This is a genomic window from Paracoccus albicereus, from assembly GCF_024359525.1.
Taxonomy (GTDB): Bacteria; Pseudomonadota; Alphaproteobacteria; order Rhodobacterales; family Rhodobacteraceae; genus Paracoccus; species Paracoccus albicereus.
In genome coordinates this window covers 616622-669816 of the sequence record NZ_JAKZEU010000001.1, presented here as the reverse complement: position 1 = coordinate 669816, position 53195 = coordinate 616622, and the positions used below count along the sequence as shown (strand labels likewise).

Below are 53195 nucleotides of genomic sequence, written 5' to 3'. Positions count from 1 at the left end.
TGCCGGCTGCTGGTTCGGCGCATGGGGTGGCGCTTCGTTGAACGCCGCCGCGCCTGTCGCGGTCGCGGCAAGGACGAGGGCGGTGGAGGAAATGCGGCGGAGCATGGCGTCGATCCCTTTCATGTGATGATGGGATCGGAACGTGGCATCGCAGCGGCCCGTTCCGGCAGGTGGCCGCAGACGGGATAACAATCGCGCCAGCGCTCAGCCGCGCAGGTGATCCACCCGCGCGACGTGCTGCGCGATCCGGCCGATTTCGACGAGCCAGTCGGCGATCAGATCGGGATCATCTGGCGCAGCATGGACGCCCGGCGCAATGCGCCCCGCGACCAAGGCCTCGACCGCCAAGGCTACGGTGACCGAGACGAGCCGGGCCATCGCACTCGCCTTGGCGTCGCCCATCGCGTCCAGCACCCATTCCTTGTGCCAGGTGGTCGCCCCATCGCGTTGCGCCTGTAGTGCAACGAACAGCACGACGCGGTCCGGCTCACCCGGCGCATAGGCGTGATCGCGCCAGAATTCTTCGGACATCGCGCGCAACCGTGCCTCGCCATCCGCGCCGGTCAGCCCCTCGATTTCGGTGAAGACGGGCGACCACGCTTCTGACCACCCTTTAAGGCGGATCGTGCCACGCACGAAATCGGTGACCTGCCAGGCGGAATCGAACCCGTACTGGTCGATGAAGGGCAACGAGTCCCGGTTCGGATAGACTTCGAAATGTTCGGGCACCGGCAACGGCGCGACATAATCATCGATTGCATGCCACGGGCGGGCGACGTCCCGTACCTCTCCCGCCCTAAGCGAGCGCGAGGGTGAGCGCAGCGCCCGCAGAACGCCCAGCGGGGACCAGCTGAACTTGTAGCGGAACGGGTTCGGATGCTTTGGCACCCCGCCGCAATAGGAGGTGAAGGTGACCGTATCACCCGGTTGTGCGACCTGACGGTAATCGGCAACCAGATCGTGCGCCATCAGGTGGTCGATGCCAGGGTCGAGCCCGACCTCGTTCACCAGTGCGACGCCCGCAGCCTTCGCCGAATCGTCCAGAGCCGCCATTTCAGGCGCGATGTAGGACGAACTGACGAAGTGCGCCCCGCGCTCGATGCAAAGTTGTGCCAACGCGACATGCTGATCCGCCGGCAGCATCGAGACGACGATATCGCCCTTGCGCAGCGCGTCCGCCAACGCCTCTGGCGTATAGGTGCGGATGTCGTCGGTCAGATCGCCGACCGCATCGCGCGCCTTGGCTTCGGTCCGGTTCCAGACAATGACGTCGTGACCGCCCTCGATCAGCCGACGCAGGCCGGGGATCGCGGAAAGTCCGGTGCCGATCCAGTGGATGTTCATGCGGGTTCTCCTGAAACATGGCGGTCGAAGGTCGCGCGGGCGCGGCCCCAGGCCCCGGCGTCCAAGGCATCGAGCTGCTGCAGCACCGGCAACAATTGTGCCGCGTAATCCTCGGAGCTCTCGCGCGGCAAGAGCGAGGGCAGGTTGTCGATTGCCACGACGTCCAGCGGTGGATGATCCGCCACCCGCAATGCGGGCTGCGCCCAGTCGGTCGTGCGGTCGTAGACCTTGATGGGTGAAAAGTCGCTGGTGGGATCGCAGGCGACATCACCGATCACCGTCAGCGCGCGGCCCGGCCGCACTGCGTCCGCGGGAACGAAGACCGGAACGCCGGGCTGGGCGAGGATCGCGTTGATGAAGATCTCGTGTCCAAGGATTTCGGGGAAGGGGCCGCCATGGGCCGTCTCGGCCATGTCCCACCGGGTGACGGTAACGCCCATCGCGTGAAGCAGGTCCGATGCACCGGTCCCGACGCGCCCCTTTGCGCCGATGACGATTGCATGGGGGCGTGGTCGTGCCGTCCCGTCCAGATGCGCGCGAAGATCGGCATCCAGCGCCTGCCGGTCGCGATAAGGTGCGATCGGACCGCAGATGCCGCCTAGCTGCTGCGCCGCCCAAGCGTAAAGCGAGACCGCCGCCCCCGCATAGCCTGCCCAGTACCCGAAGGCCGCCAGTCTGCGCCCGTCCTCGTCCACCAAGTATTCCAGATCGTAAAGCGTGCCGCCGCCTGCGCGAAACCGGTCGAGCAGGACCCGGCCGGCCGGCTGGCCCTTGAAGGCATGACCGAACATGATGTGACGGTGGCGCAGCGGCGTTCCGTCCTCGGGCAGCTCCTTCAGGCCGAAAACCAGCGCATCATCCGGCGCGCTGGTCCATGATCCTTCCGGCGCAATCGAGGCGCCCGCGGCCTCGTAATCGGCCGTTGGAATGATGCGCCGGCCGCTGTCCTCGACCGTGACGTGGATACCCTGCTTGCGAAGTGCCGCGACACCGTCAGGGGTGATCCCCACCCGGTCCTCGTTCGCCCGGCTTTCCGCCCTGACCCAAAGATGCGTCATCGCCTGCAACCCCTCGCTCGCGCCCCGAGAGGAAGTCCTAGGCGAGGGGCAGCACAGGGGCAAGGCGCGGAACGCGTGGCGGAACCCGCAGCGTCGCTTGGGGTTGGCGTGGTGAACATTTGGCAATCCACCCCAGCAGGAGAGAGAGAGATGCACGTGACACGCCGCACTGGACTGACGCTCGCCGCCGCCGCCGCGACCGCCGCAGCCTTGCCCCGATTTGCCGCCGCCCAGGACACCGCCGCGCCAGAAGCCACGAACAGCTACGAGGTTGAAGGCGGTCAGGTCACCTTTCATCCCGTCGAACATGCGTCGATGGTGATCGAGACGCCGGGCGGCGTGATCTACCTTGATCCCGTCGGCGGCGCCGATCTCTACGCCGACATGCCACCGCCGAACCTGATCCTGATCACGCATGAGCACGGCGATCACTATGACCAGCCGACGCTCGATGCGCTCGGCGAAGTCAGCATGATCACAAACCCGGCGGTTCACGACATGCTGCCCGAAGCGATGCAAGCGCGCGCCAACACGATGGCAAACGGCGACACGGTCGAGGCAATGGGCATGCAGATCGAGGCCATTCCGGCCCACAACACGACAGAAGATCGGATGCAGTATCACCCCGAGGGTCGCGACAACGGCTATATCCTGACCATCGGCGGCAAGCGCTTCTACATCGCTGGCGATACCGAGCCGACACCCGAGATGATGGCGCTGGAGAACATCGACGTCGCGTTCCTGCCGATGAACCTGCCCTACACGATGACGGTCGAGCAGGCAGCCGAGGCCGTGGCCGCGTTCAAACCAGCGGTGGTCTATCCCTATCATTACCGCGACAGCGACGTGGAAGAGTTCGCGCGTCTCGTGTCCGAAGGTGACAGCGGGACTCAGGTCATCATCGGCAACTGGTACCCGAACGGGATGGAAAGCTGACCCCTAGAACGGTACCGGCGCGTTGAAACTCTGCTGCACCCCGGTTTCGGGGTGCTTCAGGCGCAGGCTTTCAGCATGCAGCATCAGGCGCGGATGTTCGGCCGCTGCGCCGGTCGCGTAAAGCGGGTCACCCAGGATCGGGTGGCCCGTTTCAGCCATGTGGACCCGCAACTGGTGACTGCGCCCGGTTCTGGGATACAGACGGACCCGCGTTTCCATCGCATTGTTCTTCATCACACGCCAATCGGTCTGCGCGGGCCGGCCTTTTTCGTAGTCAACCTTCTGTCGCGGCCGGTTTGGCCAATCGACCCCCAGCGGCAACTCGACACGGCCGGTCTTGGGCTGCAGACGCCCCGACAAGCGTGCAACGTAGGCCTTCTTGGTGCGCCGATCCTCGAATTGCTTCGATAGGTGTCGCTGCGCGTGCGGCGTCAGCGCGAAGACCATCACCCCCGATGTATCCTGGTCCAGCCGGTGCACCAGCAGGATCGTCGGAAAGGCGCCGCGCAGGCGACCGATCGCACAATCGGCCTTGTCCTCGCCCTTGCCGGGTACCGATAGCAGGCCGGACGGCTTGTCGATGATCAGAATCTCATGGTCGGCATGGATGATCTCGGGCAGGCCGGGCGGCGGATCGTAGGTGTAGCTCATTTGGCAACCAGCCGGACCGCGAGGCCTGCGAACATCACCGCTGCGATCTTGTTGACGACGCCCATACGCCGCACCAGAAGCTGCCCGGCATAGCCCGCGACAAGACCATAGGCGACGGTCGCAACTGTGCCGAAGAAGGCAAAGATCAGGCCCAGGCTCAGCGTCTGCTGCCAGATCGGCCCGTATTCCAGCTTCGTGAACTGCGGCAGAAACGCCAGCAGGAACAGCACCGGCTTGGGGTTGAGAATGTTGGACATCGCACCACGCCGAAGGATGTTCCAGGTCTGCACGCTGCCGCGAGAATGCGAATCGACCGGGCCGGCGTGCCACGCGTTCCAGGCGAGCCACAACAGGTAGGCCGCGCCGGTGTACTTGATGGCGCGCAGCGCCTCGGGATGGGCCGCGACCAGCGCGCCCAGACCGATCGTCGCCAAGGTAACGTGGAAAAGGACGCCGAATCCGACACCGATCCCGGCCAGCATCCCCGCACGCGGTCCACCCTGGATGCCGCAGGCGCTGGCGAAAAACACGTCCTGGCCGGGTGCGATGTTGATCACCAACCCGCCTGCGATGAAGGTCAGAAGCTGCGCCAGCGGGATATTCGCGATCGTGTCCCAGATCATGCTAGTAGTAATCGCCCCTGCTGTCCCATTGCGACGGCGCGCCCAGCGTCAGGCCGGTCGGCGCATCAAGGCTGCCTGCCGAGACGTCGATCGCATCCTCGCCGTTCTTCGCCCAGAACAGGAAGGAACCGCAAGTCGGGCAGAAGCCCCGCTCGGCGGCATCCGTATGGGCGTGACGGGAGACCGGGCCGTCGAAGACGACATCGGCGCGCGGCAGGGTGACATAGGCCCAGACATGGCCCGACTGGCGTCGGCATTGGCTGCAATGGCATTCATGGGCGATCCGCGCGTCCGTCCGCGCGCGCAGGCTGACGGCGCCGCACAGGCAGCGCCCGGTCACGTCGCGCTTGCTCATTGGTCGCTTTGCGGAAGGCCGTCGGTGATTGTGTAATAATCACCCTTGTCGGCGACATAGATGTGCTGTGCCAGCCTTAACCCCGTCGGGTTGTCGATGGCGCCGGCCGAGACTGACAGCGCCTTTCGCCCATCAGGCCGCCAGAACAGGACCGAGCCGCAAGTGGGGCAGAAGCCGCGTTCCGCCTTGTCAGAAGACCGGTACCAGCGCACCTCGCCCGTCACTACCGGATCTTCCATCAGAAACGATGCCCAGACATGCCCCGACTGGCGCCGGCACTGGCTGCAATGGCAGGCCGCCACATCAGGATCGTCCACGCGGCCTGAGAAAGTCACCGCGCCGCACAGGCAGGAACCGTCCATGATCAAGCCTCCTTGGATCTATGATCGCAAGGATGGACCCGCAGGACGTCCCAGACAAGATCGTGTCAGATCGTTCCGAAGACGCTTCCAAGGATAACCCGCAGCCATTCCGCGTCATCGTCCGTGAATGCGTCGGGACGATCGCTGTCGATGTCCAGAACACCGATCAGCCGACCATCACGTCCGATGACCGGCAGCACGATTTCTGACCGGGTCGAGCTTGCGCAGGCGATATGGCCGGGAAAGGCATCGACATCGGGCACAATCTGAACCTGTCCGGTTCGCGCCGCGGCGCCGCAGACCCCACGCGAGAACGGTATCACCAGGCAGCCGTGGTCGCCCTGATAGGGGCCGATCTTCAGCACTTCGGGTTCGGTCACGCGGTAGAAGCCCGTCCAGTCGAAGCGGTCGTCGGAATGATGCAGTTCGCAGGCAAGCGTGGCCATCAGCGCGACCTCGTCGGTCTCACCCTCGGTCAGCGCGGCCACGCGTGCAGCCAATTCGTCGTAATCGACTGCCATCAATCCGCCTTGAGCTGCCGCGCTTCGTCGATCAGCATGATCGGGATGCCTGACCGGATCGGAAAGGCCAGGCCGGCTGCCTGCGAAACCAGTTCCTGACGCTCGGCATCGTACTGCAGCACCGCATGGGTCACCGGGCAAACCAGCCCCTCAAGCATCGCGCGATCGAAGCTGGACGCAGCGGCGGTCTCGGCAGATTCAGGTGTGTCGGTCATTGCAGGCGTTCCTCGCTGTCTTCGGACAACAGGGCGTAGTCGATCAGCCCTTCCAGCATTTCACGGCGCTTGGTCAGCGTCACAGCCTCGAGCAGCGCCTGTTTCTCGGGCGGATCGAAGGGCAGCAGCATCGACAGCGCGTTGATCAGCATTTCGTCTTCGGCGTCGGCGGCCGCGTCCCAGTCGGTGGTCAGCTCGCGCGGCTCCATGAAACGCTCGAGCTTTTCAAGAAACGGGCCACGGTCGAAATCCTCGTCGCTCTCGGGACCCTTCAGATCGCGCGCGAAATCCTGCCACTCGACCCGGCCCTGAAGATAGGGCGCGAAGCCTTCCTCGACCTCGGTCAGGCGGAAGCGCGAGATCGCCTGAAGCGAGATCATCATCCGGCCGTCGTCGGTCTCGGTAAAGGCCACGACACGGCCCGCGCCGCCGATCGGGGCCAAAGCTTGCGCCTCACCCTCCTTTGCGTCGATGGGCTGGACCATGCCGATCAGGCGGTGTTCGGTCTTCAGCACATCGTTCAGCATCTGCAGATAACGCGGCTCGAAGATCTGCAGCGGCAGGCGCGACCGCGGCAGCAGCAGCGCCCCCGGCAAGGGAAACAGCGCAATCCGGTCCGGAAGGTCGAACCGCAATCTGCCTGTCATGCAAAGATCATCGACGACAACCGGCGACGACCTTTCTGCGCCAGAGGATCGTTGGGTTTGAGGCTGTCGAAGATGGTGAAAAGCTGCGCCTTCGCCGCGCCCTCGTTCCACTCGCGATCGCGGCGGAAACTGTCGAGCAGCACGTCGATCGCCTCTTCGACCTTGCCGGACCCGTGCAGCGCCTTGGCATAATCCAGCCGCGCCTGCTGATCGTCGGGATCAGCCTCGACCTTCGACTGCAGATCGGCGAGGGGTCCGGCTTCGGCGGCCTGCCTGGCCAATTGCAGTTGTGCGCGCGCGGCCTCGACCGGGGCCGATGCCGCAACGTTCGCCGGCACCCGCGCCATGGCCTGCTCTGCGGATTCGGTATCATCCGCCGCGATATGGGCGCGGATCAGTCCGCCCCAAGCCTCGCCATTCTCCGGGTCTTCCTCTGCGATCGCGGCGAACGTCTCTGCTGCATCGGCATGGGCGCCGTCGTCGAGCATCTGCTCGGCCGCGGCCAGTGCCTCGGCCAGGCCGTCGTCCTCGCCCGCGGCGCCACCGCCCATCTTGGCAAGCTTGTCGACGAAGGTCCTGATCTCGGATTGCGGAATCGCGCCCTGGAAGCCGTCGACGGGCTGGCCCTGATAGAAGGCGAAGACCGTGGGAATCGACTGGATGCGTAGCTGGCCCGCGATCATCTGGTTTTCGTCGACGTTGACCTTGACCATGCGGACGGCGCCTTTCGAGCGCGCGACTTCGGCCTCCAGCTGCGGACCCAGCGTCTTGCACGGACCGCACCACGGCGCCCAGAAATCCACGATCACCGGCACCTTCATCGAGGCATCGACCACCTCGGTCATGAAGGTCGCGTCTGTAACGTCGCGAATGGTCTCTGCGGCGCTTTGCGCTTTGTCGCCGCCGTCGAAAAGCATTGTCATGTCGGCCTCGGTGCTTTCGCTTCGATCGGATGCAATATGTGCTGTCATCCGCAGGAACGAAAGGGGTGGCCACGCGGCGAACGAGGGGCCTCCGCAGAAACGGTCGGCCGGAACCGACCTTCAGCCTTACGACCAACGGCACAACCTTAGGCTGATAATCTAGGTATTCTAATCTTCTTCTGCGATTCTAAACTAAACTTTATAAATAGCGGGCGAATCTTTTTCCGATCTTTCACTTCAGTGATATCCTTATCGCTGCGCTCGCGATTTCTCTGGTTTATTTTTCATAGCCCCTAACAGAACCTGCGGCGCATTTTGGTGTAAACCTGCTCTTTATCGAAGCAGGACAGTGAGGGATTACCTGATGAAGACCCTTTCAACGATTGCAGCGTTACTGATCTGCACGGTCCCTGCAGGGGCCGCCACTTTCAACTTTGGCAGTGCGCCCAATGCGGGCTCGAATACCTGGACCGTGGACGGCGTGACGACCAAGGCGACGGCCGGGACCTACCGCGATTTTCCCAACCCCGACACCATCATCTGCAGCGATTGCGAGACGGTGACGCGAAATTCTTCTGGTCTGGGCGTTTCATCGCACCTGTTCGACACGGGTGATATCGATGGCTCGGTCAAGAACGACCTACTGACGCTGACATTCAACAGCGTCGTTAATTTCGGATCGGTCGTGTTCTCGGGATGGGGGTCCGGCGATTCCTTCGATCTGTTCATTGACGGCCTTCTGGTCGATCCGGAAGAGCGGGCTGCCAATTCTTCTGGGTATTACTCGCTTGCGGGCCTGATGGGGACCAGCATCAGCTTTGGTGCCGATGCGGGTCTTCTGGGCGGAAGCTTCGATCGTTACCGGATTTCTTCCATCGATGTGGCGCCGGTCCCGTTGCCTGCGGCCGGATTGATGCTTCTCGGTGGTTTGGGTGGGCTGGCCGCAATGCGCCGTCGCGCAAAGGGATGAATCAGCTGTCTGCTCGTGCCTCTGCGACCCGCGGCCCTATGGCTGCGGGTCGTCTCGATCCCGCCGGATCAAGCCTACAGATCGAAACTTGCCAGCACAGGAACGTGGTCTGAGGGTCGTTCCCATCCGCGCATCCCACGCAGAACACGGCTGGCATGACCGGCATTCGCGATGTCGGGGCTGGCCCAGATGTGGTCCAGCCTGCGGCCCTTGTCCGCCACGTCCCAATCGGGCGAGCGATACGACCACCAGGAATAAAGCTGTCCGTCCGGGATGTCCTTGCGGGTGATGTCCACCCAACCCCCGGCGTCCTGCGCGGAGAGAAGGTGATCGACCTCGACCGGTGTGTGGCTGACGACCTTCAGAAGCTGCTTGTGCGACCAGACGTCATCCTCGCGCGGGGCGATGTTCAGGTCACCGACCATGATCGAACGCGTGGGGTTATCCGCATGGAACGCGTCGCGCATCTCGGCGACGAAATCCAGTTTCTGGCCGAACTTCACGTTGACCTCGCGGTCGGGCACGTCGCCGCCGGCGGGAACGTAGAAGTTGTGGATCACCACACCGTTTTCCAGGCGCGCGGCCACGTGGCGCGCATGACCGAGGCTGGCATAGTCGCGATCGCCCGCATCCTCGATCGGCAGGCGCGACAGGATCGCGACGCCATTGTAGCCCTTCTGTCCGCGCGCGACCATCCAGCGGTAACCCAGTGCGCGGAACGCCTCGACCGGGATCTTCTCGACCGGCGACTTGCATTCCTGCAGGCACAGGATGTCGGGTCCCTCTTCGGACAGGAAGCGCGTGACCAGTGGCTCGCGCAGGCGAACCGAGTTGATGTTCCAGGTGGCGATGGTGAACATGCCTGGGTCTGTAGCGTGCCCGTCAAACGGTTGACAAGCCCGGCTGCGGCGGTCCCATTGGCCGAAACCGAAGGAGAATCCGATGGGTCAGCTGGTCGACGGGGTCTGGAAAGACCAATGGTACGACACCGAGTCGAACGACGGCGAATTCGTCCGCGACAACGCCAAGTTCCGCAACTGGGTCACGGCCGATGGCAGCTCCGGTCCGACGGGCGAGGGCGTGTTCAAGGCGGAAAGCGGTCGCTATCACCTTTATGTCTCATATGCCTGCCCTTGGGCGCATCGCGCGCTGATCTTTCGCGTCCTGAAGGAGCTCGAGGATCATATCGGCGTTTCGGTCGTCCACCCCGAGATGCTGTCCGAGGGATGGACCTTCAAGACGGATTTCGACGGAGCAACGGGTGACGACCTGTTCGGCCTGCCCTACCTGCGCGACGTGTATCTGCGTGACACGCCGAAAATGACCGGCCGGGTGACGGTTCCAGTTCTGTGGGACATCAAGGGCGACAGGATCGTGTCGAACGAAAGCGCCGATATCATCCGGATGATGAATTCCGCCTTTGACGCAGTGACCGGCAACAAGGACGACTACTACCCCGAGTCTTTGCGCAGCCGGATCGACGAGATCAATGACCGCGTCTATGACACCGTGAACAACGGCGTCTACAAGGCCGGGTTCGCGACCAGCCAGAAGGCTTATGACAAGGCCGTCCATCCGCTGTTCGACAGCCTCGACTGGCTGGAAGGAATCCTGGCCGAGAACCGCTACCTCGCTGGCGGCCGTGTGACCGAGGCCGACTGGCGGCTCTTCACCACCATCGCCCGGTTCGATGCGGTCTATCACACCCATTTCAAGTGCAACCGCACCAAGATCGCGCAGATGCCGAACCTGTGGGGATGGGCGCGCGAGATGTACCAATGGCCGGGCGTCGCGCAGACGGTTCGGCCGGATCATTTCTGCCGCCATTACTACTACAGCCACGACATGGTGAACCCGAACCGCATCGTGCCCATCGGGCCGGACGATGACTGGACGGTGCCGCATGGCCGGGACAGGGGCTGAGAGGATGAGCGATGCTGCGGAACCTCGCCTGACCTCGCTGTCCCATGGCGGCGGCTGCGGCTGCAAGATCGCGCCGGCCGTGCTGTCGAAGATCCTTGCCGGAACCTCGGCGATGCCGGTCCCGCCGGAACTGCTGGTCGGGATCGAAAGCGCCGACGACGCGGCTGTCTACAAGCTGAACGACAAGCAGGCGCTGGTCGCCACCACCGACTTCTTCATGCCGATCGTGGACGATCCCTACGATTTCGGCCGCATCGCCGCGACGAATGCGATCAGCGACGTCTACGCGATGGGCGGAACGCCGATCATGGCACTGGCCATCGTGGGCATGCCTGTCAACGTGCTGTCGCCCGAGACGATCGGGCTGATCCTGGAAGGCGGCAAGTCGGTCTGCGCGGATGCGGGCATCCCCGTCGCAGGCGGCCACACGATCGACTCGGTCGAGCCGATCTACGGCCTGGTCGCCATGGGCCTCGTCGATCCTGCGCTGATCCGCAAGAACAGCGGTGCGCAGGAGGGCGACGTGCTGATCCTGGGCAAGCCCTTGGGCGTCGGCATCCTGTCGGCGGCACTGAAGAAGGGGCAGCTCGACGCCGACGGCTACCGCCTGATGATGGACACGACCACGCGGCTGAACCGCCCCGGCCCCGATCTCGCAGCGATGGAAGGCGTCCATGCGCTGACCGACGTGACCGGCTTCGGCCTCGGCGGTCACGCGATGGAGATGGCGAGCGGCGCCGGCATGAGTGTGGTGATAGACTGGGATCGCGTGCCCCTGCTCGACGGCGTGCGCGAGATGGCGGCGGATGGCACCATCACCGGCGCATCGGGGCGCAACTGGGCCAGCTACGGCGATGGGATCACGCTGCCGAAAGGGTTCGATCCGGCCGACCGTGCCTTGCTCAGCGATCCGCAGACCAGCGGCGGGCTTCTGGTTGCCTGCGCGCCTGGCGCGGCTGACGACGTGCTCGCGCTGTTCGCGAAACACGGCTTTGATGCCGCCACGGCGATCGGCACGGTCGAAAGTTCGTCGGAACCCGGCATCCTCATCCGCTGATAAAAAGACCGGCCTCGGACCGAAGTCCGAGGCCGTCAGGCAGAGAGAGAGGGTTGGGAGTGTGGCCGCATCCACCGACCACTGGGCTTCGGGATTGGAACGCGTCACATTCAGGATCGGTTCCTGCGGCTCGGCGAGAAAAAGCGTCTGGCCGAAATCCGCTCAAGCGGCTGTCAGGCCACCAGACGATAGCCCCCTGATTCCGTCACCAGAAGCCGCGCATTCGAGGGATCGGGCTCAATCTTCTGGCGCAGCCGATAGATATGCGTCTCCAGCGTGTGCGTGGTGACGCCGGCATTGTAACCCCAGACCTCGTGCAGCAGCACATCGCGCGCCACCACACCATCCTGCGCCCGGTAGAGGAACTTCAGGATGTTGGTCTCTTTCTCGGTCAGGCGGATCTTGCGATCCTTCTGATCGACCAGCATCTTCATCGCCGGCTTGAACGTGTACGGCCCAAGCTGGAAGATTGCGTCCTCGGACTGCTCGTGCGTGCGCAGCTGCGCGCGCAGCCGGGCCAGCAGGACCGGGAACTTGAACGGCTTGGTGATGTAATCGTTCGCGCCGCTGTCGAGGCCGAGGATCGTGTCTGCATCGGTGTCGTGTCCGGTCAGCATGACGATCGGGCATTTGACGTTGTGCTTGCGCAGCTTCTTGCACAGCTCGCGCCCGTCGGTGTCCGGCAGGCCGACATCCAGGATCACCAGATCGAAGATGTTTCCCTTCGCGGCTTCCATTGCTTCGGCGCCGCTACCGGCCTCGTGAACGTCGAAATCGTCGGTGGCGACCAGTTGTTCGGCCAGGGCCTCGCGCAGGTCTTCCTCGTCGTCGACCAGTAGGATCTTTTTCAGTCCAGGCATGGTTGCCTCCTTTGCCTTGATGGCAGATGGATGTGGCCTTGAAACGCCTGCGTCCACGGGCTTGTTGCAAATCTCACATGCACTTGTCCGCAGGGGGCGTTATGTTTCAATTTGTTACAGAAACGGCGGCCCGATGAGCCTGATCCCCACTCTTGCAGAACGCATCGCCCGCGCCCGCGGCGATTTGCGCATGGGGTTGCCGATGCAGATCGACGGCTGGCTGGTAGCCGCCGCCGAGACATTGTCCGAAACGCGACTGGCCGATCTAAGAGCCCTGGGCCAGCCCGTCGTCACGATCACCGCGCGTCGCGCCGAGACGTTGAAGGCACGTGCCTACGATGGCGATCTGGCACGAGTCACGCTGCCCGAGAATGCGGACCTGGGTTGGGTTCGGGCGCTTGCCGATCCTTCACGCGACCTGATGCACCCGATGAAGGGACCGCTATTCACAGAGCGTGGGGGCGACACCAACCCGCACAAGGCGGCGCTGGCCCTGACTAAGTCTGCGCAGCTTCTGCCGGCCGTCGTGATGGTCCGGGCCGATGGCAGCGACGGATTGACCGACCTTTCAGCCGGCCCCACGTTGGCACAGCTTGCCGCGGAAAGCGCTCTCGCGCCGGTCGCCGCCGCGCGCCTTCCGCTGGCATCTGCGGAACGCTCACGCCTGCATATCTACCGCCCCGATGATGGCGGCGAGGAACATTACGCGGTCGAGATCGGCGATCCCCCCCGCGATGCGCCGGTTTTGACGCGGCTGCATTCGGCCTGCTTCACGGGTGATGTGCTGGGCAGCCTGAAATGCGATTGCGGCCCGCAGCTTCACGCCGCGCTGGACGCGATGGGCCGGCAGGGCGCGGGGGTCTTGCTGTACCTGAACCAGGAGGGTCGCGGCATCGGGCTGGCCAACAAGATGCGCGCTTACAATTTGCAGAATCAGGGCTTCGACACGGTAGAGGCCAACCACCGCTTGGGATTCGAGGATGACGAGCGCGATTTCCGCATCGGCGCGGCGCTGTTGCGCAAGCTGGGATTCGCCAAGGTGAGGCTGATGACCAACAATCCGCGCAAGGTCGCGATGCTGGAGCGCCAGGGGATCGCAGTGACAGAGCGGGTACCATTGGTGACGGCCCGCAATCGCTTCAACGCGGGTTACTTGGATACCAAGGCCGAAAAGTCGGGGCATCTGCTGTGAACCGCGACGATCTGGTGCTGACGCCCGCAGGTCTGCGGTGGCGCGGGCGGATGATCCCCTGCAGCATCGGCAAGGGGGGTCTGTCGCGCCGTAAGCGAGAGGGCGACGGGGCCACCCCGATCGGCAACCATCGCATCACCGGACTCTGGTATCGTCCCGACCGATTGGGTCGTCCGGCGGCTTGGGCGCGTCCCATCGGACCGGGCGACCTCTGGTGCGACGATTCGTCTCACCCGGCCTACAACCACCACGCGCGCGCGCCGCTGAACGCGAGCCACGAACGCCTGCGCCGCGCCGATCCGCTGTATGACCTGATCCTGACGACGGACTGGAACTGGCCCGGGGCGAAACCGGGCAGGGGCAGCGCGATCTTCCTGCACCAGTGGCGCCGTCCGCGCTATCCGACCGAGGGCTGCGTCGCGATGGCGCGCCGCGAGCTGATCCGACTGGCGCGCGAGGTCCGGCCCGGAACGCGTCTGATCGTGCCGCCGCTATCCTAGCCGTAGTCGCGCGCGCCGAAGATCGCCGAGCCGACGCGAACATGGGTCGCGCCCTCGGCGATGGCGTCCTCGAAATCCGCGCTCATTCCCATCGACAGCAGCTTCAGATCCGCATCGGCGGCAAGCCTGCGCAACAGCCGGAAATGCGGGACAGGATCCTCATCTTCGGGCGGGATGCACATCAGGCCTTCGGGGTTCAGACCCAGATCGCCGCAGGCTTTCAGAAAGCCGGGCAACTCGTCGGCCAGCACGCCCGCCTTCTGCGGCTCGTCCCCGGTGTTGACCTGAATGAACAGTTGCGGGGCACGGCCCTGTTCCTCAATCTGGCGCGCGAGCTTGGTCGCCAGCGACATCCGGTCCAGCGTGTGGATCGCATCGAACAACTCGACCGCCGCGCGGGACTTGTTGGATTGCAACGGCCCGATCATATGGACCTTGACGCCCTCGAAACGCTCACGCCAGTCAGGCCACTTGCCTTGCGCCTCCTGCACGTAGTTTTCGCCGAAGACCCGGTGCCCGGCGTCCAGCGCCGCCAGCACGCGATCGTCAGGCTGCACCTTGCTGACCGCAATCAGCGTGATGTCATCGGCGTTGCGCCCGGCCCGGTCGGCTGCGGCGGCGATGCGGCGTTTGATGTCGTCCAGTCCCATGCGGCGACAAGACAAAAAGAAAAGAGCGGGCGCAAGGCCCGCTCTTTCCGAAGTCGGTATGGATCGCTTGGATCAGAAGTCGAAACGGAAGCCCATGTCGGCCGTGATCCGCTCGTCGTAGCCGCGCTGGATCGAACCGGCCAGCATCGCGCCGCCCAGGTCGTATTCGCCGCCGATACCGAACGCGTTGTCGGTTTCGTTGCCGTCAGCGTCGTTGTTCGCGACGTAGCCGTTGATCGTGGTCAGCGGAGCAACTTCGTAGCTGCCGTACAGCGTCACGGTGTTGCCCAGATCGGCCAGATCGCTGTCCGGGGTCACGTCGCCGTTGTCGAAGAACAGGATGCCGATGTCGGTACGATCGTTGAACGCGTATTCCGCGCCGAGGAAGTACTGATCGTTGTCTTCGATGCCCGCACCGTTCTGAACCGCAGCGGCCGACAGGGTCAGCATGTCGTTCCAGACGTAGTCGGCCGAGATGCTGTATTCTTTCTCGTCATCGCCGTCGGTGTCGATCGACGAAACCTGATCGGGGTCGATCTGCGAGAAGCGCAGGTTCACGCCGGCGATCGCGTAGCTGACCATGACGCCCATGTAGTCGCTGCGGCGCTGGATCGTGCCGTCGACGACGTTAGCGAAGGTCGGATAGCCGTCGGTGTTGTAGGCGAAGAAGTCGCCGCGCGAGTTACCGAACGAACGCGAGTAGACGCCGATTTCCGAGTTGTACATCAGAGCGGCCGAGTCATAGGCGGTGTTCGAGTTGCCCAGTTCGACCTTCAGGCCGCTGGCGGTCACGTACACGTAGCCCGGCGCAACGGTGGTTTCGTCATCGCCCTGGTCCCACTGAATGCGGATCCGGCCACCGAAATCCACGCCCTGGTCGGTCGAGGTCGAGGCGTCGATGTTCATGCGCAGGCGCGACTGGATGATGGTGTCGTTGGTGCTGCTGCCAGGACCGCCAACGCCGTCTTCTTGGTACAGCACGCCCGAGCGGCCATAACCCGAAATGGTCACGTCAGCGGCAGCGACGCCAGCCGACAGAACCAGCGCGGTGGTGGCGAAAAGAGCCTTTTTCATGGTGTGTTCCCTCTTGTCTCTCTGTTGCCCAAACCGGAGGCACCGCCTTGGGTATGCGAAGTTCATCACCCTTTCACCCGCACGATGCAACGGAATCACCGGCCCTTGGATTTCATTCAGTTTTCTGTGATGCACAGAGGCCACACCAAATTCGTAGACGCGTTTGGACCGCTCATCGACGCCCTACAACCAGCGCGCGAGCGGTACTTTTGCGGGTGGTCGAGACGCTTGTCGCGCGGGGGCTTTCCGCGCTAAGGCTGCGCCAGTCGGGACGAAACCGGGGGACCCCCATGATGACGGCAGGCGCCGGGCGCGCGATGATCGCCCTTACCCTCTGCGCGGGACTCGCCGCCTGTGGCGGGACTCAAGGCAACCGCAATCAGAACGTCGACCCCGACATCGCGCGCGGTCAGTCACGCTCGACGATCTGGGATCTGTTCGGCAACCGGAGCGACCCCAACACGACCGTCGGCGTCAACAAGTACCTGTGGAATGCCAGCCTCGAGGTCCTGAACTTCCTGCCCGTGCAGTCGGTCGACCCGTTTACCGGTGTCATCGTCACTGGTTACGGCACGCCACCTGGCGGTGGACGATCCTATCGCGCGACGATCCAGATCAGCGATCCGGCACTGGATGCGCGCAGCCTCAAGCTCGCATTGCAGGGGGCCGGCGGCTCGGCCGTGGCGCCCGACACCGTGCGTGCGGTCGAGGATGCGATCCTGACCCGTGCGCGCCAGCTTCGCATCCGCGACGGCCGGCTCTAGGCGGGAACGGGATCACCGGCCGCGCTGGACGCCCGCGCGCGTCATCGCTAAACCGTGCGGGCACCGGATTTGCCCGAAGGACCGCCCATGCCCTATGATCCCGCCGCAAGCGAGCCGCGCTGGCAGTCGGCCTGGGCCGATGCCGACAGCTTCACGGCGACACGCGACGAGCGGCCGAAATATTATGTGCTCGAGATGTTTCCCTATCCGTCGGGGCGCATCCATATGGGACACGTCCGCAACTACACGATGGGCGACGTGGTCGCGCGTTTCAAACGCGCTCAGGGCTACAGCGTGCTGCATCCGATGGGTTGGGACGCCTTCGGCATGCCGGCCGAGAACGCGGCGATGGAAAGCGGTGGCCATCCCCGCGAATGGACCTATCGCAACATCGCCACGATGAAGGACCAGCTGAAGCCGCTGGGTCTTTCCATCGACTGGAGCCGCGAGTTCGCCACCTGCGACGACGATTATGTCGCCCAGCAGCAGGCGCTGTTTCTCGACATGCTCGCCGCGGGCCTCATCACCCGCAAGTCGGCACAGGTGAACTGGGACCCGGTCGACATGACCGTGCTGGCCAATGAACAGGTCATCGACGGCAAGGGGTGGCGATCGGGCGCTGCGGTCGAACGCAAGGAACTGACGCAGTGGTTCTTCCGCATCTCGGATTATTCGGACGAACTGCTCTCGGCGCTCGACGGTCTTTCGGGCTGGCCGGACAAGGTCCGCACGATGCAGGCCAACTGGATCGGCAAGTCGCGCGGGCTGCAATTCAGCTTCCAGACGATTGACGCGCCAGCGGGCTTCGATGCGATCGAGGTCTATACCACCCGTCCCGATACGCTCATGGGTGCAAGCTTCGTCGCACTTTCGCCCGACCATCCGCTGACCAAGGCACTGGCCGAACGACCAGAAGTGGCCGAATTCATCGAAGAGTGCCGCCGCATCGGCACCACCGAAGAAGCGATCGAGACCGCGCCGAAGCTGGGCTTCGACACCGGGCTGACGGTGCGGCACCCGCTGGACGCCGACTGGCAGTTGCCGATCTGGATCGCCAACTTCGTGCTGATGGATTACGGCACCGGCGCGATCTTCGGCTCGCCCGCACATGACGAGCGGGACCACGAATTCGCCACGAAATACGGCCTGCCGATCCGCGCGACCTTCGGCGAGCGGGGCATGGATCTGGCGCAGGCCGACGCGATGGTCGCCGACGCGCCTTATGTGCCGATGAAATCCGAGATCGTGACCTATGTTCGCGGCTTTTCGGGTGAGACCGATCAGACCGGCGAGGCCGCGGTCGCCGCAGCCATCGCCCATGCCGAAACGGCGGGCTACGGCGAAGGCGTGACCAAGTTCCGCCTGCGCGATTGGGGCATCTCGCGCCAGCGATATTGGGGTTGCCCGATTCCGGTCGTCCATTGCGTCAAATGCGGCACCGTGCCCGAGGCGAAGCAGAACCTGCCCGTCCTGCTGCCGCAGGATGTCAGCTTCGACGTGCCGGGCAATCCGCTGGATCGCCACCCGAACTGGCGGCAGACGACCTGCCCCGAATGCGGCGGTCCGGCCGAGCGCGAGACGGATACAATGGACACGTTCGTGGATTCGTCGTGGTACTACGCTCGCTTCACCTCGCCACACGCGAAGACGCCGACCGACCGGGCGGATGCCGATTACTGGATGAATGTCGACCAGTATATCGGCGGGATCGAGCATGCGATCCTGCACCTGCTCTATTCGCGGTTCTTTGCCCGCGCGATGATCCGGACCGGCCACCTGCCGGAAAGCGCGAAGGAGCCGTTCGACGCGCTGTTCACCCAGGGCATGGTCACGCACGAGATCTACAAGACCACCGACGATCGTGGCCGCGCGGTCTATCACCTGCCCGAGGATGTGCAGGGCGGCAGGCTGGCCGACGGCACTGCCGTCGAGGTGATCCCCTCGACCAAGATGTCGAAATCCAAGAAGAATGTCGTCGATCCGGTCAACATCGTCGACAGCTACGGTGCCGATACCGCACGCTGGTTCATGCTGTCGGACAGCCCGCCCGAGCGTGACGTCGAATGGACCGCCGCCGGGGCCGAGGCCGCGCACAAGTTCCTTGCCCGCGTCTGGCGTCTTTCCGATGAGACGGCCGAAGGGGGCGACGATCCAAGCCTGGATCGCGCGGCCCATCGCGCCATCGCCGACGTAACCGCCGCGATCGAAGGCTTCGCCTTCAACAAGGCCGTGGCAAAGCTTTACGAACTCGCCAATGCCATCGGCAAGTCGACAGCGGGTGGCGAGGCGCGGCGAAACGCTCTTCGCATCATGGCGCAGCTGATGGCGCCGATGGTCCCGCATCTGGCCGAGGAAGTCTGGGCCAAATCCGGTGGTCAGGGCATGGTCGTCGATGCAGAATGGCCCAAGGCGGACCCGGCCCTGCTGGAGGATGACAGCGTCACGCTGCCGATCCAGATCAACGGCAAGCGCCGGGCCGAGATCACGGTTCCCAAGGATATGGCCAAGGACCAGATCGAGGCCCTGGTGATGTCGAACGAAACCGTGCAGCGCTTTCTGGAAGGCCAGCAGCCCAAGAAACTGATCGTGGTGCCCGGGCGGATCGTCAATGTCGTGGCGTAATGGCACGCGCCGCGGGTTCCTGCTGGCTGCGCTGCTGGCGCTGGCCGCCTGCGAACTGACGCCCGTCTACGGCACCGGCGGCGCGGCGACGAAGCTGTTCGGCCAGGTTCGGCCCGCCGACCCGCAGACCGCCGACGATTTCGCCTTCAACCGCCGGATCTCGGAACGGTTGGGTCCTGAGGGCGACGCCTACGCGCTCGGTTATTCTCTGCGCATCGCCGTGGTGCCACAGGCGATCACCCCTGACGCCGTCACCCGCCGTTATTCGCTGAACGGTACGGCGCAGTTCACGCTGACCGATCAGTCCGGCCAATTGGTGACGCGCGGTCAAGTCAGCAATTTCACCTCTTATTCCACCACCGGCACGACCATCGCCACGCTCGCGGCCGAGGCCGATGCCCGCGAGCGGCTGGCGCGCATGCTGGCCGATCAGGTGGTGACGCGGCTACTCGCCGCAGCACCGTGATCGTACCGTGCTTCTGAAGGGTGGCGAGATCGCGCGGTATCTGGCGCGACCCGACCCGACGCGTCCGGCGCTGCTGATTTTCGGTCAGGATCCGATGCGGGTGTCGCTGAAACGGGCCGAAGCGGTCGCCGCGCTGACCGGCCCCGGCGCCGAAGAGGAAATGCGCCTGACCCGCATCGCGGGCGCGGGCGTGAAGAAGGACCCCGCGCAGGTCATCGACGCGGTCAAGGAGGTCGGCTTCTTCCCCGGCCCTCGCGTCGTGTTGATCGAGGATACGCCTGACAGCGCCAGCGACGCGATCGCCGCCGCCCTGGATGACTGGCAGCCGGGCGATGCAGTCATGGTCGTGACCGCCGGATCGCTGGGCAAGGGCTCGACCCTGCGAAAGCTGATCGAGGGGCGGAAGGAGACGGTCGCCGCACCGATCTACGATGATCCGCCCGGCGAAGAAGAGGTGGCGCGCTGGCTGAAGGAAGCCGGCGTGGCCGAGATTCCGAACGACGCGATGCGCGATCTGATGGCGCTGGCCCGCGCGCTGGACCCCGGCGACCTGCGCCAGACGATCGAGAAGATCGGTCTTTACAAGCATGGCGACCCTACCGCGCTGACGCCCGAGGAAATCGCCTTGATGGCCCCGGCCACGATTGAGGCCGACGTGGACGAATTGATCCACACCGTCGCCGAAGGGCGGGCACAGGATTTCGCGCCGCTGATGCGTCGGGTCGAAGGTCAGGGCGTCGCACCCGTGACGTTGTGCATCGCGGCCCTGCGCCATTTCCGCGCGCTGCACGCCGCGGCCAGCGATCCCAAGGGGCCGATCGCCGGGCTGATGCGGCAGCGGCCGCCGGTCTTCGGCCCGCGCCGCGACCGGATGGCCAAACAGGCGCAGGCCTGGGGCACCCGCGTGCTGGAAGATGCCGTCCACGACCTCATCGAAACCGACCTGACCCTGCGCTCTTCCAGCCGGGCACCGCAGATGGCGCTTCTGGAACGGGTGCTGATCCGGCTGGCGATGATGCCCCGCGGGCAGGCCCGCCGGGCGGGCCGGTGACCGACGCGGCACTGGTCATCGGTGCCGGCCCCGCCGGGCTGATGGCGGCCGAGACGGTGGCGAAGGCGGGTTGCAAGGTCATCGTCGCCGACGCGATGCCTTCACCCGCGCGGAAATTTCTCATGGCCGGCAAGTCGGGATTGAACCTGACGAAGGACGAAGACCCAGCAGCCTTCGCCGCCAGGATCGACGGCTTTCCCGCGCTGGCGCCGGTGCTGGAGGGCTTCGGCCCAGCCGAGGTGATGGACTGGGCGCGCGGCCTGGGAATCGAGCTGTTCAGCGGATCGACCGGGCGCGTCTTTCCCACGGCAATGAAGGCCTCGCCGCTGCTGCGCGCATGGCTGGCGCGTCTGGAAAAGTCGGGCGTGGAACTGCGACCGCGCTGGCGCTGGATCGGACTAGAGGACGGATTTCGCTTCGATACGCCCGATGGACCGACGAATCTGCATCCGCGCGCGACGGTTCTGGCGCTCGGCGGGGCAAGCTGGCCAAGGCTCGGCTCGGATGCGGGCTGGGTGCCTATCCTCGAACAGGCGGGGGTGGGGATCGCGCCGTTCAAGCCCGCCAATATGGGCTTTCGCGTCGCGTGGTCCGATCCGATGCACCGGCATTTCGGCGCTGCGGTCAAGGGCACTGCCATCCACGCCGGTCCGCTGTCGTCCCGCGGCGAATGGGTGATCACGCGCCATGGAATCGAAGGCGGCGGCATCTACGAAATAGCGGCACAACTGCGCGACGGCGCCGCCGGCCATGTCGATCTGGCGCCCGATTTGAGTGTCGAAACCCTTGCCCGTCGCTTCGCCAGTTCGCCGGGCAAGCAGTCGCTGGGTAATCGCCTGCGTCGCGCGCTCGGCGACCCGGTTCGGGCGGCCCTGCTGATGGAATGGGGCCGCCCGCTGCCGGGCGAGCCTGCGCAACTCGCCGCGCTGGCCAAGGCGCTGCCGCTTCGCCACAACGGCCCGATGGGCCTCGACCGCGCTATTTCGTCCGCAGGCGGCATCCGGGCCGAAGCGCTGACCAAGGATCTGGAACTGCGCGCGCTGCCCGGCACCTATGCTGCGGGCGAGATGCTGGATTGGGAGGCACCGACCGGGGGCTACCTGGTGACCGCCTGCCTCGCCACCGGGCAGCATGCGGGTCACGCGGCGGCGCGCAGGGTCATGGGTTGAACCGGCAGTCTGCCTGACCTATCTGCCACACAAGGGAGGAAACCACGCCGATCCAAGGTTTCCAAGATGACGACCACAGCCACCAATATCTCGCACACAACCCGCCGCGGCCCCGGCCTGCGCGCAACCATCCGCAGCTTCTACGACGCCATCATCGCGGCGTTCGAGTGCCGCGACCGCATCTACGAATTGTCGCGGAAATCCGACGCCGATTTGGCCCGCATGGGCATCGCCCGTGGCGACATCCCGATGGTCGCCTATCGCGCCGCCTTCGGCGCCTGAGCGACGCGACCGGCGGGACGTCCTAGCCCTGCCAGTCGATCACCATCTGCGTCTGCGTGACGATCGCGGCAACCTTGCCGTCGTCGCGCAGGATGCGGGTCTGCCAGATCATCGTCGTGCGGCCGCGGTGCAGCGGTTCGCAGACCGCATGCGCCGTATCGCCCAGCCGCAACGGGCGCAGGAAATTCGTCTTGCTTTCCAGCGTCGTCGTGGACTTGCCCTCGGGCAGGTTCAGGAACGTGGCGGTGCCGCCCGCATTGTCGGCCAGCGCCATGATCGCGCCGCCGTGCAGCACACCGTTGCGGTTGGCCAGCGCATCCGTCACCGCCATCGTCATCTCGACCCGGTCGGGGGTCGCCTCGATCAGCCGCATTCCCAGATGACCCGCGAAGGCCGGCTGATCCTCGGCGATCCGCCGCCAGATCTCGCGCTGTTCCGAAGTCTTGTCCATGATCCATCCGCCGTTGCCCTGGTGCCATCAACCGCAGCCGACGGGGGTTGGCAAGGGTTGCGGGCGGCGCGCCAGCGGATAGGATCGGCGCGACGGCCTGTGCCGAAAGCTTCATCACACGTGACGACTGGGGACGACAGACCATGAGCAGGCTCGGATGGTTCTCGCTGCCCGCCACCGCGGCGCCCGGTGAGTCGGACCGCATGTTGGAAAACCTCACCATCCGGCTTGCGGCCGAAGGGATGCGGCTCGCCGGCGCGGTCCAGTACAATCTCGACACGCGGCCCGATTGCGCCTGCGACATGGAATTGCAGCTGACCGGCTCGGCGGGTCCGCGCATCCGCATCTCGCAATCGCTGGGGCCGGGCTCGTCGGGTTGCAGGCTGGACGTCGGGGCGCTGGAAACCGCCTCGGGTCACGTCATCGCGCAGCTTGGACGCAATCCGCAGCTGGTGATCCTGCCCAAGTTCGGCAAGCAGGAGGCGTTCGGCCGCGGCTTCTGCCAGCCGATCGCGATGGCGCTGGAGCGCGACATTCCGGTCCTGCTGCACGTCGCCCCTGAACAGCTCAGTGCGTTCACCGCCTTTGCCGGGGACCTCGCGGAACGGATCACACCTGCCGGTCTGGCGGCATGGTGCCGCACCGTCGTGGCGACACCCGCATGACCGACGCGGACACGGCAGAGGTCGTGGACGCGCGCGGCCTGCTGTGCCCGCTGCCGGTCCTTCGCCTGCGCAAGCGGCTGCTGGCGCAGCCAGTGGGCGGGACGATCCGCCTGATCGCCACCGATCCCGCCGCCTTGATCGACGTGCCGCATTTCTGCGCCGAGGGCGGGCACGCGCTGGAAGCGACCCGCGACATAGGCGACGGCGCGCGCGAATTCATCGTCCGGCGCGGCCCCGACCTGCCCGCGTCCGACTGATGCCACTTCTGACCCTCACCGCGCCGCGACGGCGGTTTTCCGACCTGACCGAGCAGGAGGTGCTGGCACTCGCCATCTGGTCCGAGGAAGACGACGCCCACATCTATCGCAACTGGGCGGACTTCCTGCGCGCCGATTATCCCGCCACCGCCGCGATCTTCGAGGGTATGGCCCAGGAAGAGGACGGCCACCGCCAGCGGCTGATCGCTGCCCATCGCGACCGCTTCGGCGACACCATTCCGCTGGTCCGGCGCGAACAGATCAGCGGCTATTACGCGCGGCGCCCGGCCTGGATGATGCAGAACCTGTCGCTGGCCGCGATCCGCGAGGAAGCCGCGCTGATGGAGCGCGACGCGGGCGCGTTCTACACCCGCGCGGCGCAGTCCAGCACCGATGCCGCGACCCGCAAGCTGCTGGGCGATCTCGCGTCGGCCGAACTCGGTCACCAGAAGCGCGCGGACGATCTGGCCGACGAACACCTGACCGACGAAGCGCGGGCGGACGAGGACGCGGTCTCGCGCCGCGACTTCGTGCTGACCTGGGTCCAGCCGGGGCTTGCCGGGCTGATGGATGGCTCTGTCTCGACGCTGGCGCCGATCTTCGCCACGGCGTTCGCCACGCAGGACACCCACACGACCTTTCTGGTCGGGCTGGCCGCATCGCTCGGTGCCGGGATCAGCATGGGGTTTACCGAGGCCGCGTCCGACGACGGCGTCGTCTCGGGTCGCGGCTCGCCCATCAAGCGCGGCATCGCATCGGGGGTGATGACCGCGCTCGGGGGCCTCGGCCATGCTTTGCCCTATCTGATCCCGCATTTCTGGACCGCGACGATCATCGCCTTTGTCGTCGTCTTCGTCGAATTGTGGGCCATCGCCTGGATCCAGAACCGCTGGATGCAGACGCCCTTCTGGCGCGCGGCGCTGCAGGTCGTGGTCGGCGGCGGGCTGGTCTTCGCGACCGGCGTGCTGATCGGATCGGGTTGAGCATGACCTACCGTCCCCTGCCGCTGCCCGACCGGGTGCAGACGTCGGATGCGGATTCGCTGGCCGCCGCGCAGGCGTTCCGTGATCACATGCGCCGCCGCCACAGCGTGCGGGATTTCGCGCCCGACTCCGTCAGTGCGGATGTCATCGCCGCCTGCATTCAGGCGGCGGGCAGTGCGCCATCCGGCGCAAACCAGCAGCCCTGGCATTTCGCCGCGATCCGCGATCCGGCGATAAAGGCCCGCATCCGCGACGCGGCAGAGGAAGAGGAACGCGCCTTCTATGCCGGCGGTGGCGGTGACGAATGGCTGTCCGCGCTGGAGCCGGTCGGCACCGGCCCGGACAAGCCGCACCTGACCATCGCGCCGTGGCTGATCGTGGTCTTCGCGCAGCGTTACGGACTGCGCCCCGACGGCAGTCGGTTCAAGCATTACTACGTCCCCGAAAGCGTCGGGATCGCCTGCGGGCTGCTGATCGCCGCGATCCATCACGCGGGTCTCGTCACGCTGACGCACACGCCAAACCCGATGCGGTTTCTCAACGGCCTGTGCGGTCGGCCCGATCACGAAAAGCCGGTGATGATCCTGCCCGTCGGCCTGCCCGCAGCGGATGCCACCGTTCCTGCCGCCGCCAAGGTCAAGAAACCGCTGCCCGAGATCATGACGCTCTTCTGATGCTGGCGGTGTTTCTCAAGACGCTGCCGTTCTTCGGGTTGATCGGATTGGGCTGGATCGCTGCGCGGACCCGCGTCTTTCCGACGGAAGGCGCGGTCTGGCTGACCCGCTTCGTCTTCTACTTCGCATTGTCGGCGATGCTATTTCGCTTCGCGGCGGGCCTCGATCTGGGCGCGCTCTTCGATCCGCGCTTCGTGATGGCCTATCTGGTGGGTTCTGCGCTGGTCTGGGCGATCGGCATGGCCGTGGCGCGATGGCGCGGCCTGCGCCTGCGCGAAGCGGCAATGGAGGCGCATTGCACCATGACCGGCAATACCGGGTTTCTGGGTGTGCCGATGCTGGTCGTGCTGCTGGGCGAACGCGCGGTCGGCCCGGTGCTGATGGTGCTGACCATCGACATGCTGGTCTTTTCCACGCTGATCACCATCATCATGCAGGCGGGGCGTGGGGGCGTTGCTAGCCTTGCCGGGATCGGGCGGGTGCTGGGCGGTGTCGTCGCCAATCCGATGATCCTGTCGATGGTCGCCGGCCTCACGGTCGCGGCGTCCGACCTGACCCTTCCCGCGATCGCGGATGAATTCCTGGTGCTGCTGGGCGCCGCCGCCACGCCGGGCGCGCTCTTCGCCATCGGGGCGAGCCTGGCCGAACGCAGCACCCAGCGTCCCGGGCCGGCGCTGTGGCTGTCCTTCGCCAAGCTGGTGCTGCACCCGCTTGCTGTCGGCATCGCCGCGTTCCTGATCTTCGGGGTGCCGCCCTTCGCGGCCGGCGTGATGGTGGCCGCCGCGGCGCTCCCGGTCGCGGGCAACGTCTACATGCTGTCGCAATATTTCGGGGTGGCGGTGCAGCGGGTGTCCGGCGCGATCCTGATTTCCACCGCGCTCAGCGTGCTGACCGTGCCGCCGGTGATCCACTGGATCCTGCAGGGCTAGATCCTAGTCGACCGCGCGGATCAGCTTCTTTTCCAGCACCCGAAGCACCGCCGCCAGATCGTGACCGCGCTTGAGGATGCGCCCATCCATGCCGATCACCGCGTAAGCCCCCTGCGCGCCGCGCAGCTTGGGCCGCTTCTCGATCCGGTAGAGCGGATGTTCGGTCGCCCGGCGAAAGACACTGAAGACAGCTACGTCGCGCAGGAACGACATCGCGTAGTCCCGCCACTCACCGGCGGCGACCATGCGGCCATAGACGGACAGGATGATCCCCAGTTCATGCCGGTCGAAAACGACGCGATCGGGGTCTGCGGAAAACGGCGGCGCGGCGTTCAGCATGACAGGATGGTGACACCGCGCCTGACCCGAGGCAACGAAAATCGCGCCGAAGGACGCAGCGACCGGCGGTTTGCCGCGATCAGTAGCAGGCGACCCGCTCGATCAGGCCACCCAGACCGATCTCGATGTTCAGACGCTCGGGGCTGTAATCGGCGGTGATCGCATCATTCGGTCCGATCACGCGCGTGCGCAGCGGGAAGGTCATGCTTTCCAGCACCGTTCCGCGCTGACCGATCAGACCCTGATAGCCCGACGCACCACAGGCATCCGACGCACCCGGTGCCTCGGGCTGCGGCTCGGGCGCCGGGATCGGCTCGCAGGCGGCAAGGGTCAGGGTCGCGACCGCCAGCAAGGGAAAGGACACGCGCATCACGTTCACCCGCAATCGACGTTGTAGATGTTGCCCGACGCATCCAGCCGGAAGACGATCCGGTTGGGGTCGTATTCCTGCGGCTCGATGCCGCGATATTCGACGACGCGATAGGTCTTGGAAATCCCCATCGTCGGGATCAGCGTACCCGGCTGGCCCAGATAGGACGTGTAATTCTTGGCGCCGCACAGGTCGGGTTCGCGCTCTTCCAGCCCGGCCACGCCGCTGACAGGGGTCACGGGCATCACGGGCTCTACCGCCGGGACGGGCATCGGCGCGGGAACGGGGGCGGGCGCGGGCACCGGCATGCAGCCGGCAAGGGCGGCAAAGGCGGCGATCGCGAAAAGGGTCGGTCTGATCATCGTGTCTGGTCCGCGTTGACGGTTTTTTGTCTGCTCCCGTCCAGCTATACGGGCGCGCTGCCGCCTTGCCTACCGGGCAGCGCAATCACAATACCATCATGGCGCCAACGCAACAGCACCGCGGCACGCCCGCGCAAAGAACGGGGTGGAAAAATCCGTTTCGCGCCCGCAGACTGGCCCTGACCGGAACAGGGGAGATCCGTCGATGACTGGCAAGCATTCGTCCTTTCGCGATTCCGTTGACCGCATGTTCACCCATGCGGTTCGCCACATGGACCTGCCGCCGGGGCTCGAGGAAAAGATCCGCGTCTGCAACTCGACCTATACCGTCCGCTTCGGCGTCCGCATGCGCGGTGCCATCCACACCTTCGTCGGCTATCGCTCGGTTCATTCCGAACACATGGAGCCCGTGAAGGGCGGCATCCGCTACGCCAGTTCCGTGAACCAGGACGAGGTCGAGGCGCTGGCCGCGCTGATGACCTACAAATGCGCGCTGGTCGAGGTGCCGTTCGGCGGCTCGAAGGGCGGGCTGTGCATCGATCCGCGCGAATACAACGCCGACGAGCTGGAACGCATCACCCGCCGCTTCACCTATGAATTGTCGCGCCGCAGCCTGATCTCGCCCAGCCAGAACGTGCCGGCCCCCGACATGGGCACGGGCGAACGCGAGATGGCGTGGATGGCCGATGCCTACAAGCGTCTACACCCCGATGACATCGACGCCCGTGCCTGCGTGACCGGCAAGCCGGTGTCCTTCGGCGGCATCCAGGGCCGAGTCGAGGCGACGGGCCGCGGCGTGCAATACGCGATCCACGAATTCTTCCGCCACCCCGAGGCGATGAAGGCTGCCGGACTTGAAGGCGGGCTGGACGGCAAGCGGGTGATCGTCCAGGGGCTGGGCAATGTGGGCTTCCACGCGGCGCAGTTCCTGTCCGACAATGACGGCTGCAAGGTCATCGCGGTCGCAGAACGCGATGGCGCCGTGATGAACCCCGACGGGCTGCATATCGCAGACCTCCAGGCGCATATCCGCGAGACCGGCGGCGTCGCCGGGTTCGAGGGCGCGACCGATTACAGCCAGAACAGCCTTGGCGCGCTGGAACTGGAATGCGACATCCTGATTCCGGCGGCGGTGGAAGGCGTGATCAACGCCGAGAACGCCGAGCGGATCAAGACCCACCTGATCGTCGAGGCGGCGAACGGTCCCGTCACCGCCGAGGCCGACGCTATCCTGAAGAAGCGCGGCGTGGTCATCATCCCCGACATGTATGCCAATGCCGGCGGCGTCACCGTGTCCTATTTCGAATGGGTCAAGAACCTGACCCATATCCGCTTCGGCCGGATGGAGCGTCGCGAACAGGAAGCGCGCACCAACATGCTGGTCAACGAGCTGGAACGGCTGTCCGCCGACAAGGGCTTGGGCTGGACGCTGACCAAGAACTTCAAGGACAAGTATCTCAAGGGCGCGAGCGAACTGGAGCTGGTGCGGTCCGGTCTGGACGACACGATGCGCGGCGCCTTCCAGAGCATGATGGAGGTCTGGAACAACGACGAGAAGGTCGAGGACCTGCGAACCTCTGCCTATATCGTCTCGATCCGCCGCATCGCCGAAAGCTATCAGGCCATGGGCTTGTGATCGCGGGCCCGGTTGCCCGCAGCACAGGCCGGGCGTAGAGAAGGGCGAACCGCGAAGAGGCCCGCATGACCAAGCCCGTGATCCTGTGCATCCTCGATGGCTGGGGCATATCCGACCGACCCGAGCAGAGCGCGCCGGACTGCGCCGAGACGCCCAACTTCGACGCGCTGATGCGCGACTGTCCGCACGCCACTCTGACGACCTTTGGTCGCGACGTTGGCCTGCCGACGGGGCAGATGGGCAATTCCGAGGTCGGTCACACCAATATCGGTGCCGGCCGCGTGGTCGCGATGGACCTGGGCCAGATCGACCTCGCCATCGAGGAAGGCAGCTTCCGCAAGAACGAAGGTCTGGGCGGTTTCGTCGCCAAGCTGCGCGAGACCGGCGGCACCGCGCATCTGATGGGCGTCATCTCGGACGGCGGTGTTCACGGCCACATCATGCACGTGCAGGCGGCGGTGAACGCGCTCACCGATGCGGGCATCCCTGTCGTGCTGCACGCGATCACCGACGGTCGCGACGTGGCGCCGAAATCGGCGATGGGCTTCATCACCGAAATGGCCGGCAACATGCCCGACGGCGCGACGATCGGGACCGTGATCGGGCGCTATTACGCGATGGACCGCGACAACCGCTGGGACCGCGTCGCGCGCGCCTTCCGCGCCATCGTCCGCGCCGAGGGTCAGGCCGCGCCGGACGCGCCCCATGCCGTCGAAGCCGCCTACGAACGCGGCGAAACCGACGAGTTCATCGCCCCGACCATCATCGGCGACTATACCGGCGCCAAGGACGGCGACGGCTTCTTCTGCCTCAACTTCCGCGCCGACCGGGCGCGCGAAATCCTCGCCGCGCTGGCCCAGCCGGGTTTCGAGGGGTTCGAGACCGGACCGCGCCCCGCCTGGTCGGGAATGCTGGGCATGGTCGATTACTCGCAGACCCACAGCACCTACATGAACGCGGCCTTTCCCAAGCGGCAGGTCGAAAACACGCTGGGTGCGTGGGTCGCAGCCAAGGGCCTGCGTCAGTTCCGGCTGGCCGAGACCGAGAAATATCCCCATGTCACCTTCTTCCTGAACGGCGGCAAGGAGGACCCCGAACAGGGCGAGGATCGCTTCATGCCCTCCAGCCCGGATGTCGCCACCTACGACCTGAAGCCCGAAATGTCGGCCGAGGCGGTGACCGACAGCCTCGTCGAGGCGATCGGCAAGGGCTACGACCTGATCGTGGTGAACTACGCCAATCCCGACATGGTCGGCCATACCGGCAGCCTGCCTGCCGCCACCCGCGCCTGCGAGGCGGTGGACGAAGGGCTTGGCCGCATGCTCGCCGCGCTGAAGCAGACCGGCGGGGCGGCGGTGATCTGCGCCGATCACGGCAATTGCGAGACGATGGTGGACCCCGACACGGGCGAGCCGCACACCGCCCATACGCTGAACCCGGTTCCGGTGATCGTCGTCGGCGGCCCGGACGGCGCCCATCTGCGCGACGGAATCCTCGCCGATCTGGCCCCTACCGTTCTGGACCTGATGGGGCTGGACCTGCCACCCGAGATGACCGGCAAAAGCCTGATCGAGACCGCATGAATCTGCCCCGATCCTACCGCGCCCTGTTGGCGGCGCTGCTGCTGGCCGTGCCCGTGACGACCTACGCCGCCCAGCCCGCCGCGCAATCCGCGTCCGACGCACAGGCCGCCGCCGCCGAACTGCGCGCCGCCATCGGCAAGCTGTCCACCGCGGTCACGGCCGACGACCAGGTGACTGCCCTGACAGAGGTGATCCGCGGCTACGAAAACGGGTTGTCGGCGCTGCGCACCGGCCTGCGCGAGGCGGCGGCGCGCGAAACCGAGCTTCGCGCCCGGTTCGAGGCACAGCACGACCGTCTGTCGCGGGTCCTGGGCGCGATGACCGCCTTGCGCGAGGCGCCCGAGACGCAGTTATTGCTGCATCCCGGCGGCGCGGTCGATACCGCCCGCTCGGCCATGGTGCTCGGCGCCGTGGCACCCGGCCTCCGCGCCGAGGCAGAGGCGCTGCAGGGCGATCTGGACGAGATCGCGATCGTGCGCGCGCTGGAACTCAGCGCCGCCGACATGCTGGGTGAGGGTCTCGCCGCGGTCCAGGAAGCCCGACGGCTGCTGGCCAGCGCCGTCACCGACCGCTCGACCATGCCCGTCCGCTATGCTGAAAACCCCGAAGAGCTGCAGAAGCTGGAAGCATCCGCCCAGAGCCTCGAGGATTTCGCCGCAGGCGTCGCCGCGATTGAGACTGATGTCGGCGCCCCGGTCGAGGATTTCGAGGCAGCGGCAGGCAGTCTGCCCCTGCCGGTGACCGGCAGCCTTCTGCGCAGCTACGATCAGGCCGATGCGGCGGGCGTGCGGCGCCCGGGCTGGATCCTGTCCACCGCGCCGGCCGCGCTGGTGACCGCGCCATGGCCCGCGACGATCCGTTTCCGCGGTCCTTTGCTGGATTACGGTAACGTGATGATCGTCGAGCCGCAGCGCGGCTATCTTCTGGTCCTTGCGGGGCTCGATCAGGTGTTCGGCGAGGTCGGCGATGTCATCGCCGCGGGCGAACCCCTTGGCCTCATGGGCGGATCCGAGGCACCGGCACAGGAATTCGGCGCGCAGTTCGTGGCCGACGCGACGGCAGGCGGGGGTGCGGGACAGCCCGAAACCCTGTATGTCGAGCTGCGCAAGGGCAAGGAAACGCTGGACCCGGCGGATTGGTTCGTGCTGAATCCGATCGTCGAGCCGGAACAATGAACGAAGGCAAGGTGGCAGGATGAAACATTATCTGTTGGCGGGTGTGGGCGGCGTGCTGGCCGGTGCGCTGGTCACGACGCAGATCGCCGGTCCGCTGATCGCGCAGGAAGCGGGACGGAACGCCTCGATCTACGAACAGCTCGAACTCTTCGGCAACGTCTTCGAACGCGTCCGGTCCGACTATGTCGAAGCGCCTGATGACAAGAAGCTGATCGAGGCCGCGATCAACGGCATGCTGACATCGCTCGACCCGCATTCCAGCTTCCTGTCCGCGAACGATTACGAAGACATGCAGACCCAGACCCGGGGAAGCTTCGGCGGCCTGGGGATCGAGGTCAGCCAGGAAGACGGCATCGTCAAGGTCGTCTCGCCCATGGACGACACTCCTGCCGCCGAGGCGGGCGTCCAGACCGGCGACTTCATCACCCATGTGGACGGCGAATCGCTGATGGGCCTGACGCTGGACGAGGCGGTGGAGAAGATGCGCGGGCCGGTCGGGTCCGAGATCACCATCACCATCCTGCGCGAGGGAGAGACAGAGCCGTTCGACCTGACCATGATGCGCGACACGATCAAGCTGACCGCCGTCCGCTCCCGGGTGGAGGGTCACGCGGTCGTCCTTCGCATCTCGACCTTCAGCGACGAGACGTTCTCTTCACTGGAAACCGAACTCGACAAGGCAGTCGAGGAAGCCGGCGGCATCGACAAGGTGACGGGCTTCGTCATCGACCTGCGCAACAACCCCGGCGGGCTGCTGACGCAGGCGATCGAGGTCTCGGACGCGTTCCTCGACGCGGGCGAGATCGTCAGCACCCGCGGCCGTCAGGAAGGCGACAGCGAGCGCTGGAACGCCGAGCCGGGCGACATGGCCGAAGGCAAGCCGATGGTCGTCCTGATCAACGGCGGTTCGGCCAGCGCTTCGGAAATCGTGACCGGCGCGCTGCAGGATCACCGGCGCGCCATCGTGGTCGGCCAGAAGAGCTTCGGCAAGGGATCGGTCCAGACGGTCATGCCCGTCACCTCGGACAGCGCGATCCGGCTGACCACGGCGCGCTATTACACGCCGTCGGGCCGCTCGATCCAGTCGCTTGGCATCAACCCCGACATCATCGTCGCCCAGCCCGCGCCCCCGCCCCCCGGCGAAGAGGAAGAGGGCGAGGATACTCCGCGTTCGCAGTCGAGCTTTGACCGCAGCGAGGCGGATCTGCGCGGTGCGCTAAACAACGACTCGATTAGCGATGAGGAACGCCAGCAGATCGAGGAGGAAGCCGCCGAAGTCGAGGCGACCGCCGCGCTGCGTGAGGAAGACTATCAGTTGGCCTACGCGGTCGATATCCTGAAGGGCCTCGCCGCTGTCGACTTCCGTGCGGGCGATGTAACCGCGTCGGCGACCCCTGCCGCCACCGGCGAGGATTCCGGGACCGAGAACGCCCCGGCCGAAGGCGAGGAAACGGTTCCCGAACCTCAACCCGAAGGCGGGGCCGATGCCGGGACCGACGCCGAGGCAGCGCCCGAGGACGGGACGGGTCAGGCGACCGGGACCGACGCGCCCAGCCAATGACCGAGGCGAAAGGCGCGGATCTGGGTCTGCCCGACCTGACCGGCCCGGCGGGCCTGCCCTACCGTCCCTGTGCGGGTGTGGTGCTGGCCAACCCGCAGGGACTGGTCTTCGCTGGACGTCGGATCGACAATCCCGGCCACGCCTGGCAGATGCCTCAGGGCGGGATCGACGCGGGCGAGACGCCGCGTCAGGCCGCCTTGCGCGAACTGGTCGAGGAAACCGGCGTCCGTGCCGATCTGGTCACGGTCGAGGCCGAGACGCCGGACTGGGTGACCTACGATCTGCCGCCCGAATTGCTGGGCAGGGTCTGGAAGGGCCGTTTCGGCGGACAGGCGCAGAAATGGTTCCTGATGCGCTTTCACGGACAGGACAGCGACATCCGGATCGACACCGACCATCCCGAATTCGACCGATGGCAGTGGATGAGTGCCGCTGATCTCGCCCACGGCATCGTCCCCTTCAAGCGCGCGGTCTACGCGCAGGTGATCGGGGCCTTCTGCGACCGTCTTGCGTGACGCCGCGGCCCTCCGCGTTATGATCGCATGAAGAAAGGCGGCGCCTTTCGGTGCCGCCTTTGTCGTCATCGGTCGCGCAGGCGTCAGAATACCTTTCGAGCGACCCAGATCAGAATGATCGCGCCGATAAGGCCTGCAAGCCCCTGCGCGATCCAGCTTCCGGCCTGCATGTTGATGCCGAACAGTCCCAGCAGCGCGTTCGCGATCACGGCACCGACGATGCCCATGATGATGTTGACCAGGATCCCAGTGTCGGCATCCATGATCTTGCTCGCGATCCAGCCTGCAAGACCGCCGACGATGATCGCGGCCAGCCAGCCCAAACCTTCCATGATGTTCCCTTTCCGTCTGAAATCACTGACCAATCAAGCCTCGCGGACCGAAAAAGGTTCCCGCGGGGCTTGCAAATCGCGTCAGGGTCCCGACGCGGGCCGGATCAGCGGCGAAGCTGGCCCAGCAGGATCGAGGTCGGATAGCCATCGGGCGTCGCGCCGATCGAGCGCTGGAAGGCCGCGACGGCTTCCATCGTGCCCGATCCGAACAGGCCGTCGATCTCGCCGTCGTAGAAACCCTTCTGGCGCAGACGAACCTGGATTTCCTCACGCTCGGCGGTGGACAGCGGACGATCTTCGCGCGGCCAGCCGCCCTGGATTCCCGCACGCCCCGCGATCCGCTCGCCCAGGAAGCTGACGCCCAGAGCGTAGTTGTCCGAGTTGTTGTAGCGCAGGATCGACCGGAAGTTGTCGAGGATCAGGAACGCCGGACCCCGTGCGCCCGCCGGCATGATGATCGAACCGCTGCCGCCTGGCAACGCACCGCCGCCGATGCGGCGCACGCCCATGCCGGCCCAGTCGGACCGACGCGTGCCCTTGCCGATCAGCCCCATGTTGAAGCCCTGCGGCAGCGTGACCTCGGCACCCCAGGGCTGGCCACGGTTCCAGCCGCTCCGCGCCAGATACGCAGCGGTCGAGGCCAGCGAGTCCGTCGGATCGTCCGACCAGATGTCGCGCCGCCCGTCGCCGGTGAAATCGACCGCATAGGACAGGTAGGACGTCGGCATGAACTGGGTGTGACCCATCGCGCCGGCCCAGCTGCCCAGCATGTGCTCGGGGTCGGTGTCGCCCGCCTGGATGATCTTCAGCGCCGCGATCAGCTGGTTCTGGAACATCTCGCCCCGGCGTCCGTCATAGGCCAGCGTCGCCAGCGACGGGATGATCTGCATCTTGCCGCGATTGGCGCCGAAATTGCTCTCCATCCCCCAGACAGCCAGCACGATCTCGCGCGGGACGCCGTAACGACCCTCGATGGCGGCCAGCGTGTTCGCGTGCCGCGCCAGCATCTGCCGTCCGGTGGTGATCCGCGCATCCGAGACCGCGCTGTCCAGATACAGCCAGACGGGGCGCGAGAATTCCGCCTGCTTGCGGTCCAGCCGGATCACTTCGGGATTGTAGCGCGCGATCGACATGGCCCTGTCGTAGGTCGCGGGCGACACGCCTGCCGCGATGGCGCGCGGCCTGAACGACGCGACGAACTGCATCAGCCCGGCCTGATCGCCCGGCGATGCCGCCGGTATCGCGGCCGGCGTGACCGACGCGGACGCAGCCGTATAGGGCGTGCGGCTGACCGGTCCCGCGCAGGATGCGAGGACGCTCGCAAGCGCGGTGAAAAGGGCAAGTTTGCTGATCGTGCTCATCGGGGTGCCTGTGATTGAGACTGCTGAGGGTGTTTTTTGTGCGCGCTTTCGTGAACGCGCCTTGATTTGCACGTGATTCTAACCGAACCACCCCCGCCTGCCTAGGCCAAACCCCCGGCGCCGGCGCGCTGTCGCCTCAGGCTTTCTTGTCGGCGTCGAAGAACGGCTCCATCTGCGCGATGATGACCGCGTTCTCGTCCCGCGCGCGGTCCATCAGGGCGCGTTCCTCGTCGCCGATCTCGTGACCCTCGGCCAGACGGTCCTCCAGCGTGCCGTATCCGGTCACGTCCAGCGGTGCCAGGTCGGCCTGCTTCAGCACCGCCACCGTCTCGCGCACCGCCTCGGCCTGATCCTTGCCCGAGGCATAGCACATAAGCGCCGCCCCGGTCACACCCTCGGGCAGCCCGTCACCCTTCTTGCGACCGACCTCGACCAGCAGCGTGAAGACCTGTTGCATCGTCGCCTGTCCCCTGTCATCCGATTGCGCAAGGGGATGAGCGATGAGCAAAAGCTTGGCAAGGGTAAAGGCGGCGCTGCAATCGGCCGGTGAGCCGGTCGACGTGCTGGAGATGGCCGAAACCACCCGCACCGCCGCCGACGCCGCGAAGGCTGCGGGCTGCACGCTGGACCAGATCGCCAAATCGATCGTCTTTCAATCTGAAGACACTGGCCAGATCGTCCTGTTCCTGACCGCCGGCGGAAATCAGGTCGACCCGGTCAAGGCCGCTGCCGTAGCCGACCACCCTTTGTCCCGCGCCGATGCCGACCGGGTCAGGTCTGAAACCGGCTTTGCCATCGGCGGGGTCGCGCCAGTCGGTCATCTGAAGCCGGTGACGGCGTTCTTCGACCCACGCCTGTCTGATTTCGCGCGCGTCTGGGCGGCCGCCGGGACTCCGCGCCACATCTTCGCCATCGCACCGGACCGCTTGCTGGCGATCACCGGCGCGAGCGTGGCGGATTTCACCGCATGACCTGCGCGCCCTCACTGGGCCGCGCCAATTGATCGACGAGAGGCGAGCCCAGATGACCCAACCGATGATGACCTTCAACGACGGCCACACGATGCCCCAGCTTGGCGCCGGGATCTGGCAGGTGCCGAAGGACCAGACCGCCCGCGTCGTGCGCGAGGCGCTGGAGATCGGCTACCGTCTGATCGACGGCGCCAAGGCCTATGGAAACGAAGAAGGACTGGGCCAGGGCCTGCGCGACAGCGGCATCCCCCGTGACGAGGTCTTCGTGACCACCAAGCTGTGGAACGACGCGCAGGGCCGCGACGCGACGCTCAAGGCGTTCGACGCCAGCATGACGCGCCTCGGCCTCGACAGGCTCGACCTCTACCTGATCCACTGGCCGGTGCCGAAGGCGGACCTGTATGTCGAGACGTGGAAGACCCTGATCGAGCTTCGCGACCAGGGTCGCATCCGCTCGATCGGTGTCGCGAACTTCAACGAAGATCACCTGCAGAGGCTGGTGGACGAGACCGGCGTCACCCCGGCCCTGAACCAGATCGAGATCCACCCGACCCTGATCCAGTCCGACATGCGCGCCGTGAACGAACGCATGGGCATCGTCACCCAAAGCTGGACCCCCCTGGGACGCGGTGATTTCGAAGCGCCAGAGATCCGCTCGATCGCCGAAACCCACGACCGGACCCCGGCCCAGGTCGTGCTGCGCTGGCATATCCAGCACGGACTGTCAGTGATCCCGAAATCCGAAAAGCGCGAGCGTCTCGCGGAAAACTTCGCCGCGCTGGACTTCGAACTGTCGCAAGCCGACATGGACGCCATCGACGCCCTGGACCAAAACCAGCGGACCGGTCCCGACCCGCAGACGTTCGACATGCGATAGGGCCGCCTTAGGCGGCTTGCGTGAGGGCCTAAAGAAGCCTAGGCCAACAACCGTTCCAGCAGCGGGCTATCCCTCTCCAGCCCTTCGATGACGTCGAAATGATGCCGCCCGGGGTCGATCACGCAGTCCGTCGCGGCGCCAAGGCCGGCCCACGTATCCGCTATTTGACGCGATTGGCGGATGAATTCCGGTCGCTCCATTCCGCCGACCCAGGCAGTGACCGGGATGCCGGGACGTGGGACCAGCAGCGCGGGGCTCTCTGCCGCCGCTTCGGCGGAGTCTATGCGCAACGTCGCGTTCATCCGGGTGCGCATCAGCGGCCGCAGATCGCCCAGGCCAGAGATGGGGACGCAGGCGGTGATCCGACTTGCCACCGCGTCAGGCAACACGCCCTCGCAGATCATCCGCGCGGCGAGATGGCCGCCTGCGGAGTGGCCGGTCAGGGCAATGGGGCCGTCCGCGACGTCAGCCGCCTCGGCTACGGCGGCAGCGACCTCGACCGTGATGTCCGAAATCCGCGCTTCGGGCGCCAGCACGTAACCGGGCAGCAGCACCGTCCAACCCCGCTCGAGCGCACCGGCAGCCAGATGCGAGAAATCCTCGGGCGAGAAGCGCATCCAGTAGCCGCCATGGATGAAGACCATCAGGCCCTTCGCCGCGGCCTTGGGCCGGAACAGGTGCCCACGCCGCACGGTTTGGGGCGGACGATGGTCACGGAAAGCAGCCGCCGCCTGGGCCCAGCGCGGCGGATAGCCGTCCGCCCCCGGAATATGCGGCCCGTTGGCATAGGCGTCGTCCCAATCGGTGACCTGATACAGCATTCGCACTCTCCACTTTCGGGGATTGGACGCCCCTGCTAGCGTCCGGTCAAGGGGGACCCCATGACCGATCTGTCGACCGATTTCACCCGCACCCGCGCAGCCTTCCACCTGCCTTCGGGCGTCACCTATCTCGACGGCAATTCGCTGGGTCCGATGCCGGTGGCCGCACGCGACCGCGTTGCCGCGATGATGCAGGACGAATGGGCTCAGATGCTGATCCGCGGCTGGAACGAGGCCGGCTGGTATGCCCAGCCGCGCGTGACCGGCGACCGCATCGCCCGGCTGATCGGCGCGGGTGACGGCCAGGTTGTGATGGGCGACACCCTGTCGATCAAGGTCTTCCAGGCGGTCAGCGCCGCACGCGCGCTGCGCCCCGGCCGCCGCGTGATCCTGTCCGACAGCGGCAACTTCCCCTCGGACCTCTACGTCGTGCAGGGCCTCGCCCGCGCCATCGACTCCGACCTGCGCGTCGTGGAGCCAGAGGCCGTGGCCGAAGCCATCGACGACGACCTCGCGGTGCTGATGCTGACCGAGGTCGATTACCGCACCGGCCGCCGCCACGACATGGCGGCGCTGACCGCCGCCGCGCATGACGCGGGCGCGCTGACCGTCTGGGACCTCGCCCATTCCGCCGGCGCCGTGGACGTGGACCTGCTGGGCGCGGATGCGGATTTCGCCGTCGGCTGCACCTACAAGTATCTCAACGGCGGCCCCGGCGCGCCGGCCTTCATCTGGACCCACCCGCGCCACGCCGATGCCGCGCAGCCGATCCTCCAGGGCTGGATGGGCCACGCCGCCCCCTTCGCGTTCCAGCCCGATTACGAACCTGCGGGCGGCGTCGAGAGGATGCGCGTCGGCACGCCCCCGGTGATCGCGCTGGCGGCTCTGGATGCCGCGCTGGACGTCTGGGACCATGTCGCCATGCCCGACCTGCGCGCCCGGTCGATCGAACTGACCGAGGCCTTCATCGCCCAGGTCGAGGCATCCTGCCCGGACCTGACGCTGAACTCGCCCCGCGATCCGGCCCGGCGCGGCTCGCAGGTCAGCTTCCGCCACCCGCAGGCCTATGCCGTCATGCAGGCGCTGATCGCCCAGGGCGTCATCGGCGACTTCCGCGCTCCCGACGTGCTGCGCTTCGGCTTCGCGCCGCTCTACAACACGGCCGAGGACGTGAGCCGCGCAGTCGGGATCATGGCCCGGATTCTGCGTGAAGGCAGCTGGGATCGCCAGGAATATCACGCCCGCGCCGCCGTGACCTGAGCCTTATGCGCGGCACGGGCTTGCGTCCGCGCGGCGGATGGCCCAATCCGGACGCCAAGCGTCGACAGCGGATGTCCAAGCGATGGCTCTCCTTTCCTCCGGCATGATCAGCCTGATCCTCGGCTATGTGCTCAGCCAGTTCTACCGCGCGTTCCTTGCGGTTCTGGCGCCGACGCTGAATACCGAACTGGGCGCCGGGCCCGCCGATCTCGCGCTGTCTTCCGGGCTCTGGTACATCGCCTTCGCCGCCGCGCAGATCCCCGTCGGCTGGGCGCTCGACCGCTTCGGCCCGCGCGAGACGGTGGCCTTCCTGCTGGGGCTTGGCGGCTGCGGTGGCGCGCTGGTCTTCGCGCTGGCCCAGACGCCCTGGCAGATCCACGTCGCGATGACCCTTCTCGGTATCGGCTGCGCGCCGGTGATGATGGGCAGCTTCTACATCTTCGCCCGCACCCTGCCCGCAAGCTCGATGAGCGCGGCGGGCGGCGCGGTCGTCGGGATCGGCTCGCTCGGCAACATGCTGGGCGCGGCGCCGCTGGTCTGGCTGATCAACCAGATCGGCTGGCGCGCCTCTCTGGTCGGACTGGCCCTCGTCACCGCGCTGGTCGCGCTGGCCATCATCGCGCTGGTGCGCAATCCGGCCCGACCCGAAGGCGAGGTTCGCACGGCCCGTCTGCGCGACCTGATGGCGGTCCGCGAATTGCGGCTGATCCTGCCGCTGCTGGGCGTGACCTATGCAGCTTCGGCCTGCATCCGCGGGCTGTGGGCCGGTCCCTTTTTGGCCGAGGTTTACGGCGCCAGCGACTACCTGATCGGCTGGGTCACGCTGGGCATGGGGTTGGCGATGGTGACGGCAAACCTGTCGGTGGGTCGGGCGGTCCGGCTGGCAGGATCGGACAAGCGGCTGTCCGTCGCCAACACGCTGCTCCTCTGCGGCGTTCTCACGGGGCTCTGGCTGGGATCGGGGCATAGCCTTCTGCTGTCGTCGGTGCTGCTGGTCATGGTCTGCATCTCGGACAGTTCCTATTCGCTGATCATGTCGCATGGCCGCGCGTTCCTGTCGCCGCATCTGGTCGGGCGCGGCATCACCTTCATGAACATGATCTCGATTTCGGGCGTCGGCGTGATGCAGTTCCTGTCGCGACCGGTCTATCTGTCCGCCCAGGCCAACCATCCGCCGGCCCAGGCCTATGGGCTGATCTTCCTCTTCTTCCTCGTGCCGCTGATCATCGGCCTGTCCTTCTACCTGTTCAGCGCCGAACATCCCCAAGGCTGACCCGATGTCCGATCCCCTCGTCATCGCCCCGAACCTCAAGCGACGCCTGTCGGGCGTCACCGCGACGGTGGTGCGACTGATCCCGGTTCAGGCGCGGATGATCGCCATCCGCGCCACCGGTCCCGGCCTGCCGCCAGAGGTTCCGCACATCCCGCTGATCCGCGCGACGATGATGCCCCGCGACCGCTGGCGGGTCTGGCACGCGCGGCGCAACACCGAAATGGCGCTGGGCCTGATCCTGCGCCGCATCCTGCGCCGTCGCTTCCGGCTGATGTTCACCTCGGCCGCGCAGCGTCATCATACCGGCTTCACCCGCTGGCTGATCCGCCAGCAAGAGGCGCTGGTCGCGACGACCCCGCAGGCGGCGTCCTATCTGGAACGGCCCGCGACCGTGGTCATGCACGGCGTCGACACAGAGACGTTTCATCCGACCGCCGACCGCGCCGCGCTGCGCAAAAGTCTGGGCCTCGACCCGGATGCCGTGCTGATCGGCTGTTTCGGACGCGTCCGCGAACAGAAGGGCGTCGATCTGCTGGTCGGCGCGGGTCTGGACCTGCTGCCCACGCGGCCGCGCGCGCAGATCGTCTTCACCGGCCGCATCACGCCGGACAACCGCGCCTTCGCCGACGACCTGAAGGCGAAGATCCGCGACGCGGGCCTCGGCGACCGCATCCGGTTCCTGGGCGAACTGCCCTGGGCCGATCTGGTCCGCCACTACCAGGCGCTCGACCTCTTCGTCGCCCCCGCCCGCTGGGAAGGCTTCGGCCTGACCCCGCTCGAGGCAATGGCCTGCGGCGTTCCCGCCATCGCCTCGCGCGTCGGCGCGTACGAGGCGCTGATCCGCGACGGCGAGACCGGCAGCCTCGTCACCACCGGCGACCGGGCTTCGCTGGCGACGGCGCTCGCGCGCTGGCTCGACGACGATCAGGCCCGCGCCGAAGCAAGCCTCGCCGCCCGCGCCCATGTCGAGGCGAACCACACGATCGAGACAGAGGCGCGCGCGCTCATCGCCATCTACCGTGACCTGCTGGCGCGATGAACCGCCTCGGCTTCCTCGCCGCGCGCACCCTGCGCAACGATACCGCGCTGGCGAGGCTGTCGGCTCCCAGATCCGACCTGCTCGACAGCCTTGCCGGTCTGAATGTCGCCCTGATCGGAAACGCCCGTGCGCTGGCCGACACAACCCACGGCGCGGCGATCGACGCCGCCGATCTGGTCATCCGCATCAACCGCGCGCCGATGCCCGCGCCCGACAGCCACGGCACCCGCACCGATTGGCTGGCGCTCGCCACCCGCCTTTCCGCCGCCGACCGCGCCCGCATCAACCCCGCGCGCATCCTGTGGATGTCGCCCAAGCGCAAGCGCCTCGACTGGATCACCGCCACCAGCCCCGGCTTCTACCTGCATCCGCTGTCCGACTATCACAGGCTCAAGGACCGGCTCGGCGCACCGCCCACCACCGGCGCGATGCTGATCGACCTCGTCCTCGGCTCCGACCTCGCGCGTCTTACGCTCTACGGGTTTGACTTCTTCGCCTCGCAAAGCCTGTCGGGCCGCCGCACCGCCGAACAGGTCCCCCACGATTTCACGTCAGAGGCGGATTGGGTCGCCGACCGTGCCGCATCCGACCCACGCTTGACCCTGATCCGGCCGTGAACGCCGCGCAACCCCGCGGGGAAGTCCAACCCCTTCTTCTTCAAGCAAATATCCCCGCCGGAGGCATTCCGGCGCAACCGGGAACCCTTAACGCTTCCTGAACCGCACGTTCGCAGCCTGTGTACAGGTTGTGTACAGCCTGTGCACGCGCGGTGTACGGGTTGTGACCCCGAAAACTCAGCGAATGCTGGGCTTTCACGGTCATCAGGTGTTGCGCTGTTGCGCAGCACCGCACGCTGGCGTTGCCGTTCACGAAGCTTAACGGGCCGGGCTTCCCTCCGCCGCCGCTTTTCGGTAAACGCCCGGCACCCCCGACAGGAAGGATGACCCGATGGGCTACAAGATCGTCGTCGCCGGCGCTACCGGCAACGTGGGCCGCGAAATGCTGAACATCCTCGACGAACGCCAGTTTCCCGTGGATGAGATCGCCGTCCTGGCCTCGCGCCGCTCGCAGGGGTCAGAGATCAGCTTCGGCGACAAGACCCTGAAATGTCAGGATATCGAGCAGTTCGATTTCACCGGATGGGACATGGCGCTGTTCGCCATCGGCTCGGACGCGACCAAGCTTCACGCCCCGCGCGCGGCCAAGGCCGGCTGCGTGGTGATCGACAATTCTTCGCTCTACCGCATGGATCCCGACGTCCCGCTGGTCGTGCCCGAGGTGAACCCCGACGCGATCGAGGGCTATGCCAAGAAGAACATCATCGCGAACCCGAACTGCTCGACCGCGCAGATGGTCGTCGCGTTGAAGCCGCTGCACGACCGCGCCCGGATCAGGCGCGTGGTTGTCTCGACCTATCAATCGGTTAGCGGCGGCGGGTCAGAGGCGATGGACGAGCTGTGGGACCAGACCAAGGGCCTCTACGTCCCCGGCCAGGAGGTCGAGCCCAAGACCTTTCCCAAGCAGATCGCCTTCAACGTCATTCCCCAGATCGACGTCTTCATGGAGGATGGCGCGACCCGCGAGGAATGGAAGATGGTCGCCGAGACGAAGAAGATCCTGGATCGCCAGATCAAGGTCACCGCGACCTGCGTCCGCGTCCCCGTCTTCGTCGGCCATTCCGAAGCCATCAACATCGAGTTCGAGGATTTCCTCGACGAGGACGAAGCCCGCGACATCCTGCGCGAAGCGCCGGGCATCATGGTCGTCGACAAGCGCGAGCCCGGCGGCTACGTGACCCCGGTGGAATGTGTCGGCGATTTCGCCACCTTCGTCAGCCGCATCCGTCAGGACAGCACGATCGAGAACGGGCTGAACCTGTGGTGCGTCAGCGACAACCTGCGCAAGGGCGCAGCGCTGAACACCGTTCAGATCGCGGAATTGCTGGGCAAACGCGTGCTTAAGAAGGGCTGAATCGTCCGGACCTGCGCGGCGGTCCGCTTCAGATTTCAACGAAGCGGCCGCTCGGCTCCAACTGCAGCAGCGATCCGTTGGCGATGTCCTGGACCAGCCCGTGCAGCGCCAGCGTGCCGCGCTCGACCGCTTCGGCCACGAAGGGGAAGCTCATCAGGTTTTCCAGCGACACGATCACGGCCTGCTGTTCCAGGGCTGCGATCTGCTGGTCCTCGGGCAGGTCCTTCACGCGGTCATAGCCCGGCCGCAGGATATCCATCCAGCGCCCGACATAGCTGGTCTGTTCCTCCATCTGCGGGGCGTGACCCGAACACATGGCATGACAGCCCGCGACGCCCCCGCAACTGGTGTGACCCATCACCACCAGATGCGCGACCTTCAACGCCGTGACCGCGAACTCGATCGCGGCCGAGGTGCCGTGCTGAAGCCCGTCGGGCGCGTGCGGCGGCACCAGGTTCGCGATGTTGCGATGGATGAAGAACTCGCCGGAATCCGCGCCGAAAAGCGAGCTGACATGAACCCGGGAATCGCAGCACGAAATGACCATGGCGCGGGGCCGCTGGCCTTCATCGACCAGACGCCGATACCAGGCGCTGCTTTCGGCATAGGTGGTCGCCTTCCAGCCGTGGAACCGGCTGACCAGATATTGCGGCAAAGGACGCGCGCTCGTCATTTCACCCTCGTCTTCCATGTCGGGACACAGCGTGGATAGGCCGCAATTGCGTTGAATGCGAGCGGTTTATTCCTGCGCGCGTAACCCTTTCTTGACGCAGAATGGTCATGGTGGGCGGACGTGTGGGGACACGAATGCGAAAGGTGGGACGATGACACAGGTGACGGCGCTGGCCGTTGACGAACCGATCCGCGTCGATGCGCGGCGGGTCAGCGACATCGTGAACGAATTGGGCGAAACGGCCGCGCAAACGGTGATCGGGATCGCGCTGGAGCAACTCGCTGGCGCGCTGGCTGCCGTCGATGGCGCGATGACGCGCGGCGATCTGGCCGACACGGTGCTGAATGCCGACAAGCTGTCGCGTCTGGCATGGCAGATCGGGCTCAGCTCGCTTGCCGGCGTGGCGATCGACCTCGGCCGCTGCGCGGAAGGACAGGACCTGACCTCGCTCGCGGCGGTGCGGGCACGGTTGATGCGGGTGGGCAACCGCTCACTCACGCAAATCTGGGATGGCGGCATCGGCTGAGGGCGGGCCGGTCTTGCAGGCGGGGATGCGCGTTGTAGTCTGGCGCGAAATTCCCGCGTGCAGGAGCAAGCATGACCGAAACAACGCGATCGACCCTGCCCACCTTCGCCACAGAGGATGAGGCGGCAAGGCCGGTCTGGATCGTCGCCAAGGGTCAGGACGCGCCCGCCGAAGCACAGGCAGGCGGCTGGCCCGCCGCCAGCGGCTTCACCGGCAAGGCAGGAGAGATCTGCCTGCTGCCGGGTGAGGACGGTTCGGTTCGCGGGGCGCTTTTCGGCATCGGCGACGACGCGCGCAAGGGCCGCGAGCGGTTCGGCTTTGCCCGCGCGTTGTCCCTGCCGGAAGGTCCGTGGCGGATCGCGGCAGTGCCGGATGGCGAGGATGCAGGCCAGATGGCGCTTGCCTGGCTGCTCGGGCAATATCGCTTCGACCGCTACAAGAGCGGTGGGGGTAAGCCCGCGCAGCCTCGTCTCGTCTGTCCGCCCGGCGTGGATGCCGCGCGCCTTCAGGCGATCGCGGCGGGCGAGTTTCTGACCCGCGACCTGATCAACACCCCCGCCAACGACATGGGCCCCGCCGAGTTGGAACAGGCGGCCCGGGATCTGGCGCATGAACTCGGTGCCGCGATCGAGGTCACGACCGGCGACGCCCTGCTGAGCGCCGACCTGCCGCTGATCCACGCCGTCGGGCGCGCTGCCGCGTCAGAGCCCCGGCTGATCGATCTGCGATTGGGCGATAGCGGGCCGATGCTGACGCTGGTCGGCAAGGGTGTCTGCTTCGATACCGGCGGCCTGAACATCAAGCCGGGATCTTCGATGGGTCTGATGAAGAAGGACATGGGCGGGGCCGCCAACGTGCTGGGCCTGACGCGGATGCTGGCCAAGACGGGCGCGCTGGACGGCATCCGCCTGCGGGTGCTGATTCCGGCGGTCGAAAACGCGATTTCGGGCAGCGCCTATCGTCCCGGTGACATCCTTCGCAGCCGCAAGGGTCTGAGCGTCGAGATCAACAACACCGATGCCGAGGGTCGGGTGGTGCTGGCCGATGCCCTGGCGCTGGCGGCCGAGGAAAAGCCCGACCTGATGATCTCGATGGCGACGCTGACCGGCGCCGCGCGGGTCGCGCTTGGGCCCGATCTGGCGCCGTTCTACTGCGACGACGACGCGACGGCCGAGACGCTGATGCGCGCCGCGACGTCCGTCGCCGATCCGTGCTGGCGGATGCCCTTCTGGGAACCCTACGAATCCATGATCGAACCCGCGACGGCGGATCTGGACAACGCGCCCGGCGGCGGGATGGCAGGCTCGATCACCGCTGCGCTGTTCCTGCGACGCTTCGCCGATGGCGCTGCACGCTACATGCATTTCGACATCTATGGCTGGCAGCCTAGTGCCGCGCCGGGAAGGCCGAAGGGCGGCGTCGGCCAAGGGACGCGCGCCTTGCTGCAGGCCCTGCCGGAGATGCTGGGATGAGCGATCGCCGCCTGACGCCCGCGACGGACCGTGTCGTGCTGCAAGGCTGGCAGGATCAGGCGCCCCGCCCACAGCTGACGGATGGACGCGCCGCGCGGCTGGCGGTGCCGCTGGCCGATCTGTGCCGTGAACCCGGTGGCCGTCGCGATCGACAGGTGAATTTCGGTGCCGACGTCACCGTGATCGATGAGACGGACGGCTGGTCTTTCGTACGCGCCGCGCTGGACGGCTATTGCGGCTGGCTTCGGTCGGGCGCGCTGAGCGATGACCTGCCCCCGCTGACCCATCGGGTCAGGGCGACGGCGACCCATGTCTATCCCGCGCCCGACATGAAGCGGCATCAGGATTTCGCGTTGTCGCTGGGGGCGCGGTTGTCCGTCACCAGGATCGCGGACGGATTCGCGGAACTGTCCGGCGGCGGCTTCGTGCCGGCCCAGCACGTCGCCGATGCGCCCGCGGCCGACCCGGTCGCGGTGGCCGAGCGGCTGCTTGGCACGCCCTATCTGTGGGGCGGCAACAGCGACTGGGGGATCGATTGCTCGGGGCTGGTTCAGGCCGCGCTCACCGCTTGCGATATCGCCTGCCCGGGTGACAGCGACCTTCAGCGCAATGCGTTCCCTGCGGTGGATGACATCCAGCGAGGCGATCTGCTGTTCTGGCCCGGCCATGTCGCGATGGCGGCTTCGCCGACGCGGATGATCCACGCGACAGCCTGGCAAATGGCGGTGATCTGGGAGGATATCCCAGACGCGATCGCTCGGATCGACGCGTCGGGCGACGGCCCGTTTCTGGGCATTCGCCGTCCGGTCAGAGGTTGAAGACCCGATCCGGGTGAACCTGCCCCGCCATGTAGCGCCCGATGCAGAGGGGCGTTTCGCCTTCGCTGACCCAGACCGTTTCCCCGAATTCCGCCCCCGTGGTGACATCGCCCGGATTGCCGTTCCGCAGCCTGACGGCGCCCGCGGACGTCGCGCGCAGATGCGGCAGATCGGCCAGCGCCGCCTGCAATGGCAGCATTCTGTCGTCCAGCATTGCCTGCGCGGCTCGGTCTATATGGTCGAACGAAACCGCGTCCTCCACCCGGAACGGACCTGACCACGTGCGACGCAGATGCGCCACATGGCCCAAACAGCCAAGCACCCGGCCCAGATCGCGGGCGATGGCGCGGACGTAGCCGCCCTTGCCGCAGACCATCCGCAACTGCGCGCTGTCGGCTTCCGCATCCAACAGGTCGAGGCTTTCGACCCAGAGCGGACGCGACGCGAGTTCGACGGAAGCGCCTTCCCGTGCCAGGTCGTAGGCGCGTTCACCATCCACCTTCACGGCCGAGACCGCGGGCGGCACCTGCATGATCTGGCCGACAAAGTCCGGCAGCGCCGCACGGATCGCGGCGGCGTCGGGTCGCGCCTCGCTGGTCTTCGTGACCGTGCCCGAGGCATCGTCGCTGTCGGTCTCAGCGCCCCAGGTGACGGTAAAATCGTAGCATTTCAGCGCTTCGGTCAGGTGCGGCACGGTCTTGGTCGCCTCGCCCAGGGCCACTGCCAGCACGCCCGTCGCATCCGGGTCCAGCGTGCCCGCATGGCCCGCCTTCTTGGCGTCCAGCGCCCAGCGGACCCGGCCCACGACATCGGTCGAGCCGATCCCCGCAGGCTTGTCGATCACCAGCCAACCGCTGATATCGCGACCCTTCTTGCGTGCCATCTTGCCCCGTCCCGCGTCAGAAAGGCGCGGCGATAGCGGCGTCGGTGCGTCGCGTCAACCGCCCTCGACCATCCCGATGATCGGACCAAGGCTGCGGCCGAAATCGTTCCGGTTCACCCCAGGTGCGTACAGCCTGCTGATTGAACCATCGAAATACAGCGCCTGCGGCGTTCCAAGCCCGTCACGGAACAGCCGTCCGAATTCGTGAAACGTCACCGGGTGATCGGAAATCGCGAAATAGGCGGTCGTCCCGTCGGCCGAGACACCGACGCCGTTGCGCACGTAACGGCTGTCGGATTCGACCAGAAAGCGGGGGTGCAGTTGGCCGTCGATCACCAGCATCGGACCCGATTGCGTGGCCAGTCGGCATTGCGGCGGATCGGCGGCGAAGGCACGGCTTTCGATGACCGCGAAAGGCGTCGGGCCGTCGGTGCAGAAAACACCGTTGGGCAGCATGCCGAAATTGCCACCGCCACCACCGGTGACGATCGGCGCGCGTTCCTGCCCATCGATCACCAGCAGGCCCACTGGGTCGTAATCGGCGTGGAACATGCCCGCGTTCATCGCGAAGCTCAGCCGCTCACCGGCGCCGAGCGTCTTGCGGACGTTCGAGAAATTGCGCAGCGGCGCACCTTCGGCATCGTCCTGCCACAGGCGCAGCCGGGATTGGTCGGTCACCTCGCAGACGACATAACCCTGCCCGTCATGGGTGATGCGCGCGCATCCGTCGGCCGCGGCAGGAATTGCCATCGCGATCAACATGCCCGCTGCGACGCCCAGACGGCGGCGCAGGTCAAACGGCATCGCGGTCCCCGGTGCCATCCTCGTCGCCGTCTTCCGGCGCCTCGACATCGCGGCGGACGCGATCCTCGTTGAACAGCCGGCGGGTGTCGTCCATCCGGTCAAAGGTCTCGTCCAGCTGGAAGCGCAATTCAGGCGCATATTTCAGCGTCATCGCCTTGGCGACGTGGTGGCGCAGCTCACGGGTGTTGCGGCGCAGGGCTGCCAGCGCCTCTTCGGCGTCATGGCCGCCCAACGGCAGGACATAAGCGGTAGCGACCTTCAAATCCGGAGAAGCGCGAACCTCGCCCACGGTGATCGAGTGCCGGTTCAGATCGGGGTCATGGACCTCGGCCCGCAAAAGCACGTCCGACAGCGTGCGGCGGATGAGTTCGCCCACGCGCAACTGCCGCTGCGAGGGGCCGCTTCCGCCCTGATGATGCTGGTTCCTTGCCATGCGCCCGATGTAGGGGGTCGCGGGGCAGGTGGCAACGGGATAGGAAGGCGAAACAGCAGGCGCGAGGGATCATGGACACCGACACGGTCAGGGAACAGCACATGGACAAGCCCGGCATCGTCGTGACCGGGGTGGCTGGTCGGATGGGGCAGATGCTGGTCAGGGTGATCGCAGAAAGTGATCAGGCACGCCTGGTGGGGGCGCTGGTGCGCGAAGGGCATGACTGGGTCGGCCTGGACGTCGGTGTGGCGATGGGTGGCGGCGATCTGGGCGTCACGGTCAGCGATGATCCGGTGGCAACGATCGCGCAGGCGCAGGCCGTCATTGACTTTTCCACGCCAGACGCCACCGTGGCCTTTGCCGAACTGACGGCGCAGGCGCGCGCGGTCCACGTCATTGGCACGACCGGTCTGTCCGACGACGATCTGCGCCACATCACCGCCGCCGCACGCCACGCACCGATCATCAGGGCAGGCAACATGAGCCTTGGTGTCAATCTGCTGGTCGGGCTGACCCGGCGCGTGGCCGCGGCTCTTGGAGCGGATTGGGACATCGAAGTGGTCGAGGCGCATCACCGGAACAAGGTCGACTCACCCTCGGGCACCGCGCTGATGCTGGGCGAGGCTGCGGCCGAAGGGCGGGGCGAGGCGCTGTCAGACCTGCGCATCCCCGCGCGGGAAGGAATGACCGGTCCCCGGACCGAAGGCAGCATCGGCTTTTCGGCGATCCGCGGGGGCGACGTCGTCGGCGAGCATGACGTGATTTTCGCAGGCCAAGGCGAGCGAGTGGTCCTGCGTCATCTTGCAACGGACCGCGCAATCTTCGCGCGCGGGGCGCTGACCGCCGCGCTTTGGGGTCAGGACAAGGGTCCAGGCGAATACGACATGGCCGACGTTCTGGGACTGTGAGGCGGGATCAGTTTCCGCCCGTCGGTTCGGTTCCGCCGCCCATCCCGATCAACCGTTGGATCAGCGGTGCGGCTTGCGGACCGATCCGCTCGCAGGCAGCGGGATCGTCGAGCAGCGCGAAGGCCGGGCCATAATAGCTTTGCTCATAGGCCGTGGGGTCCAGCCCCAGTTGCGCGGCCAGCTTGTCGCCGGTCCCGGCAAGCAGCGTCCATTCGCCATCGCTGATCTGGTATCCTTCGCAGTTCGAGGTAATAACGTCGACTTCGGCCAGTTGCCGGGCCAGCGCCTCGGCGTCGCCGCGCGACAGACCGGAAACATCGGGCAGCTTCACCGTCAGCCGATCAGCCGCATCGGCGTATTGCACCGCTGCGATCGTCAGACCCAGGGCCACCGCGGCGGCCATGATTGCGTCCCATAGTCTCATTGGAATTGCTCTGCGCTTTGCGTTCAGTGTGGCGTCATCCGGCCCGATCCGGCGCGCGATCGCAAGCAAATTCGCCGTGAACTTGACCACGGTGCGACGCGGGTCTAGGCGAAGCGTGAACAGCTGAGAGGGGCGGCCATGAGTGACACGAATTCCATCCTGATCCTGCCGGGCGACGGCATCGGTGCCGAGGTCATGGCCGAGGTCGTGAAAGTCATCGACTGGTTTCAGGACAACCGTGGCATGGCCTTCACGGTCGATCACGATCTGGTCGGCGGCGCGGCCTATGATGCGCACGGAAAGCCGCTGTCGGACGAAACCATGGCCAAGGCGCAGGCCGTGGACGCGGTTCTTCTGGGCGCGGTCGGAGGACCGAAATACGACGACCTCGACTTCAGCCTGAAGCCCGAGCGTGGTCTGCTGCGCCTGCGCAAGGAAATGGACCTTTACGCCAACCTGCGTCCCGCCCAGTGCTTCGACGCGCTGGCCGACTTTTCCTCGTTGAAGCGCGAGGTGGTGGCAGGGCTCGACATCCTGATCGTGCGCGAGCTGACCAGCGGCATCTATTTCGGTCAGCCCCGCGGGATCGAGGACGATACCTCCGAGGGGAACGAGGGTGGTCGCGTCGGCATCAACACCCAGCGTTACACCAGCGGGGAGATCCGGCGGGTCGCACGCTCGGCCTTCGAACTGGCGAAGAAGCGCGACAACCGCGTCTGCTCGATGGAAAAGGCCAACGTGATGGAATCGGGCATCCTGTGGCGGCAGGAGGTCCAGTGGGTTCACGACAACGAATATCCGGATGTCGAACTGAGCCACATGTATGCCGACAACGGCGCGATGCAGCTGGTCCGCAACCCGCGCCAGTTCGACGTGATCGTCACCGACAACCTGTTCGGTGACATCCTGTCCGATGCGGCCGCGATGCTGACCGGCAGCCTCGGGATGCTGCCTTCGGCCTCGCTGGGCGCGCCGATGGCGAACGGTCGTCCCAAGGCGCTGTACGAACCCGTCCATGGCAGCGCGCCCGACATCACCGGACAGGGCAAGGCCAATCCGATCGCCTGCATCCTCAGCTTCGCGATGGCGCTGCGCTATTCCTTCGACCGCGGCGATGCTGCCAGCGAGTTGGAAGCGGCCGTCGAAAAGGTGCTGGCGGACGGGCTGCGCACGGCCGACCTGACCGGTCCCGGCGGCGGCGACGCGATCAGCACGTCGCAGATGGGCGACTCAATCGTCGCAGCGCTCTCCTCGGCCGCGTGATTGGGCGGCAAGCCTAACCTGCAGGGCGCGCTGATCGCCCTGCTGGCGATGGGCCTATATGCCACGCATGACGTGGTGATCAAGACGCTCGCGCAGGATTATGGCTCGTTCCAGATCCTGTTCTTCGCTTCTCTGCTGTCGTTTCCGATGGTCACGATCATGCTGCTGGGTGACAGGACCGGGGGCACGCTGCGCCCGGCCCGTCCGATCTGGGTCGCGGTCCGGTCGGGCTGCGTGGTTCTGGCCGGTATCGGCGGCTTCTATGCCTTTGCCACCCTGTCGCTGGCGCAGGTCTATGCGATCCTTTTCGCCACGCCACTGCTGGTGACGATCCTGTCGATCCCGCTGCTGCACGAAAGGGTGGGTGTTCACCGCTGGCTTGCGGTCATCGTCGGACTGACCGGTGTGCTGGTCGTGCTGCGGCCCGGCGCGCGGGAATTGGCGCTTGGCCACGCGGCTGCGCTGATGGGCGCCTGTTCCAGCGCGCTGGCGTCCGTCATCGTGCGCAAGCTTGGCAATTCCGAACGTCCCGTTGTGCTGATCCTGTGGCCGATGCTGGGCAACTTCGTTCTGACCGGCGGGGCGCTGACGCTAGATTATCGCCCGATGACGCTGGGCGCGCTGGCGCTGGCGGGTGTCATCGCCGGGCTGGGACTTGCGGCCGGTTTCCTGGTCATCACCGCGTATCGCACGGGCGAGGCGGCGATCGTGGCACCGATGCAGTATTCGCAGATCCTGTGGGCGACCGCCTATGGATGGGCGCTGTTCGACGAAAGACCTGATGCGGCGACGCTGCTTGGGGCCGGAATCATCATCGCCTCGGGGCTCTACATCGTCTGGCGCGAGGGCGCGGGCGGCGGCTCGGCCAACCGACCGGTGATCGGGGCAAGGATGCGGGCGGAAACCGTCACAGCCCCCAAATCCACGCTGCTGCAGCGACTTCTGCCGGGCCGCGCCACGGGGCCTGGACGGCCCGGCGACGGCGCGTGAACGACGCCAGTTAGCACTTGCAATCCACCGGGGCGCAGGCTACCTGCCCCACCACGGTCGGAGCGTAGCGCAGCCTGGTAGCGCACCTGCTTCGGGAGCAGGGGGTCGGAGGTTCGAATCCTCTCGCTCCGACCATTTCTCGAAAATCCCTTGCACATTGCCTGCCATAAGGCGCGCACCAATTTGCGTGTGCTGGGGTCAGGCCTGTCCAGCGTCTTGTTCAGTGAAAATCCCGGCTGGGAAACAGCTTCTTGGCTTGATCGCGGGGATGCATCACCCGTGGTTGGTTGAACCGGCGCGGCGCGCTGTCGGCCTTGAGCGAGGTCTCCCCGATCGCGTCGTCCATCGGATGGCCCAGTTCGGACAGCTTGTGCGACAGAT

64 protein-coding genes and 1 tRNA gene (2 of these 65 running past the window's edge) are annotated in these 53195 nt (G+C 66.1%); 36 read left to right on the top strand and 29 right to left on the bottom strand.

The annotated features are described in order from the left end of the window. From MLD63_RS03335 to MLD63_RS03325, 3 genes are all read right to left on the bottom strand, one after another. Nucleotides 1-105, bottom strand: partial view of a PQQ-dependent sugar dehydrogenase gene (locus MLD63_RS03335; protein WP_255328424.1) — the beginning only. Its footprint begins 1077 nt before the window's first position; the window shows 105 of its 1182 coding nt (coding positions 1-105); the start codon lies at nucleotides 103-105; its stop codon lies beyond the left edge, outside the window. Between the two features lie 99 nt (nucleotides 106-204). After that, nucleotides 205-1344: a saccharopine dehydrogenase C-terminal domain-containing protein gene (locus MLD63_RS03330; protein ID WP_255328422.1), complete on the bottom strand. Its 1140-nt coding sequence runs from the start codon at nucleotides 1342-1344 to the stop codon at nucleotides 205-207. Continuing rightward, nucleotides 1341-2402 (bottom strand): saccharopine dehydrogenase, encoded by a 1062-nt coding sequence (locus tag MLD63_RS03325; protein ID WP_255328421.1) that lies wholly within the window; start codon nucleotides 2400-2402, stop codon nucleotides 1341-1343. The genes MLD63_RS03330 and MLD63_RS03325 overlap by 4 nt, the downstream gene beginning before the upstream one ends. Before the next feature lie 150 nt (nucleotides 2403-2552). Here MLD63_RS03325 and MLD63_RS03320 point away from each other — a divergent pair, with 150 nt between their 5' ends. Further along, nucleotides 2553-3338, top strand: coding sequence for an MBL fold metallo-hydrolase (locus MLD63_RS03320; protein WP_255328420.1), 786 nt, complete (start codon nucleotides 2553-2555; stop codon nucleotides 3336-3338). Nucleotides 3339-3341: 3 nt separating this feature from the next. Here the strand turns inward: MLD63_RS03320 and MLD63_RS03315 are convergent, their stop codons facing one another. The 8 genes from MLD63_RS03315 to MLD63_RS03280 all read right to left on the bottom strand — a co-directional run bounded on the left by MLD63_RS03315 (nucleotide 3342) and on the right by MLD63_RS03280 (nucleotide 7629). After that, the gene (locus tag MLD63_RS03315; protein WP_255328419.1) at nucleotides 3342-3989 is read right to left on the bottom strand and encodes an RluA family pseudouridine synthase; all 648 of its coding nucleotides are present in this window, start codon (nucleotides 3987-3989) and stop codon (nucleotides 3342-3344) included. Continuing rightward, the gene (locus MLD63_RS03310) at nucleotides 3986-4612 is read right to left on the bottom strand and encodes a LysE family translocator (RefSeq protein ID WP_255328418.1); all 627 of its coding nucleotides are present in this window, start codon (nucleotides 4610-4612) and stop codon (nucleotides 3986-3988) included. Before MLD63_RS03310 ends, MLD63_RS03315 begins: the two co-directional genes overlap by 4 nt. 1 nt (nucleotide 4613) lies before the next feature. Then, on the bottom strand, nucleotides 4614-4967 hold the full coding sequence (locus tag MLD63_RS03305) for a GFA family protein (RefSeq protein ID WP_255328417.1): 354 nt from the start codon (nucleotides 4965-4967) through the stop codon (nucleotides 4614-4616). After that, nucleotides 4964-5329, bottom strand: coding sequence for a GFA family protein (locus MLD63_RS03300; RefSeq protein WP_255328416.1), 366 nt, complete (start codon nucleotides 5327-5329; stop codon nucleotides 4964-4966). The genes MLD63_RS03305 and MLD63_RS03300 overlap by 4 nt, the downstream gene beginning before the upstream one ends. Before the next feature lie 65 nt (nucleotides 5330-5394). Beyond that, nucleotides 5395-5850, bottom strand: a complete 456-nt coding sequence (gene msrC, locus MLD63_RS03295) for a free L-methionine (R)-S-oxide reductase MsrC (protein WP_255328415.1) — start codon at nucleotides 5848-5850, stop codon at nucleotides 5395-5397. Further along, on the bottom strand, nucleotides 5850-6065 hold the full coding sequence (locus tag MLD63_RS03290) for a Trm112 family protein (protein ID WP_255328414.1): 216 nt from the start codon (nucleotides 6063-6065) through the stop codon (nucleotides 5850-5852). Before MLD63_RS03290 ends, msrC begins: the two co-directional genes overlap by 1 nt. Then, a complete protein-coding gene (locus tag MLD63_RS03285) occupies nucleotides 6062-6712 on the bottom strand; it encodes an LON peptidase substrate-binding domain-containing protein (protein WP_255328413.1) in 651 nt (216 codons plus the stop codon). Before MLD63_RS03285 ends, MLD63_RS03290 begins: the two co-directional genes overlap by 4 nt. Continuing rightward, on the bottom strand, nucleotides 6709-7629 hold the full coding sequence (locus MLD63_RS03280; RefSeq protein ID WP_439957620.1) for a tetratricopeptide repeat protein: 921 nt from the start codon (nucleotides 7627-7629) through the stop codon (nucleotides 6709-6711). Before MLD63_RS03280 ends, MLD63_RS03285 begins: the two co-directional genes overlap by 4 nt. 370 nt (nucleotides 7630-7999) lie before the next feature. Here MLD63_RS03280 and MLD63_RS03275 point away from each other — a divergent pair, with 370 nt between their 5' ends. Further along, nucleotides 8000-8605, top strand: a complete 606-nt coding sequence (locus MLD63_RS03275) for a VPLPA-CTERM sorting domain-containing protein (protein ID WP_255328411.1) — start codon at nucleotides 8000-8002, stop codon at nucleotides 8603-8605. Nucleotides 8606-8679: 74 nt separating this feature from the next. Here MLD63_RS03275 and MLD63_RS03270 read toward each other — a convergent pair whose 3' ends face one another. Then, nucleotides 8680-9465, bottom strand: a complete 786-nt coding sequence (locus MLD63_RS03270) for an exodeoxyribonuclease III (protein WP_255328410.1) — start codon at nucleotides 9463-9465, stop codon at nucleotides 8680-8682. 82 nt (nucleotides 9466-9547) lie between these two features. Here MLD63_RS03270 and MLD63_RS03265 point away from each other — a divergent pair, with 82 nt between their 5' ends. Both MLD63_RS03265 and selD read left to right on the top strand, forming a co-directional pair. Further along, entirely contained in the window at nucleotides 9548-10528 is a 981-nt protein-coding gene (locus tag MLD63_RS03265; protein WP_255328409.1) for a glutathione S-transferase family protein, read from the top strand. Nucleotides 10529-10532: 4 nt separating this feature from the next. Then, nucleotides 10533-11585 carry a selenide, water dikinase SelD gene (selD, locus tag MLD63_RS03260; RefSeq protein WP_255328407.1) on the top strand — a complete coding sequence of 351 codons (1053 nt, stop codon included), beginning with the start codon at nucleotides 10533-10535 and terminating at the stop codon, nucleotides 11583-11585. Between the two features lie 173 nt (nucleotides 11586-11758). Here selD and MLD63_RS03255 read toward each other — a convergent pair whose 3' ends face one another. Then, nucleotides 11759-12445, bottom strand: a complete 687-nt coding sequence (locus MLD63_RS03255; protein WP_255328406.1) for a response regulator transcription factor — start codon at nucleotides 12443-12445, stop codon at nucleotides 11759-11761. Between the two features lie 133 nt (nucleotides 12446-12578). Between MLD63_RS03255 and ribA the strand changes: the two genes are divergently transcribed. Then, the gene (ribA, locus tag MLD63_RS03250; protein ID WP_255328405.1) at nucleotides 12579-13637 is read left to right on the top strand and encodes a GTP cyclohydrolase II; all 1059 of its coding nucleotides are present in this window, start codon (nucleotides 12579-12581) and stop codon (nucleotides 13635-13637) included. Beyond that, the gene (locus MLD63_RS03245; RefSeq protein WP_255328404.1) at nucleotides 13634-14137 is read left to right on the top strand and encodes a L,D-transpeptidase family protein; all 504 of its coding nucleotides are present in this window, start codon (nucleotides 13634-13636) and stop codon (nucleotides 14135-14137) included. The genes ribA and MLD63_RS03245 overlap by 4 nt, the downstream gene beginning before the upstream one ends. On the opposite strand, the gene MLD63_RS03240 is transcribed toward MLD63_RS03245, so the two are convergent. Both MLD63_RS03240 and MLD63_RS03235 read right to left on the bottom strand, forming a co-directional pair. Next, entirely contained in the window at nucleotides 14134-14787 is a 654-nt protein-coding gene (locus MLD63_RS03240; protein WP_255328403.1) for a YggS family pyridoxal phosphate-dependent enzyme, read from the bottom strand. The genes MLD63_RS03245 and MLD63_RS03240 overlap by 4 nt on opposite strands. A 72-nt stretch (nucleotides 14788-14859) precedes the next feature. Further along, the gene (locus tag MLD63_RS03235; RefSeq protein WP_255328402.1) at nucleotides 14860-15861 is read right to left on the bottom strand and encodes a porin; all 1002 of its coding nucleotides are present in this window, start codon (nucleotides 15859-15861) and stop codon (nucleotides 14860-14862) included. A 293-nt stretch (nucleotides 15862-16154) separates the two neighbouring features. Between MLD63_RS03235 and MLD63_RS03230 the strand changes: the two genes are divergently transcribed. From MLD63_RS03230 to MLD63_RS03205, 6 genes are all read left to right on the top strand, one after another. Beyond that, complete coding sequence (locus MLD63_RS03230) at nucleotides 16155-16625, top strand: DUF3576 domain-containing protein (RefSeq protein ID WP_255328503.1); 471 nt, start codon at nucleotides 16155-16157, stop codon at nucleotides 16623-16625. An 87-nt stretch (nucleotides 16626-16712) separates the two neighbouring features. After that, complete coding sequence (leuS, locus tag MLD63_RS03225; RefSeq protein ID WP_255328401.1) at nucleotides 16713-19247, top strand: leucine--tRNA ligase; 2535 nt, start codon at nucleotides 16713-16715, stop codon at nucleotides 19245-19247. Then, nucleotides 19234-19713, top strand: a complete 480-nt coding sequence (gene lptE, locus MLD63_RS03220; protein ID WP_255328400.1) for an LPS assembly lipoprotein LptE — start codon at nucleotides 19234-19236, stop codon at nucleotides 19711-19713. Before leuS ends, lptE begins: the two co-directional genes overlap by 14 nt. Before the next feature lie 7 nt (nucleotides 19714-19720). After that, nucleotides 19721-20764 carry a DNA polymerase III subunit delta gene (holA, locus tag MLD63_RS03215; RefSeq protein WP_255328399.1) on the top strand — a complete coding sequence of 348 codons (1044 nt, stop codon included), beginning with the start codon at nucleotides 19721-19723 and terminating at the stop codon, nucleotides 20762-20764. Further along, a complete protein-coding gene (locus MLD63_RS03210) occupies nucleotides 20761-21933 on the top strand; it encodes a TIGR03862 family flavoprotein (RefSeq protein ID WP_255328398.1) in 1173 nt (390 codons plus the stop codon). The genes holA and MLD63_RS03210 overlap by 4 nt, the downstream gene beginning before the upstream one ends. 66 nt (nucleotides 21934-21999) lie before the next feature. Continuing rightward, nucleotides 22000-22215: a hypothetical protein gene (locus tag MLD63_RS03205; RefSeq protein ID WP_255328397.1), complete on the top strand. Its 216-nt coding sequence runs from the start codon at nucleotides 22000-22002 to the stop codon at nucleotides 22213-22215. A gap of 22 nt (nucleotides 22216-22237) precedes the next feature. On the opposite strand, the gene MLD63_RS03200 is transcribed toward MLD63_RS03205, so the two are convergent. Next, a complete protein-coding gene (locus MLD63_RS03200; RefSeq protein ID WP_255328396.1) occupies nucleotides 22238-22666 on the bottom strand; it encodes a PaaI family thioesterase in 429 nt (142 codons plus the stop codon). Between the two features lie 143 nt (nucleotides 22667-22809). Here MLD63_RS03200 and MLD63_RS03195 point away from each other — a divergent pair, with 143 nt between their 5' ends. The 5 genes from MLD63_RS03195 to MLD63_RS03175 are packed head-to-tail and all read left to right on the top strand — an operon-like array spanning nucleotide 22810 to nucleotide 26174. Beyond that, on the top strand, nucleotides 22810-23331 hold the full coding sequence (locus MLD63_RS03195; RefSeq protein ID WP_255328395.1) for a DUF2478 domain-containing protein: 522 nt from the start codon (nucleotides 22810-22812) through the stop codon (nucleotides 23329-23331). Beyond that, nucleotides 23328-23588 (top strand): sulfurtransferase TusA family protein, encoded by a 261-nt coding sequence (locus MLD63_RS03190; RefSeq protein WP_255328394.1) that lies wholly within the window; start codon nucleotides 23328-23330, stop codon nucleotides 23586-23588. The genes MLD63_RS03195 and MLD63_RS03190 overlap by 4 nt, the downstream gene beginning before the upstream one ends. Next, nucleotides 23588-24571 (top strand): iron exporter MbfA, encoded by a 984-nt coding sequence (gene mbfA, locus MLD63_RS03185; RefSeq protein ID WP_255328392.1) that lies wholly within the window; start codon nucleotides 23588-23590, stop codon nucleotides 24569-24571. The genes MLD63_RS03190 and mbfA overlap by 1 nt, the downstream gene beginning before the upstream one ends. A gap of 2 nt (nucleotides 24572-24573) precedes the next feature. Further along, nucleotides 24574-25245, top strand: coding sequence for a nitroreductase family protein (locus MLD63_RS03180; protein ID WP_255328391.1), 672 nt, complete (start codon nucleotides 24574-24576; stop codon nucleotides 25243-25245). Next, complete coding sequence (locus tag MLD63_RS03175) at nucleotides 25245-26174, top strand: AEC family transporter (protein WP_255328390.1); 930 nt, start codon at nucleotides 25245-25247, stop codon at nucleotides 26172-26174. The genes MLD63_RS03180 and MLD63_RS03175 overlap by 1 nt, the downstream gene beginning before the upstream one ends. Before the next feature lie 3 nt (nucleotides 26175-26177). On the opposite strand, the gene MLD63_RS03170 is transcribed toward MLD63_RS03175, so the two are convergent. From MLD63_RS03170 to MLD63_RS03160, 3 genes are all read right to left on the bottom strand, one after another. Next, entirely contained in the window at nucleotides 26178-26513 is a 336-nt protein-coding gene (locus MLD63_RS03170; RefSeq protein WP_255328389.1) for a DUF2794 domain-containing protein, read from the bottom strand. Between the two features lie 79 nt (nucleotides 26514-26592). After that, the gene (locus tag MLD63_RS03165) at nucleotides 26593-26883 is read right to left on the bottom strand and encodes an I78 family peptidase inhibitor (RefSeq protein WP_255328388.1); all 291 of its coding nucleotides are present in this window, start codon (nucleotides 26881-26883) and stop codon (nucleotides 26593-26595) included. 5 nt (nucleotides 26884-26888) lie between these two features. Continuing rightward, the gene (locus tag MLD63_RS03160) at nucleotides 26889-27245 is read right to left on the bottom strand and encodes an I78 family peptidase inhibitor (RefSeq protein ID WP_255328387.1); all 357 of its coding nucleotides are present in this window, start codon (nucleotides 27243-27245) and stop codon (nucleotides 26889-26891) included. A 205-nt stretch (nucleotides 27246-27450) separates the two neighbouring features. On the opposite strand from MLD63_RS03160, the gene MLD63_RS03155 reads away from it, so the two are divergent. From MLD63_RS03155 to MLD63_RS03135, 5 genes are all read left to right on the top strand, one after another. Then, complete coding sequence (locus tag MLD63_RS03155) at nucleotides 27451-28881, top strand: Glu/Leu/Phe/Val family dehydrogenase (protein ID WP_255328385.1); 1431 nt, start codon at nucleotides 27451-27453, stop codon at nucleotides 28879-28881. A 65-nt stretch (nucleotides 28882-28946) separates the two neighbouring features. Then, nucleotides 28947-30464 (top strand): 2,3-bisphosphoglycerate-independent phosphoglycerate mutase, encoded by a 1518-nt coding sequence (gene gpmI, locus MLD63_RS03150; RefSeq protein ID WP_255328384.1) that lies wholly within the window; start codon nucleotides 28947-28949, stop codon nucleotides 30462-30464. Further along, nucleotides 30461-31639: a murein hydrolase activator EnvC family protein gene (locus MLD63_RS03145; RefSeq protein WP_255328383.1), complete on the top strand. Its 1179-nt coding sequence runs from the start codon at nucleotides 30461-30463 to the stop codon at nucleotides 31637-31639. Before gpmI ends, MLD63_RS03145 begins: the two co-directional genes overlap by 4 nt. Before the next feature lie 19 nt (nucleotides 31640-31658). Beyond that, nucleotides 31659-33200 carry a S41 family peptidase gene (locus MLD63_RS03140; RefSeq protein ID WP_255328382.1) on the top strand — a complete coding sequence of 514 codons (1542 nt, stop codon included), beginning with the start codon at nucleotides 31659-31661 and terminating at the stop codon, nucleotides 33198-33200. Beyond that, the gene (locus MLD63_RS03135) at nucleotides 33197-33715 is read left to right on the top strand and encodes an RNA pyrophosphohydrolase (RefSeq protein ID WP_255328381.1); all 519 of its coding nucleotides are present in this window, start codon (nucleotides 33197-33199) and stop codon (nucleotides 33713-33715) included. Before MLD63_RS03140 ends, MLD63_RS03135 begins: the two co-directional genes overlap by 4 nt. A gap of 83 nt (nucleotides 33716-33798) precedes the next feature. On the opposite strand, the gene MLD63_RS03130 is transcribed toward MLD63_RS03135, so the two are convergent. From MLD63_RS03130 to MLD63_RS03120, 3 genes are all read right to left on the bottom strand, one after another. Further along, nucleotides 33799-34047, bottom strand: a complete 249-nt coding sequence (locus MLD63_RS03130) for a GlsB/YeaQ/YmgE family stress response membrane protein (RefSeq protein WP_255328380.1) — start codon at nucleotides 34045-34047, stop codon at nucleotides 33799-33801. Nucleotides 34048-34151: 104 nt separating this feature from the next. After that, complete coding sequence (locus tag MLD63_RS03125; RefSeq protein ID WP_255328379.1) at nucleotides 34152-35408, bottom strand: lytic murein transglycosylase; 1257 nt, start codon at nucleotides 35406-35408, stop codon at nucleotides 34152-34154. 136 nt (nucleotides 35409-35544) lie between these two features. Then, the gene (locus MLD63_RS03120; RefSeq protein WP_255328378.1) at nucleotides 35545-35865 is read right to left on the bottom strand and encodes a DUF8846 family protein; all 321 of its coding nucleotides are present in this window, start codon (nucleotides 35863-35865) and stop codon (nucleotides 35545-35547) included. A gap of 43 nt (nucleotides 35866-35908) precedes the next feature. Here MLD63_RS03120 and MLD63_RS03115 point away from each other — a divergent pair, with 43 nt between their 5' ends. Then, complete coding sequence (locus MLD63_RS03115; RefSeq protein ID WP_255328377.1) at nucleotides 35909-36379, top strand: YbaK/EbsC family protein; 471 nt, start codon at nucleotides 35909-35911, stop codon at nucleotides 36377-36379. Between the two features lie 52 nt (nucleotides 36380-36431). Beyond that, on the top strand, nucleotides 36432-37256 hold the full coding sequence (locus MLD63_RS03110) for an aldo/keto reductase (RefSeq protein WP_255328376.1): 825 nt from the start codon (nucleotides 36432-36434) through the stop codon (nucleotides 37254-37256). 38 nt (nucleotides 37257-37294) lie between these two features. Here MLD63_RS03110 and MLD63_RS03105 read toward each other — a convergent pair whose 3' ends face one another. After that, nucleotides 37295-38077: a hormone-sensitive lipase gene (locus MLD63_RS03105; protein ID WP_255328375.1), complete on the bottom strand. Its 783-nt coding sequence runs from the start codon at nucleotides 38075-38077 to the stop codon at nucleotides 37295-37297. 60 nt (nucleotides 38078-38137) lie between these two features. Between MLD63_RS03105 and kynU the strand changes: the two genes are divergently transcribed. From kynU to MLD63_RS03080, 5 genes are all read left to right on the top strand, one after another. Next, a complete protein-coding gene (gene kynU / locus MLD63_RS03100) occupies nucleotides 38138-39337 on the top strand; it encodes a kynureninase (protein ID WP_255328374.1) in 1200 nt (399 codons plus the stop codon). An 82-nt stretch (nucleotides 39338-39419) separates the two neighbouring features. Next, entirely contained in the window at nucleotides 39420-40610 is a 1191-nt protein-coding gene (locus MLD63_RS03095) for an MFS transporter (protein ID WP_255328373.1), read from the top strand. Nucleotides 40611-40614: 4 nt separating this feature from the next. After that, on the top strand, nucleotides 40615-41649 hold the full coding sequence (locus MLD63_RS03090; protein ID WP_255328372.1) for a glycosyltransferase family 4 protein: 1035 nt from the start codon (nucleotides 40615-40617) through the stop codon (nucleotides 41647-41649). After that, a complete protein-coding gene (locus MLD63_RS03085; protein ID WP_255328371.1) occupies nucleotides 41646-42266 on the top strand; it encodes a glycosyltransferase family 29 protein in 621 nt (206 codons plus the stop codon). Before MLD63_RS03090 ends, MLD63_RS03085 begins: the two co-directional genes overlap by 4 nt. 331 nt (nucleotides 42267-42597) lie before the next feature. Further along, nucleotides 42598-43620: an aspartate-semialdehyde dehydrogenase gene (locus tag MLD63_RS03080; RefSeq protein WP_255328370.1), complete on the top strand. Its 1023-nt coding sequence runs from the start codon at nucleotides 42598-42600 to the stop codon at nucleotides 43618-43620. A gap of 28 nt (nucleotides 43621-43648) precedes the next feature. Here MLD63_RS03080 and MLD63_RS03075 read toward each other — a convergent pair whose 3' ends face one another. Next, the gene (locus tag MLD63_RS03075; protein WP_255328369.1) at nucleotides 43649-44293 is read right to left on the bottom strand and encodes a carbonic anhydrase; all 645 of its coding nucleotides are present in this window, start codon (nucleotides 44291-44293) and stop codon (nucleotides 43649-43651) included. Between the two features lie 151 nt (nucleotides 44294-44444). Here MLD63_RS03075 and MLD63_RS03070 point away from each other — a divergent pair, with 151 nt between their 5' ends. From MLD63_RS03070 to MLD63_RS03060, 3 genes are all read left to right on the top strand, one after another. Next, nucleotides 44445-44819 carry a hypothetical protein gene (locus MLD63_RS03070; RefSeq protein ID WP_255328368.1) on the top strand — a complete coding sequence of 125 codons (375 nt, stop codon included), beginning with the start codon at nucleotides 44445-44447 and terminating at the stop codon, nucleotides 44817-44819. 71 nt (nucleotides 44820-44890) lie between these two features. Then, nucleotides 44891-46291, top strand: a complete 1401-nt coding sequence (locus MLD63_RS03065) for a leucyl aminopeptidase family protein (protein WP_255328367.1) — start codon at nucleotides 44891-44893, stop codon at nucleotides 46289-46291. Next, nucleotides 46288-47109, top strand: a complete 822-nt coding sequence (locus MLD63_RS03060) for a C40 family peptidase (protein WP_255328366.1) — start codon at nucleotides 46288-46290, stop codon at nucleotides 47107-47109. The genes MLD63_RS03065 and MLD63_RS03060 overlap by 4 nt, the downstream gene beginning before the upstream one ends. Here MLD63_RS03060 and truB read toward each other — a convergent pair. Genes truB through rbfA form a run of 3 tightly spaced genes read right to left on the bottom strand, consistent with a single transcriptional unit; the run spans nucleotide 47099 to nucleotide 49229 of the window. Then, the gene (gene truB / locus MLD63_RS03055) at nucleotides 47099-47992 is read right to left on the bottom strand and encodes a tRNA pseudouridine(55) synthase TruB (protein ID WP_255328365.1); all 894 of its coding nucleotides are present in this window, start codon (nucleotides 47990-47992) and stop codon (nucleotides 47099-47101) included. The two genes, MLD63_RS03060 and truB, sit on opposite strands and share 11 nt — an antisense overlap. 54 nt (nucleotides 47993-48046) lie before the next feature. Then, the gene (locus MLD63_RS03050; RefSeq protein WP_439957619.1) at nucleotides 48047-48796 is read right to left on the bottom strand and encodes a phosphodiester glycosidase family protein; all 750 of its coding nucleotides are present in this window, start codon (nucleotides 48794-48796) and stop codon (nucleotides 48047-48049) included. After that, entirely contained in the window at nucleotides 48786-49229 is a 444-nt protein-coding gene (gene rbfA / locus MLD63_RS03045; RefSeq protein WP_255328363.1) for a 30S ribosome-binding factor RbfA, read from the bottom strand. The genes MLD63_RS03050 and rbfA overlap by 11 nt, the downstream gene beginning before the upstream one ends. Nucleotides 49230-49330: 101 nt before the next feature. Between rbfA and dapB the strand changes: the two genes are divergently transcribed. Then, nucleotides 49331-50137, top strand: a complete 807-nt coding sequence (gene dapB, locus MLD63_RS03040) for a 4-hydroxy-tetrahydrodipicolinate reductase (RefSeq protein WP_255328502.1) — start codon at nucleotides 49331-49333, stop codon at nucleotides 50135-50137. A 7-nt stretch (nucleotides 50138-50144) separates the two neighbouring features. Here dapB and MLD63_RS03035 read toward each other — a convergent pair whose 3' ends face one another. Then, nucleotides 50145-50561 carry a hypothetical protein gene (locus MLD63_RS03035; RefSeq protein ID WP_255328361.1) on the bottom strand — a complete coding sequence of 139 codons (417 nt, stop codon included), beginning with the start codon at nucleotides 50559-50561 and terminating at the stop codon, nucleotides 50145-50147. Between the two features lie 138 nt (nucleotides 50562-50699). Between MLD63_RS03035 and leuB the strand changes: the two genes are divergently transcribed. From leuB to MLD63_RS03020, 3 genes are all read left to right on the top strand, one after another. Further along, a complete protein-coding gene (gene leuB, locus MLD63_RS03030) occupies nucleotides 50700-51824 on the top strand; it encodes a 3-isopropylmalate dehydrogenase (protein ID WP_255328359.1) in 1125 nt (374 codons plus the stop codon). Between the two features lie 48 nt (nucleotides 51825-51872). Then, nucleotides 51873-52814, top strand: coding sequence for a DMT family transporter (locus tag MLD63_RS03025; protein ID WP_439957618.1), 942 nt, complete (start codon nucleotides 51873-51875; stop codon nucleotides 52812-52814). Between the two features lie 58 nt (nucleotides 52815-52872). After that, nucleotides 52873-52949: transfer RNA gene (locus MLD63_RS03020), tRNA-Pro, on the top strand. Nucleotides 52950-53034: 85 nt separating this feature from the next. Here MLD63_RS03020 and MLD63_RS03015 read toward each other — a convergent pair. After that, a protein-coding gene (locus MLD63_RS03015) for an error-prone DNA polymerase (protein ID WP_255328501.1) crosses the window boundary here: on the bottom strand, nucleotides 53035-53195 show its final stretch. The gene runs 3184 nt beyond the window's last position; 161 of the gene's 3345 nt are visible here — the last part of the coding sequence; its start codon lies off the right edge, out of view; its stop codon occupies nucleotides 53035-53037.

Coding starts and splice junctions, on each gene's coding strand:
- leuS (WP_255328401.1), top strand. CDS start 16,713: ATGCCCTATGATCCCGCCGCAAGCGAGCCGCGCTGGCAGTCGGCCTGG.
- rbfA (WP_255328363.1), bottom strand. CDS start 49,229: ATGGCAAGGAACCAGCATCATCAGGGCGGAAGCGGCCCCTCGCAGCGG.
- MLD63_RS03285 (WP_255328413.1), bottom strand. CDS start 6,712: ATGACAGGCAGATTGCGGTTCGACCTTCCGGACCGGATTGCGCTGTTT.
- MLD63_RS03275 (WP_255328411.1), top strand. CDS start 8,000: ATGAAGACCCTTTCAACGATTGCAGCGTTACTGATCTGCACGGTCCCT.
- MLD63_RS03170 (WP_255328389.1), bottom strand. CDS start 26,513: ATGCTGAACGCCGCGCCGCCGTTTTCCGCAGACCCCGATCGCGTCGTT.
- MLD63_RS03140 (WP_255328382.1), top strand. CDS start 31,659: ATGAAACATTATCTGTTGGCGGGTGTGGGCGGCGTGCTGGCCGGTGCG.
- gpmI (WP_255328384.1), top strand. CDS start 28,947: ATGACCAAGCCCGTGATCCTGTGCATCCTCGATGGCTGGGGCATATCC.
- MLD63_RS03060 (WP_255328366.1), top strand. CDS start 46,288: ATGAGCGATCGCCGCCTGACGCCCGCGACGGACCGTGTCGTGCTGCAA.
- MLD63_RS03300 (WP_255328416.1), bottom strand. CDS start 5,329: ATGGACGGTTCCTGCCTGTGCGGCGCGGTGACTTTCTCAGGCCGCGTG.
- MLD63_RS03330 (WP_255328422.1), bottom strand. CDS start 1,344: ATGAACATCCACTGGATCGGCACCGGACTTTCCGCGATCCCCGGCCTG.
- MLD63_RS03105 (WP_255328375.1), bottom strand. CDS start 38,077: ATGCTGTATCAGGTCACCGATTGGGACGACGCCTATGCCAACGGGCCG.
- MLD63_RS03315 (WP_255328419.1), bottom strand. CDS start 3,989: ATGAGCTACACCTACGATCCGCCGCCCGGCCTGCCCGAGATCATCCAT.
- MLD63_RS03175 (WP_255328390.1), top strand. CDS start 25,245: ATGCTGGCGGTGTTTCTCAAGACGCTGCCGTTCTTCGGGTTGATCGGA.
- MLD63_RS03050 (WP_439957619.1), bottom strand. CDS start 48,796: ATGCCGTTTGACCTGCGCCGCCGTCTGGGCGTCGCAGCGGGCATGTTG.
- MLD63_RS03310 (WP_255328418.1), bottom strand. CDS start 4,612: ATGATCTGGGACACGATCGCGAATATCCCGCTGGCGCAGCTTCTGACC.
- MLD63_RS03325 (WP_255328421.1), bottom strand. CDS start 2,402: ATGACGCATCTTTGGGTCAGGGCGGAAAGCCGGGCGAACGAGGACCGG.
- MLD63_RS03085 (WP_255328371.1), top strand. CDS start 41,646: ATGAACCGCCTCGGCTTCCTCGCCGCGCGCACCCTGCGCAACGATACC.
- ribA (WP_255328405.1), top strand. CDS start 12,579: ATGAGCCTGATCCCCACTCTTGCAGAACGCATCGCCCGCGCCCGCGGC.
- MLD63_RS03200 (WP_255328396.1), bottom strand. CDS start 22,666: ATGGACAAGACTTCGGAACAGCGCGAGATCTGGCGGCGGATCGCCGAG.
- dapB (WP_255328502.1), top strand. CDS start 49,331: ATGGACAAGCCCGGCATCGTCGTGACCGGGGTGGCTGGTCGGATGGGG.
- MLD63_RS03235 (WP_255328402.1), bottom strand. CDS start 15,861: ATGAAAAAGGCTCTTTTCGCCACCACCGCGCTGGTTCTGTCGGCTGGC.
- MLD63_RS03155 (WP_255328385.1), top strand. CDS start 27,451: ATGACTGGCAAGCATTCGTCCTTTCGCGATTCCGTTGACCGCATGTTC.
- MLD63_RS03095 (WP_255328373.1), top strand. CDS start 39,420: ATGGCTCTCCTTTCCTCCGGCATGATCAGCCTGATCCTCGGCTATGTG.
- MLD63_RS03130 (WP_255328380.1), bottom strand. CDS start 34,047: ATGGAAGGTTTGGGCTGGCTGGCCGCGATCATCGTCGGCGGTCTTGCA.
- MLD63_RS03240 (WP_255328403.1), bottom strand. CDS start 14,787: ATGGGACTGGACGACATCAAACGCCGCATCGCCGCCGCAGCCGACCGG.
- MLD63_RS03120 (WP_255328378.1), bottom strand. CDS start 35,865: ATGCAACAGGTCTTCACGCTGCTGGTCGAGGTCGGTCGCAAGAAGGGT.
- msrC (WP_255328415.1), bottom strand. CDS start 5,850: ATGGCAGTCGATTACGACGAATTGGCTGCACGCGTGGCCGCGCTGACC.
- MLD63_RS03125 (WP_255328379.1), bottom strand. CDS start 35,408: ATGAGCACGATCAGCAAACTTGCCCTTTTCACCGCGCTTGCGAGCGTC.
- MLD63_RS03090 (WP_255328372.1), top strand. CDS start 40,615: ATGTCCGATCCCCTCGTCATCGCCCCGAACCTCAAGCGACGCCTGTCG.
- MLD63_RS03145 (WP_255328383.1), top strand. CDS start 30,461: ATGAATCTGCCCCGATCCTACCGCGCCCTGTTGGCGGCGCTGCTGCTG.
- MLD63_RS03305 (WP_255328417.1), bottom strand. CDS start 4,967: ATGAGCAAGCGCGACGTGACCGGGCGCTGCCTGTGCGGCGCCGTCAGC.
- MLD63_RS03195 (WP_255328395.1), top strand. CDS start 22,810: ATGAGCAGGCTCGGATGGTTCTCGCTGCCCGCCACCGCGGCGCCCGGT.
- MLD63_RS03035 (WP_255328361.1), bottom strand. CDS start 50,561: ATGAGACTATGGGACGCAATCATGGCCGCCGCGGTGGCCCTGGGTCTG.
- lptE (WP_255328400.1), top strand. CDS start 19,234: ATGTCGTGGCGTAATGGCACGCGCCGCGGGTTCCTGCTGGCTGCGCTG.
- mbfA (WP_255328392.1), top strand. CDS start 23,588: ATGCCACTTCTGACCCTCACCGCGCCGCGACGGCGGTTTTCCGACCTG.
- MLD63_RS03270 (WP_255328410.1), bottom strand. CDS start 9,465: ATGTTCACCATCGCCACCTGGAACATCAACTCGGTTCGCCTGCGCGAG.
- MLD63_RS03265 (WP_255328409.1), top strand. CDS start 9,548: ATGGGTCAGCTGGTCGACGGGGTCTGGAAAGACCAATGGTACGACACC.
- MLD63_RS03110 (WP_255328376.1), top strand. CDS start 36,432: ATGACCCAACCGATGATGACCTTCAACGACGGCCACACGATGCCCCAG.
- MLD63_RS03025 (WP_439957618.1), top strand. CDS start 51,873: ATGGGCCTATATGCCACGCATGACGTGGTGATCAAGACGCTCGCGCAG.
- MLD63_RS03180 (WP_255328391.1), top strand. CDS start 24,574: ATGACCTACCGTCCCCTGCCGCTGCCCGACCGGGTGCAGACGTCGGAT.
- MLD63_RS03115 (WP_255328377.1), top strand. CDS start 35,909: ATGAGCAAAAGCTTGGCAAGGGTAAAGGCGGCGCTGCAATCGGCCGGT.
- MLD63_RS03075 (WP_255328369.1), bottom strand. CDS start 44,293: ATGACGAGCGCGCGTCCTTTGCCGCAATATCTGGTCAGCCGGTTCCAC.
- MLD63_RS03320 (WP_255328420.1), top strand. CDS start 2,553: ATGCACGTGACACGCCGCACTGGACTGACGCTCGCCGCCGCCGCCGCG.
- MLD63_RS03160 (WP_255328387.1), bottom strand. CDS start 27,245: ATGATCAGACCGACCCTTTTCGCGATCGCCGCCTTTGCCGCCCTTGCC.
- MLD63_RS03080 (WP_255328370.1), top strand. CDS start 42,598: ATGGGCTACAAGATCGTCGTCGCCGGCGCTACCGGCAACGTGGGCCGC.
- MLD63_RS03135 (WP_255328381.1), top strand. CDS start 33,197: ATGACCGAGGCGAAAGGCGCGGATCTGGGTCTGCCCGACCTGACCGGC.
- MLD63_RS03190 (WP_255328394.1), top strand. CDS start 23,328: ATGACCGACGCGGACACGGCAGAGGTCGTGGACGCGCGCGGCCTGCTG.
- MLD63_RS03070 (WP_255328368.1), top strand. CDS start 44,445: ATGACACAGGTGACGGCGCTGGCCGTTGACGAACCGATCCGCGTCGAT.
- MLD63_RS03230 (WP_255328503.1), top strand. CDS start 16,155: ATGACGGCAGGCGCCGGGCGCGCGATGATCGCCCTTACCCTCTGCGCG.
- MLD63_RS03290 (WP_255328414.1), bottom strand. CDS start 6,065: ATGACCGACACACCTGAATCTGCCGAGACCGCCGCTGCGTCCAGCTTC.
- selD (WP_255328407.1), top strand. CDS start 10,533: ATGAGCGATGCTGCGGAACCTCGCCTGACCTCGCTGTCCCATGGCGGC.
- MLD63_RS03255 (WP_255328406.1), bottom strand. CDS start 12,445: ATGCCTGGACTGAAAAAGATCCTACTGGTCGACGACGAGGAAGACCTG.
- MLD63_RS03065 (WP_255328367.1), top strand. CDS start 44,891: ATGACCGAAACAACGCGATCGACCCTGCCCACCTTCGCCACAGAGGAT.
- truB (WP_255328365.1), bottom strand. CDS start 47,992: ATGGCACGCAAGAAGGGTCGCGATATCAGCGGTTGGCTGGTGATCGAC.
- leuB (WP_255328359.1), top strand. CDS start 50,700: ATGAGTGACACGAATTCCATCCTGATCCTGCCGGGCGACGGCATCGGT.
- MLD63_RS03165 (WP_255328388.1), bottom strand. CDS start 26,883: ATGCGCGTGTCCTTTCCCTTGCTGGCGGTCGCGACCCTGACCCTTGCC.
- MLD63_RS03205 (WP_255328397.1), top strand. CDS start 22,000: ATGACGACCACAGCCACCAATATCTCGCACACAACCCGCCGCGGCCCC.
- MLD63_RS03280 (WP_439957620.1), bottom strand. CDS start 7,629: ATGCTTTTCGACGGCGGCGACAAAGCGCAAAGCGCCGCAGAGACCATT.
- kynU (WP_255328374.1), top strand. CDS start 38,138: ATGACCGATCTGTCGACCGATTTCACCCGCACCCGCGCAGCCTTCCAC.